Source organism: Fluviicoccus keumensis, assembly GCF_004217445.1.
Lineage (GTDB): Bacteria > Pseudomonadota > Gammaproteobacteria > Pseudomonadales > Moraxellaceae > Fluviicoccus > Fluviicoccus keumensis.
This window is the reverse complement of sequence record NZ_SHKX01000010.1, coordinates 682,511-739,102: the sequence shown is the minus strand read 5'-3', so window position 1 is coordinate 739,102 and position 56,592 is coordinate 682,511. Positions and strand designations below refer to the sequence as shown.

At 64.3% G+C, this 56,592-nt stretch carries 48 protein-coding genes and 1 riboswitch (1 of these 49 running past the window's edge); of the genes, 26 read left to right on the top strand and 22 right to left on the bottom strand.

Annotation, left to right across the window (positions count from 1 at the left end; genetic code table 11):
• Positions 1 to 84 precede the first annotated feature (84 nt).
• The 4 genes from EV700_RS04400 to EV700_RS04385 form a co-directional block, all read right to left on the bottom strand.
• Entirely contained in the window at positions 85 to 1,419 is a 1,335-nt protein-coding gene (locus EV700_RS04400) for an anti-phage deoxyguanosine triphosphatase (protein WP_242610180.1), read from the bottom strand.
• Between the two features lie 178 nt (positions 1,420 to 1,597).
• Complete coding sequence (locus tag EV700_RS04395) at positions 1,598 to 2,458, bottom strand: DMT family transporter (protein WP_130411122.1); 861 nt, start codon at positions 2,456 to 2,458, stop codon at positions 1,598 to 1,600.
• Positions 2,459 to 2,462: 4 nt separating this feature from the next.
• Complete coding sequence (locus EV700_RS04390) at positions 2,463 to 3,311, bottom strand: sugar phosphate isomerase/epimerase family protein (protein ID WP_130411121.1); 849 nt, start codon at positions 3,309 to 3,311, stop codon at positions 2,463 to 2,465.
• 294 nt (positions 3,312 to 3,605) lie between these two features.
• Entirely contained in the window at positions 3,606 to 4,607 is a 1,002-nt protein-coding gene (locus EV700_RS04385) for a fatty acid desaturase family protein (protein WP_207224571.1), read from the bottom strand.
• A gap of 305 nt (positions 4,608 to 4,912) precedes the next feature.
• Between EV700_RS04385 and EV700_RS04380 the strand changes: the two genes are divergently transcribed.
• The 9 genes from EV700_RS04380 (at position 4,913) to EV700_RS04340 (ending at position 14,616) form a co-directional block, all read left to right on the top strand.
• Positions 4,913 to 5,287, top strand: coding sequence for a hypothetical protein (locus tag EV700_RS04380; protein ID WP_130411120.1), 375 nt, complete (start codon positions 4,913 to 4,915; stop codon positions 5,285 to 5,287).
• Positions 5,288 to 5,522: 235 nt separating this feature from the next.
• On the top strand, positions 5,523 to 6,023 hold the full coding sequence (locus tag EV700_RS04375; protein ID WP_130411119.1) for a transposase: 501 nt from the start codon (positions 5,523 to 5,525) through the stop codon (positions 6,021 to 6,023).
• Positions 6,024 to 6,295: 272 nt separating this feature from the next.
• A riboswitch (guanidine-I (ykkC/yxkD leader) is annotated at positions 6,296 to 6,398 on the top strand.
• A 98-nt stretch (positions 6,399 to 6,496) separates the two neighbouring features.
• Positions 6,497 to 7,327 (top strand): ABC transporter permease, encoded by an 831-nt coding sequence (locus tag EV700_RS04370; protein WP_130411118.1) that lies wholly within the window; start codon positions 6,497 to 6,499, stop codon positions 7,325 to 7,327.
• Positions 7,324 to 8,133, top strand: a complete 810-nt coding sequence (locus EV700_RS04365; protein WP_130411117.1) for an ABC transporter ATP-binding protein — start codon at positions 7,324 to 7,326, stop codon at positions 8,131 to 8,133. Before EV700_RS04370 ends, EV700_RS04365 begins: the two co-directional genes overlap by 4 nt.
• Positions 8,130 to 8,870, top strand: coding sequence for an urea amidolyase associated protein UAAP1 (locus EV700_RS04360; RefSeq protein WP_130411116.1), 741 nt, complete (start codon positions 8,130 to 8,132; stop codon positions 8,868 to 8,870). The genes EV700_RS04365 and EV700_RS04360 overlap by 4 nt, the downstream gene beginning before the upstream one ends.
• A gap of 10 nt (positions 8,871 to 8,880) precedes the next feature.
• Positions 8,881 to 9,540 (top strand): urea amidolyase associated protein UAAP2, encoded by a 660-nt coding sequence (locus EV700_RS04355; protein WP_130411115.1) that lies wholly within the window; start codon positions 8,881 to 8,883, stop codon positions 9,538 to 9,540.
• A gap of 70 nt (positions 9,541 to 9,610) precedes the next feature.
• Positions 9,611 to 13,198 carry an urea carboxylase gene (gene uca, locus EV700_RS04350; protein WP_130411114.1) on the top strand — a complete coding sequence of 1,196 codons (3,588 nt, stop codon included), beginning with the start codon at positions 9,611 to 9,613 and terminating at the stop codon, positions 13,196 to 13,198.
• A gap of 125 nt (positions 13,199 to 13,323) precedes the next feature.
• Entirely contained in the window at positions 13,324 to 14,106 is a 783-nt protein-coding gene (locus EV700_RS04345) for an N-acyl homoserine lactonase family protein (RefSeq protein ID WP_130411113.1), read from the top strand.
• Between the two features lie 48 nt (positions 14,107 to 14,154).
• Entirely contained in the window at positions 14,155 to 14,616 is a 462-nt protein-coding gene (locus tag EV700_RS04340; protein ID WP_165391329.1) for a carboxypeptidase-like regulatory domain-containing protein, read from the top strand.
• Here the strand turns inward: EV700_RS04340 and EV700_RS04335 are convergent.
• The gene (locus tag EV700_RS04335; RefSeq protein WP_130411111.1) at positions 14,613 to 16,502 is read right to left on the bottom strand and encodes an ATP-binding cassette domain-containing protein; all 1,890 of its coding nucleotides are present in this window, start codon (positions 16,500 to 16,502) and stop codon (positions 14,613 to 14,615) included. The two genes, EV700_RS04340 and EV700_RS04335, sit on opposite strands and share 4 nt — an antisense overlap.
• Before the next feature lie 134 nt (positions 16,503 to 16,636).
• Positions 16,637 to 17,479: a hypothetical protein gene (locus tag EV700_RS04330; protein WP_130411110.1), complete on the bottom strand. Its 843-nt coding sequence runs from the start codon at positions 17,477 to 17,479 to the stop codon at positions 16,637 to 16,639.
• Positions 17,480 to 17,658: 179 nt separating this feature from the next.
• Here EV700_RS04330 and bamJ point away from each other — a divergent pair, with 179 nt between their 5' ends.
• On the top strand, positions 17,659 to 18,423 hold the full coding sequence (gene bamJ / locus EV700_RS04325) for a BamJ family beta-barrel-assembly machinery protein (RefSeq protein ID WP_130411109.1): 765 nt from the start codon (positions 17,659 to 17,661) through the stop codon (positions 18,421 to 18,423).
• A 63-nt stretch (positions 18,424 to 18,486) separates the two neighbouring features.
• On the opposite strand, the gene EV700_RS04320 is transcribed toward bamJ, so the two are convergent.
• Together EV700_RS04320 and gshA are read right to left on the bottom strand one after the other, a co-directional pair.
• Entirely contained in the window at positions 18,487 to 19,044 is a 558-nt protein-coding gene (locus tag EV700_RS04320; RefSeq protein ID WP_423201203.1) for a disulfide bond formation protein B, read from the bottom strand.
• A gap of 95 nt (positions 19,045 to 19,139) precedes the next feature.
• Entirely contained in the window at positions 19,140 to 20,705 is a 1,566-nt protein-coding gene (gshA, locus tag EV700_RS04315; protein WP_130411108.1) for a glutamate--cysteine ligase, read from the bottom strand.
• A gap of 331 nt (positions 20,706 to 21,036) precedes the next feature.
• Here gshA and EV700_RS04310 point away from each other — a divergent pair, with 331 nt between their 5' ends.
• Positions 21,037 to 21,942 (top strand): pirin family protein, encoded by a 906-nt coding sequence (locus EV700_RS04310; protein WP_207224570.1) that lies wholly within the window; start codon positions 21,037 to 21,039, stop codon positions 21,940 to 21,942.
• Here EV700_RS04310 and EV700_RS04305 read toward each other — a convergent pair.
• The gene (locus EV700_RS04305) at positions 21,939 to 22,943 is read right to left on the bottom strand and encodes an AraC family transcriptional regulator (protein ID WP_130411107.1); all 1,005 of its coding nucleotides are present in this window, start codon (positions 22,941 to 22,943) and stop codon (positions 21,939 to 21,941) included. The genes EV700_RS04310 and EV700_RS04305 overlap by 4 nt on opposite strands.
• A gap of 207 nt (positions 22,944 to 23,150) precedes the next feature.
• Here EV700_RS04305 and icmF point away from each other — a divergent pair, with 207 nt between their 5' ends.
• Together icmF and EV700_RS04295 are read left to right on the top strand one after the other, a co-directional pair.
• Complete coding sequence (gene icmF, locus EV700_RS04300) at positions 23,151 to 26,408, top strand: fused isobutyryl-CoA mutase/GTPase IcmF (protein ID WP_130411106.1); 3,258 nt, start codon at positions 23,151 to 23,153, stop codon at positions 26,406 to 26,408.
• Between the two features lie 123 nt (positions 26,409 to 26,531).
• Positions 26,532 to 28,451: a hypothetical protein gene (locus tag EV700_RS04295; protein ID WP_130411105.1), complete on the top strand. Its 1,920-nt coding sequence runs from the start codon at positions 26,532 to 26,534 to the stop codon at positions 28,449 to 28,451.
• A gap of 8 nt (positions 28,452 to 28,459) precedes the next feature.
• Here EV700_RS04295 and EV700_RS04290 read toward each other — a convergent pair whose 3' ends face one another.
• From EV700_RS04290 to EV700_RS04270, 4 genes are all read right to left on the bottom strand, one after another.
• Positions 28,460 to 28,987, bottom strand: coding sequence for a helix-turn-helix transcriptional regulator (locus EV700_RS04290; protein ID WP_130411104.1), 528 nt, complete (start codon positions 28,985 to 28,987; stop codon positions 28,460 to 28,462).
• Between the two features lie 348 nt (positions 28,988 to 29,335).
• Positions 29,336 to 30,649, bottom strand: a complete 1,314-nt coding sequence (locus EV700_RS04280; RefSeq protein WP_130411102.1) for a hypothetical protein — start codon at positions 30,647 to 30,649, stop codon at positions 29,336 to 29,338.
• Between the two features lie 3 nt (positions 30,650 to 30,652).
• Positions 30,653 to 30,979 (bottom strand): c-type cytochrome, encoded by a 327-nt coding sequence (locus tag EV700_RS04275; protein ID WP_130411101.1) that lies wholly within the window; start codon positions 30,977 to 30,979, stop codon positions 30,653 to 30,655.
• A 96-nt stretch (positions 30,980 to 31,075) separates the two neighbouring features.
• Positions 31,076 to 31,636, bottom strand: coding sequence for a c-type cytochrome (locus EV700_RS04270; protein WP_130411100.1), 561 nt, complete (start codon positions 31,634 to 31,636; stop codon positions 31,076 to 31,078).
• A gap of 275 nt (positions 31,637 to 31,911) precedes the next feature.
• Between EV700_RS04270 and EV700_RS04265 the strand changes: the two genes are divergently transcribed.
• The gene (locus EV700_RS04265) at positions 31,912 to 32,856 is read left to right on the top strand and encodes a ketoacyl-ACP synthase III (protein ID WP_130411099.1); all 945 of its coding nucleotides are present in this window, start codon (positions 31,912 to 31,914) and stop codon (positions 32,854 to 32,856) included.
• A gap of 4 nt (positions 32,857 to 32,860) precedes the next feature.
• Here the strand turns inward: EV700_RS04265 and EV700_RS04260 are convergent, their stop codons facing one another.
• The gene (locus EV700_RS04260) at positions 32,861 to 34,852 is read right to left on the bottom strand and encodes a putative bifunctional diguanylate cyclase/phosphodiesterase (protein ID WP_130411098.1); all 1,992 of its coding nucleotides are present in this window, start codon (positions 34,850 to 34,852) and stop codon (positions 32,861 to 32,863) included.
• Positions 34,853 to 35,287: 435 nt separating this feature from the next.
• Between EV700_RS04260 and EV700_RS04255 the strand changes: the two genes are divergently transcribed.
• Positions 35,288 to 36,568, top strand: a complete 1,281-nt coding sequence (locus EV700_RS04255; RefSeq protein WP_242610179.1) for an O-acetylhomoserine aminocarboxypropyltransferase/cysteine synthase family protein — start codon at positions 35,288 to 35,290, stop codon at positions 36,566 to 36,568.
• Between the two features lie 137 nt (positions 36,569 to 36,705).
• Here EV700_RS04255 and EV700_RS04250 read toward each other — a convergent pair whose 3' ends face one another.
• Entirely contained in the window at positions 36,706 to 37,995 is a 1,290-nt protein-coding gene (locus EV700_RS04250; RefSeq protein ID WP_130411096.1) for an NAD(P)/FAD-dependent oxidoreductase, read from the bottom strand.
• 256 nt (positions 37,996 to 38,251) lie between these two features.
• Between EV700_RS04250 and EV700_RS04245 the strand changes: the two genes are divergently transcribed.
• The 6 genes from EV700_RS04245 (at position 38,252) to EV700_RS04220 (ending at position 44,535) form a co-directional block, all read left to right on the top strand.
• Positions 38,252 to 39,685 carry an efflux transporter outer membrane subunit gene (locus EV700_RS04245; RefSeq protein WP_130411095.1) on the top strand — a complete coding sequence of 478 codons (1,434 nt, stop codon included), beginning with the start codon at positions 38,252 to 38,254 and terminating at the stop codon, positions 39,683 to 39,685.
• On the top strand, positions 39,682 to 40,959 hold the full coding sequence (locus EV700_RS04240) for an efflux RND transporter periplasmic adaptor subunit (protein ID WP_130411094.1): 1,278 nt from the start codon (positions 39,682 to 39,684) through the stop codon (positions 40,957 to 40,959). Before EV700_RS04245 ends, EV700_RS04240 begins: the two co-directional genes overlap by 4 nt.
• Positions 40,956 to 41,669 carry an ABC transporter ATP-binding protein gene (locus EV700_RS04235; protein WP_130411093.1) on the top strand — a complete coding sequence of 238 codons (714 nt, stop codon included), beginning with the start codon at positions 40,956 to 40,958 and terminating at the stop codon, positions 41,667 to 41,669. The genes EV700_RS04240 and EV700_RS04235 overlap by 4 nt, the downstream gene beginning before the upstream one ends.
• The gene (locus EV700_RS04230) at positions 41,669 to 42,877 is read left to right on the top strand and encodes an ABC transporter permease (protein WP_130411092.1); all 1,209 of its coding nucleotides are present in this window, start codon (positions 41,669 to 41,671) and stop codon (positions 42,875 to 42,877) included. The genes EV700_RS04235 and EV700_RS04230 overlap by 1 nt, the downstream gene beginning before the upstream one ends.
• Before the next feature lie 120 nt (positions 42,878 to 42,997).
• On the top strand, positions 42,998 to 44,023 hold the full coding sequence (locus EV700_RS04225) for an META domain-containing protein (RefSeq protein WP_130411091.1): 1,026 nt from the start codon (positions 42,998 to 43,000) through the stop codon (positions 44,021 to 44,023).
• 140 nt (positions 44,024 to 44,163) lie between these two features.
• On the top strand, positions 44,164 to 44,535 hold the full coding sequence (locus tag EV700_RS04220; RefSeq protein WP_130411090.1) for a SpoIIAA family protein: 372 nt from the start codon (positions 44,164 to 44,166) through the stop codon (positions 44,533 to 44,535).
• A gap of 42 nt (positions 44,536 to 44,577) precedes the next feature.
• On the opposite strand, the gene EV700_RS04215 is transcribed toward EV700_RS04220, so the two are convergent.
• A complete protein-coding gene (locus EV700_RS04215; protein ID WP_130411089.1) occupies positions 44,578 to 45,651 on the bottom strand; it encodes an MBL fold metallo-hydrolase in 1,074 nt (357 codons plus the stop codon).
• A gap of 15 nt (positions 45,652 to 45,666) precedes the next feature.
• The gene (locus EV700_RS04210) at positions 45,667 to 46,446 is read right to left on the bottom strand and encodes an SDR family oxidoreductase (RefSeq protein ID WP_130411088.1); all 780 of its coding nucleotides are present in this window, start codon (positions 46,444 to 46,446) and stop codon (positions 45,667 to 45,669) included.
• 124 nt (positions 46,447 to 46,570) lie between these two features.
• Here EV700_RS04210 and EV700_RS04205 point away from each other — a divergent pair, with 124 nt between their 5' ends.
• The 3 genes from EV700_RS04205 (at position 46,571) to EV700_RS04195 (ending at position 48,297) form a co-directional block, all read left to right on the top strand.
• Positions 46,571 to 47,212, top strand: a complete 642-nt coding sequence (locus tag EV700_RS04205; RefSeq protein ID WP_165391328.1) for a TetR/AcrR family transcriptional regulator — start codon at positions 46,571 to 46,573, stop codon at positions 47,210 to 47,212.
• An 80-nt stretch (positions 47,213 to 47,292) separates the two neighbouring features.
• Complete coding sequence (locus EV700_RS04200) at positions 47,293 to 47,772, top strand: CAP domain-containing protein (RefSeq protein WP_130411086.1); 480 nt, start codon at positions 47,293 to 47,295, stop codon at positions 47,770 to 47,772.
• A 3-nt stretch (positions 47,773 to 47,775) separates the two neighbouring features.
• Positions 47,776 to 48,297, top strand: coding sequence for a M48 family metallopeptidase (locus EV700_RS04195; RefSeq protein WP_130411085.1), 522 nt, complete (start codon positions 47,776 to 47,778; stop codon positions 48,295 to 48,297).
• Positions 48,298 to 48,450: 153 nt separating this feature from the next.
• On the opposite strand, the gene EV700_RS04190 is transcribed toward EV700_RS04195, so the two are convergent.
• From EV700_RS04190 to EV700_RS04170, 5 genes are all read right to left on the bottom strand, one after another.
• Positions 48,451 to 49,425 (bottom strand): alpha/beta fold hydrolase, encoded by a 975-nt coding sequence (locus EV700_RS04190; protein WP_130411084.1) that lies wholly within the window; start codon positions 49,423 to 49,425, stop codon positions 48,451 to 48,453.
• Positions 49,426 to 49,695: 270 nt separating this feature from the next.
• Complete coding sequence (locus EV700_RS04185; RefSeq protein ID WP_130411083.1) at positions 49,696 to 51,372, bottom strand: isovaleryl-CoA dehydrogenase; 1,677 nt, start codon at positions 51,370 to 51,372, stop codon at positions 49,696 to 49,698.
• Positions 51,369 to 52,127 carry a carbon-nitrogen hydrolase family protein gene (locus EV700_RS04180; protein ID WP_130411082.1) on the bottom strand — a complete coding sequence of 253 codons (759 nt, stop codon included), beginning with the start codon at positions 52,125 to 52,127 and terminating at the stop codon, positions 51,369 to 51,371. The genes EV700_RS04185 and EV700_RS04180 overlap by 4 nt, the downstream gene beginning before the upstream one ends.
• A 9-nt stretch (positions 52,128 to 52,136) precedes the next feature.
• Positions 52,137 to 52,961 (bottom strand): PaaX family transcriptional regulator C-terminal domain-containing protein, encoded by an 825-nt coding sequence (locus EV700_RS04175; protein ID WP_130411081.1) that lies wholly within the window; start codon positions 52,959 to 52,961, stop codon positions 52,137 to 52,139.
• An 81-nt stretch (positions 52,962 to 53,042) separates the two neighbouring features.
• Complete coding sequence (locus tag EV700_RS04170; RefSeq protein ID WP_130411080.1) at positions 53,043 to 55,307, bottom strand: molybdopterin-dependent oxidoreductase; 2,265 nt, start codon at positions 55,305 to 55,307, stop codon at positions 53,043 to 53,045.
• Positions 55,308 to 55,458: 151 nt separating this feature from the next.
• On the opposite strand from EV700_RS04170, the gene EV700_RS04165 reads away from it, so the two are divergent.
• Entirely contained in the window at positions 55,459 to 56,229 is a 771-nt protein-coding gene (locus tag EV700_RS04165; RefSeq protein WP_130411079.1) for a crotonase/enoyl-CoA hydratase family protein, read from the top strand.
• 4 nt (positions 56,230 to 56,233) lie between these two features.
• Positions 56,234 to 56,592 carry the beginning of a metal-dependent hydrolase gene (locus EV700_RS04160; protein ID WP_207224569.1) on the top strand. The gene runs 601 nt beyond the window's last position, so the window shows 359 of its 960 coding nt (coding positions 1–359); its start codon is at positions 56,234 to 56,236; its stop codon lies beyond the right edge, outside the window.

The following is a 56,592-nucleotide window of genomic DNA, read 5'->3' as shown; positions in this document are numbered from 1 at the left end:
GCAACCCCCAGAAAGCCTCGTAAAACTAAATGCACCCATGGCATAATAAAATGCTGGAGCTGTCTTAGCGCCCTAAGGGGGTAGTTATAGTCTGTCAAATATGGAGCCTATGCTTGGGCTAAATAATTTATGGTAGAGCTTGGTTGCATAGCCATCAGTCATGCCTGATATATAGTCAGACAAAATTCGCTCCTTGTTTTGAGCTTGATCATAATGATTTAAGGTGCTGGCAGGGAGTAATCGGCTTGGGTTTTCCTTCAAAACCTTGAAGAGTTTCATAATCATCAGTTGCCCTTTGTATTCAAGAACTTGAACCTCTGGACGTTTAATTACTTTGTTGTAAACAAACTTCTTTAGTATCTTGAGGATATTTTGTTCTTGATTTGGCAATACAGCTTGATATTTAAGTAGGGGGTGCTGGAAAGATTCATTTCTTGAAATCTCAACTTTATACATGAAGTGGCCGACGAGCTTGCTGATCCCATGCTTTCTTTCTTTATTAGAATCAGAAAATAGCCTATCAGTGTATTGTTGAAAATTCTGAACAAATTCACTTCCTGTAAATTTGGAAATTTGATCTAATATTTCTGATTCCCATTGGGTTTTGGTTATCAGTTTTAAGGCTATAGCATCCTCTAAGTCATGTATTCCATATGAAATATCATCCGCAAGTTCCATGATAGATGTGTCAAAAGATTTAAATTTTGTTTTATGATGCTCGCCAACTTTAATGTCTTTTAATTGGAAAAGCTGCTTGTCAGAATCAGAAAGCGGACTGATAATCCAATTCAATACATCTATTTCATCATCAAATATACATTTTGGAGGATGCCAAGCATCCAAATTTAACTTAGATGAAGATGCATAATCGCCCGCATAGTTTTTAACCTGACTATAATTTAGAGGGTACTTAATAATGCCAAGCATGGTGCGCCTAGTTAAATCCATGCCATGGGCGGGCGAATATTCGCCTAGCTTTGAAATAATGCGTAAAGTCTGACCGTTTCCTTCAAAGCCTCCATTATTTATGGTTGAGTAGTTTAACGCGACCTCGCCGCCATGACCAAATGCAGGATGGCCAATATCGTGTGACAAGCAGATGGCTTCTATTAAGCTTAAAGAGGGTATCCAATTTTTAATTTCTTCGTCAGTTCTATATGCTTCTTTCAATCGCTCACAAATCCCTGAGCCTATTTGGGCAACCTCTAGAGAATGGGTTAATCGTGTTCTATAAAAATCACTCTCTCCAATGCCTAAAACTTGAGTTTTTGCCTGCAATCTTCTAAAGGCTGCCGAGTGAATAACTCTAGCCCTATCACGCTGGTATTGGCTATCGTCATTCATCGAGTTGAATGGCTTGATGGGGTATCCCTCATCATCATTTCTTTTTCTATTTTGCCAGACTTGCATGTCTTCCATAATTTCCTCCATGCTTTAATTTAGTTGACGACAACGTATGCAAATGGCTCTGCAGCAACAGAGAATATATCCTTTTCGAAGCCATTAAGAATCATCGCTTTTAAAGGCCAGTAGCTTTGCTGGATGACCTCAGTCACCATCGTTGTTTTTTAGAAACTAGCATCATGATTACTCCCCGTCAATCAGCGCATCGCCCCTCCACCACCGCCCCCATCAAAATCAACCCCGCCCCCACCCACTCCCACCCCTGCAACCGATCCCCCGCCAACACCGCCGCACTCAGCACCGCCCCCACCAACTCCATCACCATGATGATCGACGCCCGACCCGCCTCCAGCTGTGTCACCGCCCACTGCGTCAGGCTCGTCGCCAGCAACAAGCCCCCGAAACCGAACAGCACCGCCCCCGCCAGCGTCCCCCCGCTCACCACCGGAAACGCCTGCACCCCCAACAGCAAACCGATCACCGCAAACCCCCCGCAGCCCACAAACATCGCCCCGATCTTCCCCGCCACCGGCAACGTGTCAAACGCCCGGAACGCCAGATTGTTCATCGCAAAGGCAAAGCCCGACAAAATCGCCACCAGATCCACCCAGCTCGGCGGCGCCTCCAGCAGCTTCGACCCGCCCAGCAACAACCACGCCCCCGACAAGGCCAGCGCCACCGACGCCAGCCGCGCCGCCGTCAGCCGTTCCCCCAGCAACAGCCAGCCGCCCAGCACCCCCCACACCGGCAACAGGTAAAACAGCGCCATCACCCGGATCACCTCACCGGCCGACAGCGACAAGCCGAAGGAAAAGTTCGCCAGCCCGCCCACCAGCACGATCAGCGCCAGCCCGCCCGCCTGTTGCCGCCACTGCGCCCGGATCACCCACAACAGCACCAGCGCCGCCAGGCCGACGCTGCCATAGGCCACCGCCACCATCGCCAGCCCGTCCAGACCGTGCTCGGCCAGCCGCTTCATCGGCCACCAGCTCAGCCCCCATAACAGGGACGAGCAAAACAACACCGCCGAGGCCCGGCGGACAGAATGGGTCATGACCTCAGACCCCCGCGCGCCAGCGTACGAAATGGGCGCGTTCGGTGTCCAGCATCCAGCGGTTGATCTGGCGCAGGTCGGCCACCGGCTGGTCGGTGAAGGGCAGGCGGTGCAGGTAGCCGTCCGGACCGAACTCCGGCGTCAGCGTGCACTGCGTCAACCCCGCGTCCCGCATCGCCTGCCAGCACAATTCCCACCAGCGCTGGCGCGCGGCCAGCGCCCCGGCGAATTCCGGGGCGGCGGGGTGGGGCACCTGCGGCCCCTGGTCATAGCCGACGCGGCCGTGAATGTGCCGGGCGCGCGGGGCCAGGATTTCCAGCACATCGAATTCGGTGTCGATCAGCCGCTCGCACACCACGCACCAGTGGCTGAAATCGCAGGTCAGGTACAGGTCCGGCAGCGCCTGCACCAGATCGCGCGCCACCCAGGGGTTGAACAGCGTGCGCGAGCGGTGGGTTTCAAAACTGATGGGGATGCCGGTGAAGTGGGCGAGGGTGAGCGCCTCGCCGAAGAAGTCGACGGATTGCGCCAGCGGCCAGGCATCGCACCCGGCCAGGCAGTTGATCTGGGTGGCACCAAACCGGTCAATGATCTCCAGCTGCCGCGCCAGCGACTCCAGATGCTGCACCGGGGTGGCGCGGCGGTCGGGCACGTAGCTGCCCGCCGTGCAGATCTCGGCGATCAGGTCGAAGCCGTGGTCGTCCAGCGCGGCGCGCAGTGCCTGTTGCCCAGCGTAGTCCGCGGGAATCGGCACTTCCAGCCCATCATAGCCGTCGGCTTTCGCCTCGGCGGCGAATTCGGCCCAGGGCATGCCGGTGGAGCCCCAGTAGGTGCGGTAGCCGCGCAGTTCCATGAATCGGTTCCTCTTCAAACTGGTTTAAACCCGCCTGTTGCACAGGGCTATGTCGCCGTTAGTAGTTGAACATGTCGGTTCCCTCTCCCATTGGGGGAGAGGGCTAGGGAGAGGGGGGATTGGCCTCGGCAAGACACATGCTTCCCCAAGCAGCCACCATCGAACCCTCTCCCGGCGCTTCGCGCCACCCTCTCCCAGACCTTGGGAGAGGGAAAAGCACTTTCAACTTTTAACCGCGACATAGCCTTGCACAGGAGGGAAAGAGGCTGGCCATGACCTGCGGCTATCTGTCTTTCAATGCCCGGTCAAAAACGACACGCCGTCCACCCCGATGAAGGTCTTGCCCTGATCGCTCAGCACATCCAGGTCATCCGGGTCGGCGTTGAGCAGTCGTTGCGTGCGGTAACGGTGATAGGCGCTCAACAGGTTGAAGAAGGGCAGAATCTGCGAACAGTGGTCGCCGTAGAGCTGCGCGTGCAGCGCGGGCAGGCGGTGCCAGGGCTCGGCGGGCTTTTCGTGGTGGGCGTTGTGATAGCCGAAGTTCAGCGTCACCAGGTTCAGCCACGGGTATTTCACCGACTGGATGTTGGTGAAGGTGTTGCGGAATTCATAGGCGGCGTCGTACTTGGTCGGGTTGGCGGCGGAGCCCTGTTCCAGCGTGTCGAAGAGGGTGAAGGTGTGCTGATAGGCGTCCATGAAGCGCAGCACGTGCAGCATCAGCATCCACGCCAGCGGGTAGAACAGCAGCACGCGCGGCGCGTGCCAGGCAATCAGCGCGAACACCGAGGCGCGCACCGCCAGCACCCACAGCACCCGCGCCCGCTCCGGGCGGCGGCTGGGCAGCACGAAGGGCACCACCAGGCTCATCGCGTGCATGAACAGGTCGGCGGCGGGAATGTAGGCCCATTCCAGCGCCTCGATCAGTTTCACGAAGCGCGGATAACGGGCCAGCTGCGGGCGGAAGTCGAAGGCGACCACGTCGGCGCGGTCGACATGGTGGCGGAAATGCTTGCGGCGCAATATTTCATAACTGTTGTAGCTGCTGCCGGTCAGCCAGTTCATCAGCGAACCGACGCGGGCGTTGACGGCGTTGTCGCGGAAGACGGTGTTGTGCGCGCACTCGTGCAGCAGGTAGGCGGCGATGACCATGCTGTGTCCCAGCAGCAGCACGCCGGGCAGGTTTAGCCAGAGGTCGGGTTTCGCGATCAGCCAGAAGCCGAGCAGGTAGCCGCCGATGGCATAGGTAAAGGCGAGGGTATTTGGCAGAACGCCGTCGGAGTAGCGGAAAATTCCCATGATGCATCCGGTGCGGGCCGTCCCGCGGTGAATCGCCGCGTCCGGGTCGTCCCGGGCGGGGTGGAGATCAGGGAATGAGAAGCAAATTGTGTTCCAGCTGGCGGTGTTGGTCAACATGTCGGTGATGGGAACGACACGTAGGGGCGCACTGCGTGCGCCCTTCTTTGCCCGGACATGCCGGTTTTATGGGGCTGGCCGGTTGGTGTTTGGCGGGGATGGTGGTAAAGAGGGAAGAATGTTTGGGGGGAGAGGGCGCACGCAGTGCGCCCCTACGGATGTTTTGGCCGTGATGGAGGGGAATACGCATGCCGGAATTGGTGTGTCAGCCTGTGGATATGATTGACGTGCTCGGGGTGGCTCCCGAGGTCGACGAATACGAAATTTTCTATCGCTATGAGGTGCAGCAGGCCGCGCTGACGATCCAGCTGACGGTTTGGCCCCATGATCGTGATGTTGAAATCCTGATGCGGGTCGCACCCTTGCCGGAACCGGTTCTGCGGTATTCCTTGGTGGACTGTCCGGGCATCAGGATGGTTGCCGACAAGCGTGGAAAATTTCTCGAATTCGCGGCAGCCAATACGTTTACCGGCAGGTATGACGGCTATTCCGTGATTCCTTACGGCATGCGGTTGTGGGTCGAACCCCAGATACGGCTTGAACCTTTCGTAAGCCGCGCGTGAACCATCCCCGCGTAGGGGCGCACTGCGTGCGCCCTTCTTCGCCCGGACATGCCGGTTTTACGAGGCTGGCCGGTTGGTGTTTGGCCGCCTCCTTATCGAATCAATCCGCCCCCAATCCGCATGCCCTGAACCCGCGAGGTGTTCGTTCGCGAGGGCGCACGCAGTGCGCCCCTACGGGGCGTGTTTGGGGCGAAAGCGTTGTAAAATCAAGCGTCAGTCTTCAAGGAAGAAGTCCATGTACAATCCCGCCACCCATCGCCGGCGCAGCATCCGCCTGCCCGGGCACGACTACCGCCATCCCGGTGCTTACTTTGTCACGCTGGTCACCCGCCACCGCGAACTGTTGTTCGGCCAGGTCAATAACGGCGGCATGATCCTGAATCCGTGGGGTGCCATTGTCGATGAACTGTGGCGGACAACGGCAGCGATGCGCCCGGGAGTCACGTTGGGCGAGCATGTCGTCATGCCGAATCACCTTCACGGCATCATCCATCTGCACGATGCCCCCGGCGGCCTGAATGCCTCGTCCATCGCCGCCATCATCAAGGGTTTCAAGGCTACGGTTTCCGGCGAAATCAAACGGCGAACCGGCATCATTGACCTGGGCAGCCTCTGGCAACGCAACTATCACGACCGGATCATCCGCAACGAGGATGAATACCGACAAATTACCTCCTATATCCGCGACAATCCCGCCCGTTGGCCCCACGATCGCCTCAACGCCCCTCATCAATAATCCCGACGTAGGGGCGCACTGCGTGCGCCCTCTCAACCGAACACGCCGTCTCGTCAAGATCAACACAACCGCCCCGCCATAATCAAAACCACCGTTATGTCTGGGCGAAGGAAGAAGGGCGCACGCAGTGCGCCCCTACGGGGATGGTTTTGGTGCATGGCAGGAGATTTTCGCCCCACAACCGCGCACCCATTCCCCGAATTTGCCCCGTTTCCCCCCATGGCACGCTCCCTGCATTGCCTTTCCCATACGACAGGGGCGCTTTTCCGCCCTGAACGGGTAACTAGGGTTCCGGTCCGCACAGGCGGATGGCTGGTCCGAGAGTTGCCGACCTCCCGCGCGGGGGTGACACGGAGGGATAAAAGCCCGGGAGATCACGTAGCGTCTCCTGTCGCCTTTTTGCCGTGTTGACCCGGAGGTCCGTCCATGACCCATCCTGAATTGCCTTGCCCGTTACGGGCCGGGAGGCGCCCATGAAGCGTCTCATCAACCGGCGTCCGTCCTGGCTGACGGCGCTGCTGCTCGGCCTCATTCCCTTCCTGGTCATCGGTCTGGTTTATCTGGGCGAGTCCAATGCTCGCCTGCTGGAAAACCCCGACGACCGCCTGCTGCCCTCCGCGATGCAACTGGTGGAGGGGGTGAAGATGATCGCCGTGGACGAAGACCCGCGCACCGGTCAGGTCATCCTCTGGGCCGATACCGCCGCCAGCCTGCAGCGCATCGGCATCGCCATGGGCGTCTGCACGCTGGCGGGGCTGCTGTTCGGCATGCTCAACGGCATGCTGCCTTATGTGCGCGCCGTCGCCTCGCCGCTGGTCACCGCCGTGTCGCTGGTGCCGCCGATGGCGATCCTGCCCATCCTTTTCGTCATCTTCGGGCTGGATGAACTATCGAAGGTGATGCTGATCGTCATCGGCATCGCGCCTTTCCTGATCCGCGACCTGCAAGGCCGCATCCGCGAGATTCCCGCCGAGATGATGATCAAGGCGCAGTCGCTGGGCGCGTCCAGCTGGCAGATCGCGCTGCGGGTGGTGCTGCCGCAAGTGCTGCCGCGCCTGATCGACAGTGTGCGTCTCTCCCTCGGTTCCGCCTGGCTGTTCCTGATCTCGGCGGAGGCGGTGGCGGCGGAGCAGGGCCTGGGCTACCGCATCTTCCTGGTCCGCCGTTTCCTGTCGATGGACATCATCCTGCCCTACGTGTTCTGGATCACCCTGCTGGCCTTCGTCATGGACCGCGCCCTGTATTACACCAATCGCGCCGCGTTCCCGTGGCTGGGCGGCCGCATGGCCAAGGAGGGCGCATGAGCTTCATTTCGATGAAACACCTGTGGAAGCACTACGGCCACAAGCCGGTGCTGGAGAACCTGACGCTGGACGTGGCGAAGGGCGAGTTCGTCAGCATTGTCGGCGCGTCGGGCTGCGGCAAGTCCACCTTCTTCCGCTTGCTGCTGGCGGAAGAACAGCCGACGCGCGGCCAGTTGTTGCTGAACGGCAAGGCATGGCCGAGCGAGCCGGATGCCGATCGCGGCGTGGTCTTCCAGCGCTATTCGGTGTTCCCGCACCTGACCTGTCTGCAGAACGTGCGGGTGGCGCTGGAGTTCCGTCAGTCGCCCTTGCTGGCGCGGCTGTTTGGCGGCGCGAAGAAGGAAGCGGACGAGCGGGCTATGGCGATGCTGGAGGCGGTGGGGCTGGCGCAGGCGCGCGACCGTTATCCGCACGAGATTTCCGGGGGAATGCAGCAGCGGCTGGCGCTGGCGCAGTCGCTGATCCGCGAGCCGGAGATCCTGCTGCTGGACGAACCCTTCGGCGCGCTCGACCCCGGCATCCGCGCCGACATGCACGAGCTGATGCGCGGCCTGTGGGAGAAGCACAAATTCACCGTGTTCATGGTCACCCACGACCTCAAGGAAGGTTTCGCGCTGGGCACGCGGTTGCTGGTCTTCGACCGCGTGCGCGTCGATCCGCAGGCCCCGGACGCCTACGGCGCCACCATCACCTACGACCTGCCGGTGCGCCGCCGCGACCGTCAGACCTACAACGAACTGTCCGCCGAAGTGCGGACGCGGATGCCGCTGTCGCGCGGCACCGATGTGCTGGAGGAAACCCCATGAGTGTCCGTTTTGCCGAAAACCTCGTTGTGCTGGACGAGACCCTGCGCGGCGGCATGAGTTGGTCGCTGGTGCTGAAGCGCGGCAATGCGCTGCGCCTGACCTCGCTGGGCGACGCCGCCAACGTGGCCGTGCTGCTGTTCAACGCTGACGACCGCCTCGACCGCTACAACATGCCCGACACCCTCAAGTGCCAACATACTTTCCGCCTGAGCACCGGCCATATCTGCTACTCCGACATGGGCCACGCGCTGGTGTCGGTGATCGGCGACAGCACCGGCTGGATCGACACTGTCGGTGGTGTCAGTACCCGCGAGTCGGTGACGGCGAAGCACGGCGAGGGCGATTACCAGAGCCTGCGCAACGACTGGCGGCGCAACGGCCGCGACCTGCTGCTGGTGGAGCTGGGCAAGCACGGCCTCGGCCGCCGCGATCTGGTGGCCAATCTCAATGTCTTCAGCAAGATCAGCATCGACGCCGACGGCAACATGAGCTTCGACCACACCCACGCCCCGGCGGGCAGCACCGTCGACCTGCGCGCCGACGCCAATGTGCTGGTGGTGCTGGCGGTGATTCCGCATCCGCTGGACCCCAACCCGGTGTACGCGCCGGTGGATGTGCGGGCGCAGGTCTGGGACTGCGGGCTGGCGGGCGAGGACGATGTCTGCCGCCTGTCCCGTCCCGAAAACGCGCGCGGGCTGGCGCTGACCGCCCGCTGTTTCTGCCAGCATGGCCATTGAGGAGACGGTGATGACTAAAGGTTTCTGCATCCGCGAAAGTGACCGTGATCCCGCCACCGCCCGTCACCGCGAGGTGGTGCGCGCCGGCGATTACTGGATTTACACCCTGAAGGCCGGGGAGACGCTGCGCATTGTTGATCTGGAAGGCAACCAGGCGGTGGACACGCTGTTCTTCGACGCCGCCGACCCGCATGACCGCTACAGCGCCGTCGACACGCTGCGCATGCAAGGCAATGTCTACCTGACCTGCGGTTCGAAGCTGCTGGCGCAGAGCGGCAACGTGTTGGTGGAGATCACCGCCGACACCTGCGGCCGCCACGACACGCTGGGCGGGGCCTGCGCCGCCGAGAGCAACCAGGTGCGCTACGCGCTGGAGAAGCGCTACATGCACAGCTGCCGCGACAGCTTCCTGCTGGCGCTGGCGGAACATGAGGAGCTGGGGCTGACGAAGCGCGACCTCGGCCACAACGTCAATTTCTTCATGAACGTGCCGGTGACGCCGGAGGGCGGCCTGACCTTTGCCGACGGCATTTCCGAGCCGGGCAAGTACGTGGAAATGACCGCCGCCCGCGATGTGCTGGTGCTGGTGTCGAACTGCCCGCAGCTCAACAACCCGTGCAACGCCTACAACCCGACGCCGGTGGAAATGGTGGTGTGGGCGGCAGCCTGAAAAGAACCTCGACCGGGACGACCCGGCGACGCAGCAACCCTTGGCGGGACGGCCTGCCGATGAGGAAACGATGTTCAGCAAAGTCCTGATTGCCAACCGCGGCGCCATTGCCTGCCGCATCATCCGCACCCTGCGCGCCATGGGTATTGCCTCGGTGGCGGTGTATTCCGAGGCTGACGCCGAGTCGCTGCACGTGGAACTGGCCGACGAGGCGCACTGCATCGGCGAGGGTCCGGCGGCGGGCAGCTATCTGCAGGTGGACAAGATCCTGGCCGTGGCAAAGGCTACCGGCGCGCAGGCGATCCACCCCGGCTACGGCTTCCTGTCCGAGAACCCCGATTTCGCCGAGGCCTGCGAAGCGGCGGGTATCGCCTTCATCGGCCCCACCCCGGCGCAGATGCGCGCCTTCGGCTTCAAGCACGAGGCGCGCGCGCTGGCGCTGGCCCATGAGGTGCCGTTGCTGCCCGGTTCCGGCCTGCTGGCCGACGCGGGCGTGGCGCTGGCGGAAGCGCGCCGCATCGGTTTCCCGGTGATGCTGAAGAGCACGGCGGGCGGCGGGGGCATCGGCATGCGGCTGATCTGGAGCGAAAGCGAACTGACCGAAGCCTATGCCTCGGTGGAGCGGCTGGCGCGCGCCAACTTCAAGGAAGCGGGCATCTTCCTGGAAAAGTATGTGGAACAGGCGCGGCACATCGAGGTGCAGATCTTCGGCGACGGCCAGGGCAACGTCATCGCCCTCGGCGAACGCGACTGCTCGGTGCAGCGCCGCAACCAGAAGGTGATCGAGGAAACCCCGGCCCCGCACCTCAGCGACGCGCAGCGCGCGCGGCTGTTCGAGGCCTCGGTACGGTTGGGCAAGGCGGTGGCCTACCGCTCGGCGGGCACGGTGGAATTCGTGCTCGACGCCGCCAGCGGCGAATTCTATTTCCTGGAGGTGAACACCCGCCTGCAGGTGGAACACGGCGTCACCGAGGAAGTGACCGGCGTCGATCTGGTCGAATGGATGATCCGCTGCGCGGCGGGCGAGCTGGCGCTGGTGCCGCCGGTGGCGAAGGGCGCGTCGATCCAGGTGCGTCTCTACGCCGAAGACCCGGCGCGCGACTTCCAGCCCTGCACCGGCCTGCTGACGCAGGTGCAGTTTTCGGAACAGGCGCGGGTGGAAACCTGGGTGCGGGCGGGCAACAGCGTCTCGCCGTTCTACGACCCGATGGTGGCGAAGCTGATCGTCACCGCCGACGACCGCGACGCCGCCGTGGCGAAGATGGCCGCCGTGCTGGCCGACACCGCCATCGCCGGTATCGAGACCAACCTGGATTACCTGCGCCAGATCATCGCCGACGCGGTCTTCGCCGACGGCCGCCAGACCACCCGTTACCTGAACACGCTGCTCTACCGCTCCGCCGCGCTGGAGGTGCTGGAGCCGGGTGTGCAGAGCACGGTGCAGGACTGGCCGGGCCGTCTGGGCTACTGGGATGTCGGCGTGCCGCCGTCCGGGCCGATGGACAGCTTCGCGCTGCGCCTGGCCAACCGGCTGGTGGGCAATGCCGAGGGCGCGGCGGCGCTGGAATGCACGCTCAGCGGCCCGGTGCTGCGCTTCCGCCATGACACGATATTCGCCGTCACCGGCGCCGACATGCAGCCGACGCTGGACGGAAAACCCGTGGCGCTGTGGCAGGCGCACCCGGTGACGGCGGGCAGCGTGCTGGCGCTGGGGGCGATCAAGGGCGGCGGCGGCCGCGCCTACCTGGCGGTGGCGGGCGGGCTGGACGTGCCGGAATACCTCGGCAGCCGCGCCACCTTCACCCTCGGCCAGTTCGGCGGCCATGCCGGGCGCACCCTGCGCACCGGCGACGTGCTGCGCGTCTTCGACGGCGCGGGTTGTAAACCGCATACGCTCGACACCGGCCTGATTCCTGCCTATGGCAAGGAATGGACCATCGGTGTGATGTACGGACCGCACGGCGCGCCCGATTTCTTCACCCCCGAGGACATCGACACCTTCTTCGCCACCGACTGGGAAGTGCACTACAACTCCAGCCGCACCGGCGTGCGCCTGATCGGTCCGAAACCGCAGTGGGCGCGCAAGGACGGCGGCGAGGCCGGGCTGCATCCCTCCAACATCCACGACAACGCCTATGCCATCGGCGCGGTCGATTTCACCGGCGACATGCCGGTCATCCTCGGCCCCGACGGCCCCAGCCTGGGCGGTTTCGTCTGCCCGGTGACGATAATCGACGCCGAACTGTGGAAGATGGGCCAGCTGCGGCCGGGCGACCGTATCCGTTTCTATCCGGTGACGCTGGAACAGGCCACGGAGATGGCGGCGGCCCGGGAAACGGCGGTTTCCACCCTCAAGGCCAGTCCCGCGCTGGTGTTGCCCGCCGAGGCCACGCGCGGCCAGCCGGTGGTGGCGCAGCGCGAAGCCTCCGCCGACCATGTCGGCGCGGTCTACCGGCAGGCGGGCGACCGCTACCTGCTGGTGGAATACGGCCCGCTGGTGCTGGACCTGGAACTGCGCTTCCGCGTGCACGCGCTGATGACCTGGTTCAAGGCGCGGGGGCTGCCCGGCCTGCTCGACCTGACGCCGGGCATCCGCTCGCTGCAGTTCCACTTCGACCCGGCGCGACTGCCGCGCGACCGCCTGCTGGCGCTGCTGGCGCAGGCCGAGGACGAGCTGGGCGCGGTGGACGACATGGAAGTGCCGACGCGCATCGTCCACCTGCCGCTGTCCTGGGATGACGCCGCCACCCGCCTCGCCATCGAGCGCTACATGACCGCCGTGCGCCCGGACGCGCCGTGGTGCCCCAGCAACATCGAATTCATCCGCCGCATCAACGGCCTGGACAGCATCGAGGCGGTGAAGAAGATCGTCTTCGACGCCAGCTACCTGGTGCTGGGGCTGGGCGACGTCTACCTCGGCGCGCCGGTGGCGACGCCGGTCGATCCGCGCCACCGGCTGGTCACCACCAAGTACAACCCGGCGCGCACCTGGACCCCGGAAAACGCCGTCGGCATCGGCGGCGCCTACATGTGCGTCTACGGCATGGAAGGGCCGGGTGGCTACCAGTTCGTCGGCCGCACCGTGCAGATGTGGAACCGCTATCGGGTGACGGAAGACTTCAAGGCCGGCACGCCCTGGCTTCTGCGCTTCTTCGACCAGATCCGTTTCTACCCGGTCAGCGAGGCAGAACTGCTGCAACTGCGCCATGATTTCCCCGCCGGGCGCTTCAAGCTGAAGGTCGAGGAACAGACCTTCCGCCTGAAGGATTACCGCGCTTATCTGGCCGAACATGCCGCTGAGATCGAGGCCTTCAAGAGCACGCAGCAGGCCTCGTTCGACGCCGAGCGCGAGCGCTGGAAGGCGGCCGGGCAGGCGGAATACCTCAGCGACGCGGTGATTGCCGAGGCCGGGCCGGACAGCGAGCTGGACCTGCCGGAAGGCGCGCGGCTGGTGGCCTCGCCGGTGGCCGGATCGGTGTGGAAGGTGATGGTCAAGGAAGGCGATGTGGTGAAAGCCGGGGAGACGCTGGTGGTGCTGGAGTCGATGAAGATGGAATTCCCGGTGGTCGCGCCCGTGGCGGGCACGGTGCACTGGATCGGCTGCAAGGAAGGCGGGCAGGCGCAGGCGGGGCAGGATATCGTGGCCTTGGCGACCTGATCCTCCCCTTAAACATCCCAAAAACCTGTAGGTCGGGCTTCAGCCCGACAACACTCTCCGATCGAAGGGCGATTGTCGGGCTGAAGCCCGACCTACAGCCCGACCTACAGAGGTGAGGAGGTTCCATGTCGCAAATTCTGGGAATTCGACCCTTACTCACTGCCACCCACCGCTACGACAAGTCCCTCTCCACCCGTCACCGGGGGCAGGGCGAGATCATCGAGGCCCCGGTGCTGGCCTGGCTGGTGGAAACGCGCAACGGCCGCATCCTCTACGACGTCGGCTGCGATTACCGCAAGCTGGCCGATCCCGTGCTGCGTGACCGCTACTACAACCCCGAAGAATTCCCCTTCGGCCCGCCCGACATGCGTGAGGACCAGCGCCTCGGCGCGCATCTTGCCCGGCTGGGCCTGACGCCGCGTGACATCGACGTGGTCTTCCTCGGCCACCTGCATTTCGATCACGCGGGCGGCCTGTGCGAGGTGGAGGGCTGCGAGCTGCATGTCCATGCCGACGAACTGGCCGCCGCGCGGGCGCAGGCGGACGGCGCGTACTTTGCTGATGAATTTCCTGAACACTATGCCTGGCGGCTGCAGACCGGCGAGTACGACCTCGTTCCCGGCGTGCGCGCGGTGGCGACGCCGGGACATACCGCCGGGCACATGTCGCTGGTGGTGGAACTGCCGGACAGCGGCCCGGTAATCCTCTGCGGTGATGCGGCGGATTTGCGGGAAAACCTGGAGGCGGAAGTGGCCCCCGGCCTGTGCTGGCAGGAACGGGAAGACATGGCGCTGGCGTCGATCCGTAAGCTGAAGGGATTGGCGCGGGACGCCGGGGCGGAGCTTTGGCCGAACCACGATATCGGGTTTTATCGGGCGAGGCTGGCGGATCGCGGGCGGATCTCGTAGGAGGGTCGGGAGTCGGATAAGATGCCCGGATTGACGGGAGAGATTGCGATGAAACTAAAGTTGACGTTGACGGCCTGCCTGGCCCTGGCCGCCGCGCCCGCGCTGGCGGGCGGGGAGATCCGCGGGGAAGTCGCCGACGCGCTGTTGCTGAAGTCGTCCTGGAACGAGGCCGGGCGTTTGCCGCAGCTGGCCGGGGCCCGGGTGACGCTGCAGACCCCGGCGGAACAGCCGGTGGCGCAGGCCGTGACGGACGGGCAGGGACGCTACCGGCTGGGTGATATCCCGGAAGGGGAGTATTGCCTGCTGGCGGAAAGCCCCGATTACCGTCCCTTCCTGCGCCGGGATATCCGGGTCCGGGAAGGGCGGGTGTTGCGCATCAATCTGGAACTGCTGCCCCTGAAGCTGCCGGATGTCCCGCCGGTGAACGCCGGGCCGCCGGAAACCGGCGGGGACAAGCCGGTATCGCTGGAGGATCTTTACATCGATCCGTCCAGGGTCCGCAAGCCTTAAAGGCTTTCCAGCTGCTCCAGCGACGTCAGGTACTCCGCCTCCACCTGATGCGTTTCCTCGTCCACCTTGCTCTTTTCCGCCAGCGCCTGTTTCAGTTTTGAAGCCTGCTTCGGCTCGTAGATCTCGCTGCCGTTCAGCAGGCCGATCAGTTCGGCCTGCTTCGCGTTCAGCGCATGCAGCCGCGCCTCCAGCTTTTCCACCTTCGCCTTCAGCGTCACCGGGTTAGGCTTTTTGCCGGAAGACGCTGCCGCCGCAGGCTTGCTTTCCACGACCGGTGCGGCAACCGCCGCCGTGGCCTGCTGCTTCGCCAGCACTTCCTGCTCGGCGCGCCACTTCTTCAGCCAGGTGGCGTAGTCCGCCAGCGAGCCTTCAAAGTCCATTACCTTGCCGTCGGCCACCAGCAGGAATTCGTCGCAGCAGGCGCTCAGCAGCAGCCGGTCGTGGGACACCACCACCAGCGCGCCCTGGAAGTCCTGCAGCGCCATGCTCAGCGCGTGGCGCATTTCCAGATCGAGGTGGTTGGTGGGCTCATCCAGCACCAGCAGGTTGGGGCGCTGCCAGACGATCAGCGCCAGCGCCAGCCGCGCCTTCTCGCCGCCGGAGAAATTCTCGACCGTGGTGGTGACACGGTCGCCCTGGAAGCCGAAGCTGCCGAGGAAGGCGCGCAGTTCCAGTTCCTGCACGCGCGGGGCGATGCGGGTCAGCGTCAGCAGCGGGCTGGCCTGCATGTCCAGATGGTCTACCTGATGCTGGGCGAAATAGCCGATGCGGGCATGCTCGCCCACCACGCGCTCGCCGGAAATCATCGGCAGCTCGCCGACCAGCGTCTTGATCAGCGTTGACTTGCCCGCGCCGTTCGGGCCCAGCAGGCCGATGCGTGATTCCGGGCTCAGGTTCAGCCGCACCTTGGTCAGGATCTTCTTGTCGCCATAACCGGCGACCACTTCATCCAGCCGCACCAGCGGATTGCACAGCTTGTGCGGCTCGCGGAAGCTGAAGCTGAAGGCGGAATCGACGTGCGCCGGGGCGATGTCGATCATGCGCTCCAGCTGCTTGATGCGGCTTTGCGCCTGGCGGGCCTTGGTGGCCTGGGCGCGGAAGCGGTCGATGTATTTCTGCAGGTGCGCCTTTTCCAGCTGCTGCTTCTCGAAGGCCTGCTGCTGCTGCGCCAGGCGCTCGGCGCGGGTGCGCTCGAAGGTGGAGTAGTTGCCGGTGTACAGCGTCATCTTCTGCTGTTCGATGTGCAGGATGTGGTCCACCGTGGCGTCGAGGAAATCGCGGTCGTGCGAGATCAGCACCAGCGTGCCGGTGTAGCGGTTCAGCCAGTCTTCCAGCCAGAGGATGGCGTCGAGGTCGAGGTGGTTGGTCGGTTCGTCCAGCAGCAGCAGGTCGGAGCGGCACATCAGCGCCTGCGCCAGGTTCAGGCGCATGCGCCAGCCGCCGGAGAAGCTGCGCACGTTGTTCTGCTGCTGTTGCTCGCTGAAGCCCAGTCCGGCCAGCAACTTGGCGGCGCGGGTGGGGGCGGTGTAGCCGTTGATGGCGTCATAGCGGCCGTAGAGATCGGCCAGCTTGTGGTCGTCCTGCTCGGTGTCGAGGGCGTCGTTGATCTCGCGCCATTCGCGGTCGCCGTCCAGCACGAAGTCGATGGCCTTGCGGTCCAGCGCCGTCACTTCCTGCGCCATGTGCGCCACCGTCCAGACGCCGGGGCGTTCCAGCTTGCCCGAGTCGACGCCGATGGTGCCCTGCAGCGCCGCGAAGAAGGTGGACTTGCCCGCGCCGTTTTCCCCGGTCAGGCCGATCTTCCAGCCCGGATGGATGGAGCCGCTGGCGTTGGCGAACAGGACGCGGCCGTTACGGCGCAGGGAAAGATCCTGGTAATTGATCATGAAGGCGGAACCGGGGCAGGAAAACGAGGGGCGCTATTGTAGCGGAGAAACGCGGCGGGCGATGCAGCCGCGCCCAAAGAGAAAGGGGCGCACAACGTGCGCCCCTTTCCGGTCAGGTCCGAAACGCGCAGGCGTTATTCGGGAGCCTTGTCGGCGGCCGGAGCTTCCGGAGCCGGAGCGGCCGAGGCTTCGGCGGCGGGAGCGGCCTTCGGCGCGGCGGGCTTGCGCGGGGCGCGCGGCTTCGGCGCGGCCGGGGCTGCGGCCGGCTTGGCGGCGGGGGCGCGGCGGGCCGGAGCCTTCTTCACGGCTTCTTCCACCTTGGCGACGGCGTCACCGGCGGCCTTGGTCACTTCTTCCGCCACCTTGGTGACTTCTTCGGCGACCTGCGAGGCTTCCTTCTTCACTTCGGCGGCAACCTTGGAGGCGCCTTTCTTGACATCGGCGGCGACCTTGGAGGCTTCCTTCTTCACGTCAGCGGAGAGCTTGGTGGCTTCCTTCTTGACGTCGGCGGAAATCTTGGTGGCTTCCTTCTTCACTTCGGAGGCCATCTTCACCGCTTCGTTCTTCACGTCGTTGGCGACATCGCTGACGTCCTTCTTCATCACGTCGGCGATGGCGTTGGCCGCTTCCTTGCCCTTGGCGAGCGTGCCTTGCAGGAAGGACTTCAGCTCGCTTTGCTGGAACATGGCCTTGGCCTTTTCATAGTCCTTCTTGGCGGCTTCGAGGGCGGCTTCGGCATGGGCCTGGGCGTCCTTCAGCAGCTTCAGCGCCTTGGTGTCGCCGGTTTTCATCTTGTCGGAAACCTGGCTCAGGATTTCCTGATAGCGGGTTTCGGCCTTCTTCACCAGCTTGCGGTAGGATTCCAGCAGCTTGTCGGTTTCCTTTTGGGCCTTGTCGGCCAGCTTCTGAACTTGCGCGGTGGTCTTCTCGACCAGCTTGTCGTTGGTCGACTTTTCGGCTTTCTTCTTGCCAGCCATGATGAATCTCCACAAGAGGTTTAGGGATACGCCTTAAAAGTAAACCAATCGGATGTCAAAAGCGAGAATCTGGTCGGACAATCCGTCTGTAACCGAAGGTGAACACGGGCGAGGTAGCTAATTTAACGGGGGGCAAGTATGCTCGACCGGTTTGCGATAACAACAACGCCGGAGTGTTTATGAAACGTCTTTTCCTGGTTGCCGCCCTGCTGGCGGCCGGTTCTGTCCAGGCGGCCGATAATACGGCCGCCGCTGCCTCCGCGACCGCAGCACCCGCTGCCGCCCGCGATGACGGCAATGTGTTTTACAGCATGGGCTTCATGACGGGCAAGAATGTCCAGTCCGCCATCGAAGGTCTGGATGTCGAGAAGTTCGTCGCCGGTTTCCGCGACGGTTATGGCGGCAAGCAGCCCCAGGTGGCGGAAGACACCATGCGCAAGCTGCTGACCGACTACAAGAACCGCCGCATGGAAGAAGACCAGGCCGCTTTCCAGCGCGCCGCCCAGGAGAACAAGGCCAAGGGTGAAGCTTTCCTGGCCGAGAACGCCAAGAAGGCCGGCGTGAAGGCCACGGCTTCCGGCCTGCAGTACGAAGTGCTGCGCGAAGGCACGGGCGCCAGCCCCAAGGCCTCGGATACCGTGGAAGTCCACTACGAAGGCAAGCTGATTGACGGCACCGTTTTCGACAGCTCGATCGCCCGCAACCAGACCGCCACGTTCCGTCTGGACCAGGTCATTCCCGGCTGGACCGAAGGCGTGCAGCTGATGAAGGAAGGCGCCAAGTACCGCTTCGTCATTCCCTCCGACAAGGGCTATGGCGAAATGGGCGCCGGAGCCATCCCGCCGAACGCCGTGCTGGTGTTCGAAGTGGAGCTGATCAAGGTGACGCGCGACGAGTCGGCCAAGGCCGCCGAGAAGCCCGCCGCCAAGAAGAAAGGCAAGTAAGCGTCGGCTTTCCGGCAAACAAAAAGGGCAGCCATCAGGCTGCCCTTTTTCATGGCGGGTTGTTCAGGCTTTGCGGAACAGCTGCCACAGGCAGACCACGGTGATGCCGCTGAACATGACCAGCGTCCATTCCGGCAGGCTGAGCCCCAGCCAGACCCAGTCCACCTTGGCGCATTCGCCGGAGCCGTGCAGCACCTTGCGGATCACATCCTGCATCGGAAAAGTCTGCATCCAGTAGTCCAGGCCGGGGCCGCAGGCGGGCACGTCTTCCGGCGGCAGGTGCTGCATCCACGAGTGGCGTCCGGCCACGCCCAGTCCGGCCAGCGCCGCCAACAGGGTGATCCCGGCATAGATGCGCCGCCCGATGGCCGCCGGATTGTGCAGGGCGGCCGCCAGGGCGCTGAAGCCGACGCCCATCAGCGCCACCCGCTGGAAGATGCAGAGCGGGCAGGGTTCGTAATGCTGGAAATGTTGCAGGTACAGGGCGAAGGCCATGCCGACGCCCATCAGCGCGAACAGGCCGAAATTGGTGAGGCGGGGCGAAGGCAGCTTCACGCCCCGCGCTGGTTCGGGTTTGGATTCCTGATTGACGGAATAGGGATTGGTCATAGGGATCGCCATGCTCGCGTTCGGATGAATGACCCCCGGTCCTGATAGCGCGGGGGCGGATGCCGCCAACTTAGGCATTCCCTGCCCGGGTCTCAAGTCGCTTTTGGTTAAGCGGCGTTATACGCCGCCAGGAAGTCGTCAAAGCCAAGCGTATCGGCCGCTTCCAGATCCGCCTGCGCCTGCAGCGAATCGGCGGTTTGTTGCCGGAACAGGGCTTCGCGTTCCGGGCTGAGGTTGCGCGCGCGGAACAGGTCGCGGTGTTCTTCCGCCACCGCCTTGCCGAAGGCGAAGAAGCTGTCGCCGTGCTCTTTCATGGCGTCCAGTACGCGCGCGGCATAGGTCTGCTCCGGACGGCCCAGCTTTTGCTGTTGTTCCAGGATGGCGGCGCTGTAGAGCCGGGTCTGGTGGGCCTGATCCAGCAGGGCGGCCACGTCGGCCATTTCCGCCAGCAGCCTGCCGGCCACGTCGGCAAACGCCACCGGATCTTCATCCACCAGCAGTTGCAGGCCCGGTTCGCGACCGCGTTCAACCATGGTTTCCTGGCGCTCGCCCAGGTGGGCGTATTCGGCCGGCGTGAACGGCGCTTCGCTGTACAGCAGCGAGTGCAGCGCGAACACCTCCAGGAAGTGGGCGGTGGGGCTGTCGATGCCGGTGGGGGCGAAGGGGTTGAGGTCGACACAGCGCAGTTCCACGTATTCGACGCCGCGCGAGCGCAGCGCCTGGGTCGGCTTCTCGCCGCGCAGGGTGGTGCGCTTCGGGCGGATCAGTCCGTAGTACTCGTTCTCGATCTGCAGCACGTTGGTGTTCATCTGCACGTAGTCGCCGTCGGCGTTCTTCACCCCCAGTTGCTCGAAGGCGGGATAGGGGGTGTGGATGGCGTGGCTGAGGTCGCGGATGTAGTGGTCGAGACGGTTGTAGGACACATGCAGGTCACGCTGCACGGTGTTCTGGTAGCCCAGTCGGCTCATGCGCAGCGAGGTGGCGTGCGGCTGGTACAGCGTGTGGCTGCCCAGGTTTTGCAAGCTGTGCTGGCGGCCGACGAGGAAGCAGGCGCATACCGCCGGGCTGGCGCCCAGCAGGTACAGCAGCAGGAAGCTGTGGCGCTGGAAGTTGCGCACCAGCGCGAAATATTTCTCGTTGATGAAGTCCTGGCGGGGACGGGCGTCGCTAAGGGCGGTCTGCCAGGCATCCCAGAAGCGGTCGGGGAAGGACAGGTTGTAGTGGATGCCCGCGATGGTCTGCATCTTGCGGCCGTAGCGGACGCCGAGGCCATGGCGGTACAGCGTCTTCAGGCGGCCGATGTTGGACGTGCCGTATTGCGCCAGCGGGATCTGCTCGTCGTCCAGGCCGATCATGCAGGGCATGGAATTCAGCCACAGGCGCTCCTCGCCCAGATGCCGGTAGACGTAGGTGTGCAGGTCGTCGAGGAAACCCAGGGTTTCGGCGATGCTGGCGGTAGCGGGGGTGATCAGTTCCAGTAGCGCTTCCGAATAGTCGGTGGTGATGTGCGGGTGGGTCAGCGCCGAGCCCAGGGCTTCTGGGTGCGGCGTTTGCGCGATCATGCCGTCGGGGGACATGCGCAGGGTTTCCTTCTCCAGGCCCCGCAACATGCCCTGGAGGACGTGGGGTTGCGGGCTCAGCCAGGTCAGTTGCTGCGTCAGGTGTGATTGCATGGGGCGGGTTCTCGGAAGACAGACAGACAAGATAGGGGCTTTTTGGGAAATTTCCAGTGTCAGTGTGGTGACAAGGAGGGTGTCCGCCTGCCGCGGGCCTTACTTTTCTCTTGGGAAAAGTAAGCAAAACCGTGTCCTTCGCCAAAACTCGCGGGCCGGGGTGCCTCTGTTTCACCGCCTCGCATCCATTGCTTCGCTGTCCGGGGTGTGGGCTCAAACAGTTGGCTGCGGACGGTGGTGAAACCGGCGAAGTTGGGTGGATGTGGGGTAGGTGGTTGATTTGCGGCTATGCTGTGTGGGTGATTCGTTTGCTATTCGGAGTGGGGGGTAAATGATGGATTCCGTGAATTCCGGTGAGGCGGTTCGTATTGCGGCACGCGTCGCCGATGTCGGCGGCATGCCGTTGCGGCGGGTGCTGCCCAGCCGCCACAAACGCCTGATCGGCGCGTGGTGCTTCCTGGACCACGCCGGTCCGGCCGATGTCCGCGACAGCGGCGGCATGCGTGTCGGGCCGCATCCGCATATCGGGCTGCAGACCTTTACGTGGATGATCGAGGGCGAGCTGATCCACCGCGACAGCCTGGGCTATGTGCAGCGCATCCGGCCGGGGCAGGTGAACCTGATGACGGCCGGACGCGGCATCGCCCATTCCGAGGAGTCGCCCGCCGACCGGCCGCCGCGCCTGCAGGCGGCGCAGCTGTGGATCGCGTTGCCGGAAGCGCAGCGTCATGGCGAACCGGCGTTCGAGCATTATCCGGAACTGCCGGGCCTGCTCCGCGATGGTTTTCAGGTGACGCTGCTGGTGGGCGAATGGCTGGGCCTGACATCGCCGGTGCGCGTGCATTCACCCCTGCTGGGCGCGGACCTGACGGCGACCGGCGCGGCCGCGACCACGCTGCCGTTGTGCCCGGATTTCGAATACGGGGTGATGGTGCTGGAAGGCGGGGCGACGGCGGCCGGGGAAGCGTTGCAGCCCGGCGAACTGCTGGCGCTGCCCATCGGTCGCGATTCGCTGGCCATGCACAGCGACGGGCCGGTGCGCCTGCTGCTGATCGGCGGCGCGCCTTTGGGGGAAGAGATCCTGGTGTGGTGGAATTTCGTGGCGCGGCGCGCGGAGGAAGTGGCGGAGGCCACGGCACAGTGGAACGCCGGAACGCATTTCGGCGAGGTGGCGGGGTTTGACGGCCCGCGTCTGGTCGCGCCGCCGCTGCCCTCGAACCTGAAACCGGCGGGTTAGGCCGGGGCGGGGACGGCGGCGTACTGACCCGGCGTCAGCCCCGTCCACAGCTTGAAGGCGCGGATGAAGGCGCTGGCCTCGGCAAAGCCGAGTTGCAGCGCGATTTCCTGCAGTGACAATTCGCCCCGCGCCAGCAGCTGCACCGCCCGCTCGCGGCGCAGGCCGTCCTTGATCTCCTGATAGTGGCTGCCTTCCTGCAACAGCTTGCGGCGCAAGGTGCGGCCCGTCATCCAGAAATGCTGCGCCACCGCCTCCAGGTCGGGAAAGCCGGCGGCCATGTCCTCGGCGATCAGTTCCCGCACCCGTTGCGTATAGCTGCCGTGGAATACCGGTTTCACCAGGAACGCGCCGGGCAGCGTCGGCAACAGCGCTTGCAATTCCGCTGCGCTGCGTTTCACCGGCCGGTGCAGCCAGCCCGCGTCGAACACCAACGCGTTGCGCGCCTGCCCGAATTGCAGCGCGCAGGGAAACAGCGTCGGGTATTCGCGTACGTGCGCCGGGGCTTCATGCATGAATTGCGCGGCCTGCAGGTGGATGCGTTCGCGGATCAGCCAGCCCGCCAGGCGGCTCCACATCACCAGCATGAATTCCAGCAGGAAATGGTCGGGGTCGCGCGTCGGGTCTTGCAGCTGCATCCACAGGAAGGCCTGTCCGTTCTCGACGGTGACGCCCAGCGCCAGCGAATCGTTGGCGACACGGTAGAAGCGGCTGCATTTCGCCAGCGCCTCGCCGAGGGTGGCGGTGTGGATCACCAGCTCCGCCATCAGCGCGAAGGCCCCGACCGGACAGGGACGGCTGGTCAGGCCGAGGAATTCGTCGTCCAGCGCGCGCCAGACGGCTTTCACCAGTTCAGCATATTGCAGCGGCGGGATGCGCGCCGGCAGGCCGTCGTCCAGCCCGGCCTGCGCCAGCAGCGGCGCCGGGTCCCGTCCTTGGCGGACGGCCCCGTGCAGGGCGACGCCGACATAGTGCGCGGCGATGGTGTGGTGCTGGATCAGCATGGTGTCGTCCGTTTCAGCCGGTCAAAACGGCGGTTTTCGCGGGTTAAATGGCCAATATGGCGCTTATCAAGCGCTAGGTTGTCCGTTTTGGTCAATGAATTCAACCTTTTCATCATTGAGACGGCTGGCGGCTTCGGGGAAACTGGCTAGGCTTGCTGTATCAGCCGCAGGCCCCTCCAATTCCGTTGCAAGCCAGAGACGCATCCCATGACGAACGCCCCCGCCAAGAACGCTGTCTACACCCCTAACCACAAGGTCCGTTTCGTGACCGCCGCCAGCCTGTTCGACGGCCACGACGCCGCCATCAACATCATGCGCCGCATGATCCAGGCGACCGGCTGCGAGGTGGTGCACCTGGGGCACAACCGTTCGGTGGACGAGATCGTCAACTGCGCCTTGCAGGAAGACGCGCACGGCATCGCCCTCAGTTCCTATCAGGGCGGCCACAACGAATTCTTCAAGTACATGATCGACCTGCTGAAGGAACGCGGCATCGGCCATGTGCAGGTCTTCGGCGGCGGCGGCGGCGTCATCGTCCCCAGCGAGATCAAGGAGCTGATGGACTACGGCGTCAACCGCATCTTTTCGCCGGAAGACGGTGCCACCCTCGGCCTGCAAGGGATGATCAACCTCTGCGTGCAGAACAGCGATGTGGATCTGGCGCACGCCTATCCCGCCGATGCTTCCGGCCTGTTCGCCGACGATGTCTTCACCCGCCACCGCACGCTGGCTCGGCTGATCACGGCGCTGGAAGCGGGCACGCTGCCCTGGCGCGACCAGCTGGTGGAACAGGCGGCGCAGAAGGCCATTCCCGTGCTGGGCATCACCGGCACCGGCGGCGCGGGCAAGTCCAGCCTCACCGACGAACTGCTGCGCCGTTTCCGCCTCGACTACGATGATGCGCTGAAGATCGCCGTCATTTCCATCGATCCGTCGCGGCGCAAGTCGGGCGGGGCGCTGCTGGGCGACCGCATCCGCATGAACGCCATCCACCACCCGCACATCTACATGCGCTCGCTGGCGACGCGCGACGCGGGCAGCGAAATCAGCAAGGCGCTGCCGGACGTGATCGCCGCCTGCAAGGTGGCGGGGTTCGACCTGATCATCGTCGAAACCTCCGGCATCGGCCAGGGCGACGCGGCGATCGTGCCCTTTGTCGATACCTCGCTGTACGTGATGACCCCGGAATTCGGCGCGGCCTCGCAGCTGGAAAAGATCGACATGCTCGACTTTGCCGATGTCGTCGCCATCAACAAATTCGACCGCAAGGGAGCCAAGGATGCCCTGCGCGATGTCAGCAAGCAGGTGCAGCGCAACCGCGAAGCCTTCATGCAATCCCCGGACACCATGCCGGTGTTCGGCACCATCGCCGCCCGCTTCAATGACGACGGCGTCACCGCGCTGTACCACCACGTGAAGTCGCTGCTGGCGGGCAAGAACCTGGTCACCGCCGGCAGCGGCAACCTGCCCGGCGTGGCGGTGCGGTGCTCCAGCCAGCAAAGTAGCATCGTGCCGCCGTCGCGGGTGCGCTACCTGGCCGAGATCGCCGACACCGTGCGCGGCTATCACCGCTATGTGGACACACAGGCCGGGTATGCGCGGCAACGGCAGCAGCTGTCCGCCGTGATCGGCCTGCTCAACGGCTCGCCCACCACGGCGGAACTGCAGCCCTTGCTGCAAAAGGCCGACCACCATCTTTCCGCCGAATCCCGCCAGTTGCTCGACCGCTGGCCGGAACTGGTGAAGACCTACGCTGGTGACGAACTGGTGGTGAAGATCCGCGACAAGGAACTGCGCACGAAGCTGACCCATATCAGCCTTTGCGGCACCCGCATTCCCAAGGTGGCGCTGCCGCGCTTCAGCGACCACGGCGACCTGCTGGCCTGGCAGCTGCGCGAGAACCTGCCCGGCGAATTTCCGTTCACGGCGGGCGTGTTCCCCTTCAAGCGCGAAGGCGAGGACCCCACCCGGATGTTCGCGGGCGAAGGCGATGCCTTCCGCACCAACGCCCGTTTCAAGAAAGTGTCCGAGGGCATGCCCGCCAAGCGCCTGTCCACCGCCTTCGACTCGGTGACGCTGTATGGCAACGACCCGGCCGAGCGCCCGGACATCTACGGCAAGATCGGCAACTCCGGCGTCTCCATCGCCACGCTGGATGACATGAAGGTGCTCTATTCCGGCTTTGACCTGACCGATCCGGCCACCTCGGTGTCGATGACGATCAACGGCCCGGCGCCGACCATCCTCGCCTTCTTCGTCAACACCGCCATCGACCAGAACGTGGACAAGTTCGTGGCCCAGCATGGCCGCCAGCCGGACGCCGAGGAGCGCGCGCGCATCCGTAAGTGGACCCTGGAAAACATGCGCGGCACGGTGCAGGCCGACATCCTCAAGGAAGACCAGGGCCAGAACACCTGCATCTTCTCCACCGAATTCAGCCTGAAGGTGATGGGCGACATCCAGCAGTTCTTCACCGCCAACAAGGTGCGCAACTTCTACTCGGTGTCGATCTCCGGCTACCACATCGCCGAAGCGGGCGCGAACCCGATCTCGCAGCTGGCGTTCACGCTGGCCAACGGCTTCACCTTCGTGGAAGGTTATCTGGCGCGCGGCATGAGCATTGACGATTTCGCGCCCAACCTGTCGTTCTTCTTCAGCAACGGCATGGACCCGGAATACACGGTGATGGGTCGCGTTGCCCGTCGCATCTGGGCGGTGGCGATGCGCGAGAAGTACGGCGCCAACGAACGCAGCCAGAAGCTGAAGTACCACATCCAGACCTCCGGCCGTTCACTGCACGCGCAGGAAATCGACTTCAACGACATCCGCACCACCTTGCAGGCGCTGATCGCGATCTATGACAACTGCAACAGCCTGCACACCAACGCTTACGACGAGGCGATCACCACCCCGACCGAAGAAAGCGTGCGCCGGGCGATGGCGATCCAGCTGATCATCAACCGCGAGTGGGGGCTGGCGAAGAACGAGAATCCGAACCAGGGCAGCTTCATCCTTGATGAGCTGACCGATCTGGTGGAAGAGGCGGTGCTGAAGGAATTCGAGGCGATCAGCGAGCGCGGCGGCGTGCTGGGCGCGATGGAGACCGGCTACCAGCGCGGCAAGATCCAGGAAGAGTCGATGCACTACGAGCACCTGAAGCATTCCGGGGAATTGCCGATCATTGGTGTGAATACCTTCCGCAATCCGAAGGGCGATTCGACGCCGCAGACGCTGGAACTGGCGCGCTCGACGGATGACGAGAAGCAGTCGCAGCTGCACCGGCTGGCGGAGTTCCAGCGCCGCCATGCCGAGGTGGCGCCGGGGGCGCTGGCGCGGTTGCAGCAGGTGGCGATTGAAGGCGGGAATATCTTCGAGGAGCTGGTGGAGACGGTGCGGGTCTGTTCGCTGGGGCAGATTACCGAGGCGCTGTTTGCGGTGGGGGGGCAGTATCGGCGGAATATGTGAGTATCGCCCTTTCGCTCGGATTGTCAGTCAGGGATGTCTTATCTAGACTCGCCAGATTGCAGTTTGCAACATGACCGCCTTCGGGCGGTTTTTTCTTACTGGATGCAAGGACGGGTAAATCCTATGACTACAGGGAATCATTCAGCCAAAGCCGTCGATACCGGCGTCGACCTTCCGTTTTTACTTGCGCGAGTTCACTCCGAATTGGCCAGCTGGTTCCATACCCAGATGCCGCGCTTTCAGGGCGATGTTGATGTATTGCATCAGGAACTATTGAAAATTCTCGATGTACAAACCGATGAGCGAAGCACCTTGCATGTCGCGACCGTGCTGATGTGTGTGGGAAATCCGGTAGGCACCCGTCTGTTTCTGGCGGCACTGGGCCGCAGGGATGGCCGCGACAGTGCGTATGCGATCAATGAACTCAACCGCATCTGGTGGGCGTTTCGCATGCCCTCCGGCAAGCAAGAGTGGCCCTTGCCGGTGGAGTGTGTTGTCGAAGCCATTGCTTCCTATTTGTCCTGTCTTGATACCACGGCAGGCGGACATGCTTTCCGCTTTTGTATCGATTTTGGCGTTGAAGCTGCGCGGCCATTTCTTCAGCCGCTAATGCACCATTCCGATCAGGCAATTCGGGCTACAGTGATTGAGGCGTTGTTGGGCAGTGGCTTTGATGATGGCGCGGTGAATGCGGCAGTCGGCCAGTTTATCGCGTTGAGGGAAGCGATTGACGATGTTTGTCTTGGGTATGCGTTGCGTTACGCTAAGGCCTTACAACAGGGCATGCCATTGGCTTGTCCGGAGACCAGGTCCGCTTACCTGCGATCCGTCCTGCAAGTTCTTAACGCGACCCGGGCATTTCCCGGCCTTGAAGCACTGACCATGCAGGCAGCGTCAATCGGTTATCTGGAAGTCTTGCTGGGTATTGTTGTTGATGCCAAGCCGGAAGGCGCGGCTGCTGTGTTGGCAGACTGGTGTTCCGACTCTCGACTTTCACCGGCCATGCGTGCTGTTGCTGTGGAGGCGACGGCGCGGTATTCCGGCGTGCTGCCCCGACAGGCCTCGCGAGTGTTGGTCGAGTTGGCAGGTGAGCATACATTGCCAAAACCACTGACTGACAAGCATATCCGTGCCTTATCCGGGTTGTTGGGAGTGGACGCGCTGGAAGGGCTGCTGGCGGCTCTGGATTCAAAATCCTGGAGCGGAGTGGCGTCTATTTGTCTGCGCGAACAATTGCCGATCATGCTGCAGGCAGGGCATCAGTCGCGGCTTCTGGATGCGCTCCGGGGCTGGATTCGCAAGGGGAATTGCTCCAGCGTCATAGCACAGATCATGGTGGAGCTTGGTGATCAATCGGAGGCGGTTATTGGGGCGATGGAGCCGTGGCAGGCGATGAACTTCTACTGGAAACAGCAAGGCCTCACATTGCAAGATGTTGGCCATGGACTTATCGAGGCCGGGGCTATGGATAGTATGGACCACGACTTTGGGGCGGATCTTTGGCAGAGTGGTGAATCGATGATTTATGAGCTCTTGCACCGAGGCGGAGATCGTTGCGGGATTGAGTGTATTCGCGATGACGGCTTCAATCCGCAGCATCAGGAGCTCTTTGGCAAGCTTGCACGTATTGCCAGGCCATCCTTATCAATCAATGGCCTTGAGCAGATGAGTGATGAGGAGTATCTGGCGTTGGGCATGCCGGATATCGGCTTGTACTGGGTAGAGGATGGTGTCATACGACTCGCATCGGCCGATCATGTCGAACGTCTCCGGCAAGCAAGTTGCGATGGCATTGTCAGTATTGTCCGATACAGCTATTTGGGAAGTGATTACTCCTTTGTCGTAGAGCATCGTGGAACCTGGATGGACACCAAGGCGGTTTTCGAGGCATTTAATGGATTTATGGCTGCCATCGGCCGAGCGGATCGCGCTTTTATTATCAATGAATGGGATGACTACTGGATTTCTTTCACCTGCGCCCACAAAGACAAATTCCCGGAAATCGCCAGAAAGCTTTATATCCCGTTCAAGTATGTCGGGTAGGAGAGGAGTTATCCGCACAAACCTGCCAACCCACGCTCCAGCGCGGCGTTCACCTCACCCCGTTCCCTCACCAGATTCACCTGCATAGCCACCTCCGACAACTCCAGCAAGCGCGCATCCACCGGATACCGCCCGCGCTCCTGCAACCATTCCAGCACCTTCGCCAGATGCCAGATTGCCGAACTTCCCTCATGCACCGGCAACGGAAACGACCCCGGATTGCTAAGGATAAGCTTGCGCATGTTCTGGCGCGAAAAACCCAGCAAGTCCGCTACATCCGTAATCCCGACGTAATCCGGCGTTGCCTCAATTAACCGCGCTTCCGGAATAGCGCTTTTGACATCCGCCAATGCGCTCCGCATCGCCTCGTACGCGGACGGTGCCTCCCGACAGAAATCCAGCGCGATACGCCCGCTCGCCCCCACACCGATCAGGGCATCTTCACAGCCATTGGCAGCCAGTTCAGCCACGTAGGCATCCGGATCGGCACCGGTATCCGTCAGGCCGAACTTCAGCGTGAACTCATACTCTTTCATGCCTGTTCCTCCCCGCCCTTGCGATGGATGCTGCAGTTATCGACAACCCGCCGGATTTGCCGGGCATGATTTCCGGCGCTTTTCGGCGTACTCCAAATACTGGAAATGCAGAATTCACCGCAACGGCAGTCCTTGTCGTTGTAGGGGCAATATAGCTTTCCCCATGCATGTGAACCGCCTGTTTCTACCCGCCAACCCTGGCGTTCAGCATGTCGCAGGGCGTCCTCGATTTCCTTTTTGGGGTGAATGCTGCGTGACATACGGGCCTTCCTTGGCAATGTTGTTCAATCTAGAAGAGATGGAGGTAGTTGTCAATTGACAACTATGGGCGGTTGCCCCTACATGAGCCTACTCCTCCCGTTCCCACACCTGCATCACCAGATCAATGCCTTCCGCTCCGGTAAAGTGGGTTTCCACCCGCGCTTGCCGGAAGCGGTCGCTGTCCTCCAGCTGACGGCGGCTTTCCTGAATCACCCCTTCATCGTTGGCGTGGATGGTCACCCGGAACCCGTCTTCATAAGGTTCAACCCGGGTCAGCGCCGCGCCGTCCGGCAGCAGCGTCGTCACCTGTTGCGCGATGCCCGCCGTGGAGGTGGCGGACGGCTTCGGCCGCAAGCCCAGCAGCACCGTCATCCGCCAGCCCTGCGCCGCATCGCCGTCCAGGCTCTGAATGTCGATGTGGTGGAAGCGCGCCGCGTCACGGGTGGCCTGGAAGAAGCCGTTGAACGGCGCGGTGGTTTTCCCCGTCAGCGTGACGAATACGCCGCCGCCGTTCAGTGTCGGTGTCACGCTATCCACGGTCAGTCCGGCAATCCCCAAGGCGTTGATGGCGTCGCGGACTTCACCGGTGCGGCTGTCACTGTCGTGGACGAAGGTCAGCCCTTCCGGGGAAACGGTCCGGGAAAATCCGTGGTTCCACGGGCGGGCGGCGGCGTCAGGCGCCGCAGGAGCCCAACGCTCCCAGCGCGCCTCGGTCTTTTCGCCGAAGGGCAGGGGAATGCAGAGGCCGTAACGGCAGACCTTGCCCAGTACGATGCCGCTGGAATGGGTGCTGTGCACGATCAGCCCGCCCTGGCTGTCGCGGGCGAAGCGGATTTCGCCGTCGGTATGCAGGTTGCCGTCAGCATCGGCCACCACGCGGCGCGTGACCAGCCAACCGCTGTCGCAATGGTACTGGGCGTTGGCCCAGTACAGGGCGTGACTGCCGGCGGGCAGGCCATAACCTTCAAAGCGTTTTTCGTAATCGGCGTCGTTCAGGGCGCGGAATTCTTCAGACCAGCGCGTTTCCGGGGAAAAAGGCCCCGGCTGTCCGTCGCGGCCGCGATCCGGACTTTGTTTCGCCGTCCAGTCCTGCAGGGTTTGCAGCGACCGCCCCCAGCGCAGCAACAGGTGGTTGGCCGGGTCGCCGCTCAGGTTGAGGGTGGTCCATGGCCAGGTCCCGGCCTCCTTGCCGAGGGACTCGGCGAAGGCGCTTTCCGCCAGCAACGTCGGCTGGCCGGCGGCGGGTTTGGGGTTCAGGTACGTGCCGTCCAGCGACGGGCAGCCGCGCCAGGCGGTCTTCACTTCCGGCCAGCCCTCGGGGTAATGGTCGCAGGCGGTCAGGGAAAGCGGCAGCAGCAGGACGGCCAGCCGCCGGAAGGGTCGTTGGTGGATCAGCGCCATCGTTCAGCGACCCCCGAAGCCCCGGATCACCTTGATCAGAGCGGCTTTCTGCTCGCTGTTCAGCGTGTCGCGGAACGGCGGCATGATGCGCGGGCCGTCGTTGATTTGTTCCAGGATGTCGTTGTCGCTCATCTTTTTCTGCCAGGCGGGGCTGGTGAAGTTACGCGCGAAATAGAGATAGCCGCGCCAGTTGTCGGCCTGACCGGTTTCGGCGTGGCACTTGGCGCAGTGTTCCTTGTACAGGGCCGGGCCATCGACGGCGGCGCCGGCGGCGGTGGTCAGCAGCAGGGTGGCGCCGAACAGGGCGCGGCGGACGAAAAGGCGGGGCATGGCGATATCCTTGCTGGAGAGGGTAGAGGCCGCCAGAGTGACAGGTTGCGCGTCGGTGAACAACGGCCAATCGCCACTCCGGCGGTTGCAGCGTGATTACCCGCGTGACGGGGCGGGCTTGAACTCGGGTACGGTGTTTTTCACCGCCGGTTGCGCCATCAGGAAGCGGAACAGCGCCTTCAGGTCATGGTCGTCCAGACGGCTGACCGCTTGCCACGGCATCGGCGGCAGGATGGGGCGGCCGTTGCCCAGATGCTTGCCGGTTTTCATCGCCTGGCTGAATTGCGCCAGGGTCCAGTTGCCGATGCCGGTGTCCTTGTCCGGGGTCAGGTTGGCGGAATAGCTGATGCCCCACGGGCCGTAGAAGGCGGTCATGCTGGCCGAGCCGCCCCAGATCCACGGGCCGGAGGGAGCGGGCGGCGGCGGCAGCGCCTGATCCTGCGGGTGGCCGGACAGGCCGCGCGCCAGGTCGGGTTCCGGGCCTTTCGCGCCCATTTTCATTGGAGTGTGGCAATCGGCGCAGCCCATGATGCCGGCCAGATGACGGCCGCGTTCAATCTCGTTGCCCTTGGCCAGGGCGGCGGCGGGTTGCAGGGCGATCAGGGTCAGGCAGGCGGCCACCAGGGGCAGCGCCGGGGCAAAGCGTGGGGGTTGCATGGGTTGAGTCTCCTTACCCGGGTAACGGCTGACAGGGGCGTCCGTGCCGGACGGGCTCTTGTTGTGAAAGGGCGGACGCCCTTCGAAGACTAGCATTCACCGGCGGGAATTCAAGCGATGTCAGGCCGGAAATGGCATGCCAACCCAGCGGAAATTGGTGTAATGTCCGGAAGTCCCGCGGGGCGGCCGACCCGGTCGCCCCGCCTGTCATGCGCCCGCCAGACCCGGCCGGAGATCCCGGCGGACGGCGGCGCCCCGTTCAGGAAAGCCCTCCGATGAACCCGATTGCACCTTCCCTCGGCATCGCCGCTGTTGCCGGTTATATCCCTACCCGCCACCTTGACAACCTGGAACGCGCCGCGGCGCTGGACGCCACCGAGGAGCTGCTGCGCGACAAGATCGGTGTGCTCAAGGTCAGCCGCAAGCAGCCCGACGAGGAAACGTCCGATCTGGCCGTGCAGGCCGTCCGCCGGTTGTTTGAACAGGGCGCGGTGCGCGCGGAGCAGGTCGACTGCCTGGTGGTGGTGACGCAGAACCCCGACGGCTACGGCCTGCCGCACACATCCGCCCGCGTCCACGGCAAGCTGGGCCTGTCGACCCGTTGCGCGGTGTTCGATATTTCGCTGGGTTGTTCCGGCTATGTCTACGGGCTGTCGGTGATCACGGCGCTGATGCAGGCGCAGGGGCTGCGCTGCGGCCTGCTGGTGACCGCCGACCCCTATTCCAAGATCATCAATCCGCATGACCGCAACACCAGCCTGCTATTCGGCGACGCCGCCGCCGCGACGCTGATCACCGATCGCCCGGTGTGGCGCATCGGCCGTTTTGATCTGGGCAGCGACGGCAGTTTCGCCGACGACCTGGCGGTGCCGGCGCACAGCCATTACTTCCACATGAACGGCCGCGCCGTGCTCAATTTCTCGGCGCGCAAGGTGCCGGAAAGCATCCTGCATGCGCTGGAAATCAATGGCGTGGCCTTGGGGGAGGTGGACCGCTTCCTGCTGCACCAGGGCAGTCGCCACGTGGTGCACCAGATTGCGCGGCGGCTGGGCGTGCCGGACGAAAAGGCGCCGTTCCTGGCGACGGATTACGGCAACACCGTGTCATCCTCGATCCCGTTGCTACTGGCCCACGACCTGGTCCGGCAAGACCGCTGTGTGGTGCTCTCCGGCTTTGGCGTGGGCATCTCGTGGGGATCGACGGTGCTGTGGCGGGTGTAGCGTCCTAACTGCGTTCGAAGGGCGCAGTTTCCAGCAGGTGCCGCGCCTGTTCCTGCGATACCGGTTTGGAGAAGAAATAACCCTGTCCGTAATCGCATTCCAGCCCTACCAGCTTCTCGACGTGCGCCTCGGTTTCCGGTCCCTCGGCGATCACGCGCATGCCCAGGTTGCGCGCCAGCAGCATGATGGTGCGGATAATCTGCATGCATTCTTCACTTTCATGCATCTGCGACACAAACGACCGGTCGATCTTCAGCACGTTGGCGGGAATGCGGTGCAGGTAGTTCAGCGAGGAATAGCCGGTGCCGAAGTCGTCGATGCTGAGCTGCACGCCCAGCGCCTTCAGCTCGGTCAGCAGTTGCAGCGCCCGGTCGGCGTCGGACATGGCCATGGTTTCGGTGATTTCCAGCCGCACGCAGGCGGGATCCACTTCCGTGCTCTCCAGGATCTCGCTGACCTGTTCCGCCAGATTGGCCAGCGAAAACAGCCGTGTCGACAGGTTGATGCTGATGGTCAGCGGTTCGGACGGAAATTCTTCCTGCCAGCCGCGCAGGGTGCGGCAGGCTTCGCGCATCACCCACAGGTCCAGCGGGATGATCAGGCCGGTGTCCTCGGCGATGGGAATGAAGTCGTTGGGATAGACCAGCCCCTTGTCGTGACGGTTCCAGCGCACCAGCGCCTCGAAACCGCTGATGCGGCCGGTGCGCAGGTCCACCACCGGCTGGTAGTGCACCACGAAACGGTTTTCCAGCAGCGAGCGGCGCATGTCGCTTTCCAGGCTCATGCGCTGGAAGGCGCTGGCGTGCATGGCCTGATCGAACAGGTCCCAGCGCGCGCCGCCCAGGCGCTTGGCGCGGTGCATGGCCAGGTCGGCGTCGCGCAGCAGTTCGTCGGCGGCCTGATGGTCGGCGGCGAGGGCGATGCCGATGCTGGCGGAGCAATACACCTCCTGACTGCCGATGGCGAAGGGCGCCTGCAGCCGCGACAGGACGTGCTCGGCCACGTGCACGGCTTCCGCCGCTCCGGCGATGTTCTCCAGCAGGATGGCAAATTCGTCGCTGCCCAGCCGCGCCAGGGTGTATTCGCCGCGAATCGCGCCGCTTTCGCCGTTGGCGGGATCCAGGCCCGAGCTCAGGCGGGCGGCGATCTGGCGGATCAGGCTGTCGCCCGCCAGGTGGCCCAGGCTGTCGTTGACAATCTTGAAGCGGTCAGCGTCGATGAACAGCACCGCCATGTTGTCCTGGTCGTCGCGCATGCAGCGCAGCAGGGCGCGGTTCAGGCGGTCCAGGAACAGCGCGCGGTTGGGCAGGCGGGTCAGGCTGTCATGGAAGGCGTCATGGATCGATTGTTCCTCGGCGCGCTGGCGCTCGGCGACCCGGCCCAGCTGGATGCCGACAAAGGCCATCAGCGCCAGCAGGCCGTTTTCGGACGGCGTCGGTTCCGGCGAGAAAAACTCCAGCACGGCCACCACCTCGTTGCCGGCCATGACCGGCAGTGCGAAAGCGGCGCGCAGCCCGGCGTCCCACGCGCCGCGCTGGGCCAGCAACGCTTCCTGCTCGCCGATATCCGCCAGCCAGACGGTCTGCCGTCGGGCCATGGCCTGTCCCGGCAGACCCTCTCCGGGGGCATAGCGGCATTGTTCGGTGGCGCGGCAGAAGGTGTCCGGCGTGGGGAAGCCGGCCGTATGCCACAGTGAGCTGGAGGAAAGCTGGACCGGCGAGGTGCGGGTAGTGAAGTAGGCGTGTCCCAGCGGCCAGTCGATGAAGGTGCAGATCTGTTCCAGCGCGTACTGGATGGCCTCCCGGAACGACAGCGCCTGATTGGCGGCGGCGGCCACCGATTCCATGAAAGCCCGTTCCTGCTTCCGGCGGACCAGCTCGGCGCGGGCCCTGTCCGCCATGGCTTCGGCGTCAATCCGCGCCAGCCGTTCGCGGTCGATGGTCTTCTGCAGGTGCTGCAGCTGGCTGTCGAATTCCGGGGAAGTGAAACCGGTCATGAGCGTGCCTCCGCGCACACCGCCGGATACCGGGCATCGCACCGGTCGCCGGGTCGGCCGGACCGGCTCAGCCGGTCCGAAAGGAGGTGGTCATTCGTCACGTTATACCCCTGGATGATGCATCGCTTCCGGTGCCGGCTGCAGGGTGGCCGGACGTTGAGGAAAGCAGTTGTTGTTCTGGCCGGAGAAACGAAGACATGGCAAGGCCAGGGTTGTCCCCCGTCGCCGCCCGTGGCTTGACTGTTTTTCTTCCGGAATGATTAACCTGTATAGCAAAGGTCCCCGGACTCTGCAAACGCCATGCCGCAAAACCGCCGGAATTCCGGTCGGTGTGGATTAGACGGCGTGGTTCTATGCTTGCGGCCGGGAGTTATTTGAATCCGGAGGATTCGTGTGGCAATGTGTCTGCCTCATTGTGGTGCAACCAAGGAAGCTGTGATCATGAAAATCGAAACCCTGGCGGTGCACGCCGGTTATACCCCCGATCCGACCACCAAGTCCGTTGCCGTGCCGGTCTACCAGACCGTGGCCTACGCCTTCGACAGCGCCCAGCACGGCGCCGACCTTTTCGACCTGAAAGTGCCGGGCAACATCTACACCCGCATCATGAACCCGACCCAGGACGTGCTGGAAAAGCGCATCGCGGCGCTGGAAGGCGGTATCGCCGCGCTGGCGGTGGCTTCGGGCATGGCGGCCGTCACTTACGCCATCCAGACCATCGCCGAGGCCGGCGACAACATCGTCTCCACCAGCCAGCTGTACGGCGGCACCTACAACCTGTTCGCGCACACCTTCCCGCAAATGGGTATTGAAGTGCGCTTCGCCGACGGCCGCAACCCGGACAGCTTCGCCGCGCTGATTGATGACCGCACCAAGGCCATCTACTGCGAATCCATCGGCAACCCGCTGGGCAATGTCGCCGATATCCGCCGCCTGGCCGACATCGCCCATGCCCACGGCGTGCCGCTGATCGTCGACAACACCGTGCCCTCGCCCTACCTGTGCCGTCCCTTCGAGCATGGCGCGGACATCGTCGTGCATTCGCTGACCAAGTATCTGGGCGGCCACGGCAACTCCGTTGGCGGGGCCATCGTCGACAGCGGCAAGTTCCCCTGGGCCGACCACAAGCAGCGCTTCCGCCGCCTGAACGAGCCGGATGTCAGCTATCACGGCGTGGTCTACACCGAGGCGCTGGGCGCGGCGGCCTATATCGGCCGGGCGCGGGTGGTGCCCTTGCGCAACATGGGCGCGGCCATCAGCCCGATGAACGTGTTCCTGTTGTTGCAGGGCATCGAAACGCTGGCGCTGCGCATGGACCGCATCTGTGACAACACGCTGGCCATCGCCCGCTATCTGGACGGCCATCCGAAGGTATCGTGGGTGAACTACGCCGGGCTGCCGGATCATGCCGATCACGGGCTGGTGCAGCAGTACATGGGCGGCCGCGCCTCCGGCATCATTTCCTTCGGCCTGAAGGAAGGCGGCCGCGAGAGCGGGGCGCGTTTCCTGGATGCGCTGCAACTGTTCACGCGGCTGGTGAACATTGGCGACGCCAAGTCGCTGGCCACGCACCCGGCCTCCACCACCCACCGTCAGCTGGACGCGGCGGAACTGGCGAAGGCGGGCGTGCGCGAAGACATGGTGCGTCTGTCGGTAGGCATCGAGCACATTGATGATCTGATTGCGGATCTGAAGCAGGCGCTGGACGCGGCGTGAAGGTGAACTCCCTCTCCCCTTGTGGGAGAGGGCAGGGGAGAGGGGTGCGGAAAGCGGTCCGGACATTCCGGCAGTGACATAGCCGCCGCAGTACCCCTCTCCCTAACCCTCTCCCACAAGGGGAGAGGGAAATACAGTCACTCCGCCTTCGGCGACTCCTTCAACCGGTTCATCCCGATCATCTTCAAAATGTATTTCTCATAGAACGGCTCGCTGGAGCCGTTCTTCATCTTGTAGATAAAGTACTTCTCGAACCCGATCTTCGCCCAGTGCACCCACTTGCCCTTGGCGAACCAGGTGACGTTGCGCGGTGGAATCTGCGGCACGGCCAGGAAGGCGGCGCCGGTGTCGCCCATGTCGGCCAGGCACAGTGCATTCCAGGTGCCGACGGCTTCCGGTTCGCCGCCGGTGAGGTCGGCCTGGATGTTGTGGCAGATGGCGGTCCACATCGATTCGATCATGTAGCCGGTCTTCGGCGTGCCGGTCGGCACCGGCGTCTGTTCCACCGGCGGAATGGCGACGCAGACCCCGGCGGAGTAGATGTTGGGGTATTTCGGGCTGCGCTGGTGCTTGTCCACCAACACGAAGCCGCGCGGGTTGCACAGGCCTTCCACCGCCGCCACCGCCTCCACGCCTTTGAAGGCGGGCAGCATCATCGAATGCACGAAGGGCAGTTCATGCTGCTTCACCAGCACGCCTTGGTCGTTCACCTCATCCACAAACATCTTGCCCGCTTCCACCTTGGTCACCTTGGCGTTGGTGATCCACTTGATGTGGCGGTTGCGCAGTTCCGATTCCAGCATCGACTTCGAGTCACCGACGCCGCCCAAGCCCAAATGGCCGATATACGGTTCGCTGCTGACATAGGTCATCGGCACGCGGTCGCGCAACTTTGCGCGGCGCAGCGCGGTTTCAAGGATGAAGGCATATTCGTAGGCGGGGCCGAAGCAGCTGGCTCCCGGCATCGCGCCGACAATCACCGGCCCCGGATTCTGCAGCAGTTTCTGGTAGTCGGCGTAGGAGGTTTCGGCGTGGTCCAGCGTGCACACCGACTGGGTGTGGCCGCCATGCGGTCCTGCGCCCGGCACTTCGTCAAAGGAGAGCTTGGGGCCGGTGGCGATCACCAGATAGTCGTAATCGACGGTCTGGCCGTCCGCCAGTTGCACGCGGTTGGCGGCGGGATCAATGCGGTCGACGCGCTGGGCGATGAAGTCGATCTTCTTCTTGGCCAGGTAGGGCGCGGCGGGGAAGCTGGTGTCGGGACGCTTGCGCCAGCCGACGCCTATCCACGGGTTGGAGGGCACGAACTGGTAGCTGTCGCGTTCGTTGATGACGGTGATGCGCGCTTCCTTGCCCAGCGTGTCGCGCAGTTCGTAGGCTCCGGCCATGCCGCCGAGCCCCGCGCCGATGATGACGATGTGTGTCATGGCCCAATCCTCGTGTTCGTTGTTATGTTCATAAGCTATACCCTGTAGGGTATATTGGCAAGAATAACCTTGCGAAATTCAGGGTATAGTCGGTATTTCGGCTTTGCGCTACAAAAAGCCACAATCCGGCTGACGGTTGCGGCATTGACCCTGTTGACGGGGAATCTGTACTCTCCGGTACATTCCTGTGGTGTTACCGCCGGTTCCCTATGAACCGGCGTTCTGGCCGACTTTCATTCCGGCGCGAGGTAATCCGATGAGCCATTCCTTTCCGGTGCGCAGCGGTGCGGCAGGCCTGATCCTGTTGCTGGCCGGCTGTGCGGTCGGCCCGGCCTACCATCCCCCGACCCCGGCCGATCTGGGCGTGCCCGCCTCCTGGCGCGACAAGACCGCCGACGAGGCGGTGACGCCCGACGATTTGTCGCAGTGGTGGCGCAAGCTGGGCGATGAGCGCCTGACCGCGCTGGTGGACGAAGCCCTGCAGCACAATCCCGATTTCGACAGCGCCCGCGCCGCCCTGCGCGCCTCCCGCGCCCGGCTGGGCGTGGCCGAAGCGGGCCGCCTGCCGTCACTGAGCGCCTCCGTGTCCGTGGCCAACAGCAAGTCCGGCAATAATGCCGCGCGTGACCAGTATCAGGCCGGTTTCGACGCCGCCTGGGAGCCGGATGTGTTCGGCGGTCAACGCGCCGCGGTCAACGCCGCTAAAGCCGATACCGAGGGCACCGCCGCGACCCTGGCGCAGACACGGGTGTCGCTGGCGGCGGAGGTGGCGCGCAATTATGTACAGCTGCGGTCCTTGCAGGCGCGGCTGGAGATCACCCGCCGCAATCTGGCCAGCCAGCAAGAAACCCGCGACCTGACCGGCTGGCGCGCCCAGGCCGGACTGACCAGCGAGCTGACGGTAGAGCAGGCGGCGGCGGCGCTGGAACAGACCCGCGCCCAGGTGCCGGCGCTGGAAAGCAGTCTGGCCGCCGCCGAAAACCGGCTGGCGATCCTGACCGGGCAGGTGCCCGGCGCGCTGCACGACCGCCTGTCCGCCGCCGCGCCCTTGCCGTCGCTGCCTGCCGGGCTGGTGATCGGCATTCCCGCCGATACCCTGCGCCAGCGTCCCGATGTACAGGCCGCCGAGCGTCGGCTGGCCGCCGAGACCGCGCGCAGCGGCGTGGCCGCCGCCAACCGCTATCCGTCCTTCCGCCTGTCCGGTTCCCTCGGGCTGGAGGCGCTGACCCTGAGCGGGCTCGGCGACAGCGGTGCGCTTAACCGTTCGCTGCTGGCGGGCATCACCGCACCGCTGTTTGACGGCGGCCGCCTCAAGCAGCAGGCCGTCATCCAGTCGGCGGTGCAGGACCAGGCGCTGGCCGCCTACCGTTCCACCGTGCTGACGGCGCTGGAGGACGTGGAAAACGCTCTCGCCAACCTGTCGGCGCAGCAACAGCGGCTGACGGCGCTGACCGCCGGGGCCAAGGCCGCCGTCAATGCCGCCGAACTTGCCCGCCAGCGTTATCAGGCGGGCATCACCGACTACCAGACGGTGCTCGATACCGAGCGCAGCCGCCTCAGTCTTGAAGACAGTCGCCAGAGCACCGAGGCCGATCTCGTGCTGGCGCTGGTGCAACTGTACAAGGCGCTGGGCGGCGGCTGGTCCGCGCCCGCGTCTACCTCCACTTCTGTTTCCGGAAACCCGTCATGACCGCCAATTCTTCTTCCCCGGATTCCCTGCAAGCCGTGCTCGGCCCCAACGGCGGCCGGAAAAAACGCCTGTGGTGGGTGATCGCGGCCGTGATCGCGGCGGTCGGCCTGATGCTGTGGCAGCCGTGGTCGGGTTCCGCCGCCGCCAAGGTCAGCTATGACACCGAGCCGGTGACGCGCGGCGACCTGACCGTGACCGTCTCCGCTACCGGCAACCTGCAGCCGATCAACCAGGTCGATGTCGGCAGCGAAATGTCCGGCACTGTCGACAATGTACTGGTCGATGACAACGCCCGCATCCGCAAGGGGCAGGTGCTGGCGACGCTCGATACCGCCAAGTTGCGTGACCAGATCACCCGCTCGCGGGCGGCGCTGGCCTCGGCGGAAGCGCGGGTGTTGCAGGCGGAAGCGACGCAAACGGAGGCCCGCGCCAATCTCGCCCGCTTGCAGGAAGTCAGCCGGCTCAGCGGCGGCAAGGTGCCCGCCAAGGCCGAGCTGGCCGCCGCCGACGCCGCCGCCAAGCGCGCCGATGCCGATCTGGCCAGCGCCCGCGCCAGCGTCACCGAGGCAAAGGCGCAAGTCAGTTCCGACGAAACCAACCTCGGCAAGGCCACCATCCGTTCGCCAATCGACGGCGTAGTGCTGGCGCGCAAGATCGAACCCGGTCAGACCGTCGCGGCTTCGTTGCAAGCGCCGGTGCTGTTCTCGCTGGCGGAAGACCTGGCGCAAATGGAGTTGCAGGTGGATGTGGACGAGGCCGACATCGGCCAAGTCCGGGAAGGGCAGCATGCCCGCTTCACCGTCGATGCCTGGGCCAACCGCCAGTTCCCGGCGCAGATTGTCCGGGTCGGCCTCGGCTCGCAGACCAAGGACGGCGTGGTGTCGTACAAGACCATCCTCCATGTCACCAACGATGACCTCAGCCTGCGCCCCGGCATGACCGCCACCGCCGAGATCATCACCAACGAACGCAAGGGCGTGCTGCTGATTCCCAACGCCGCGCTGCGTTTCACCCCGGATTTCCGCGCGCAGAAGGAGGCCTCGGCCAGCCTGGTCAGCCGCCTGATGCCGAAGCCGCCGTCCACCGGCGGCCGCAAGCCGCGCACGCCGGGCAAGAACGGCATTCCCAAGGTCTGGGTGCTGGGCGCGGACGGCAAGCCCTCGGCTGTGGAAGTGAAGACCGGCGCCACCAACGGCCAGCTGACCGAGATTACCGGCGGCGAGTTGAAGGAAGGCATGACGGTGATCGTGGACAGCGTGAGCGCGAAGCAATGAACGAGTCCGCCGGTGAGGCGCTGATCGAGCTGCGCAACATCACCAAGACCTACGGCCAGGGGCAGGCCGCCTTCCAGGCGCTGCGCGGCGTCAACCTGCGCATCATGGCCGGGGAGTTCGTGGCGGTGATGGGACCCAGCGGTTCCGGCAAGTCCACCGCCATGAACATCCTCGGCTGCCTGGACACCCCGACCGGCGGCGAATACCTGTTTCGCGGCATGCATGTGGAGCGGCTGGACCGCGACCAGCGCGCGCGGCTGCGCCGCAGTTACCTCGGTTTCGTCTTCCAGGGCTTCAACCTGCTGTCGCGCACCACCGCGCTGGAAAACGTGGAGCTGCCGCTGCTGTACCGGGGGGAAGGCAAGGCCGACCGCCATGCCGCCGCGCGCGCGGCGCTGGCTTCGGTGGGACTGGCGGAGCGCGAGGACCATACCCCGGCCGAGCTGTCCGGCGGCCAGCAGCAGCGCGTCGCCATCGCCCGCGCCATTGTCACCCGGCCGACGGTGCTGCTGGCGGATGAGCCCACCGGCAACCTCGACACCCAGCGCGGCAAGGAAATCATGGAGCTGATCCGCGCCCTCAACAAGGAGCAGGGCATCACCATCCTGATGGTGACGCACGAACCGGACATGGCCGCCTACGCCGACCGCATCATCCACTTTGTCGACGGCGTTGTCGCCAGCGATGAACGCAACGGAGGACCGGCCTGATGTGGTGGAACACCCTGCTGCTCGCGCTGCGCGAGATCCGGCGCAACCTGCTGCGCTCCTTCCTGACCATTCTCGGCATCGTCATCGGCGTCTCGGCGGTGATTACCATGGTGACGCTGGGCAACGGCGCGACGCAGGCCGTTTCCGACCAGATTTCCAGCCTGGGCAGCAACCTGCTGATGGTGCGTCCCGGCCAGCGCATGAGTCCCGGGCGTGATTCGGCCGGTGCGCCGCGCTTCAAGCTGGAGGATGCCCGCGCCATCGAGTCACAGATCAGTTCGCTGAATGCCGTGGCCCCGACCGTCAGTCGCGGCGTCACCGTCGTCTACGCCAACCGCAACTGGTCGACCTCGGTGACCGGCAGCACCGCCGCCTGGCTGCGCACCGGCAACTGGACGCTGGTGGACGGCCGCATCTTCACCGACAGCGAGGAGCGTGCGGGCAAGAATGTCTGCGTGATCGGCGAAACCGTGCGTCGTGAGCTGTTCGGCAAGCAGAACCCGGTCGGCGGCCGCATCCGCGTCAAGCAGTTCTCCTGCGACATCATCGGCCTGCTGGGCTCGAAGGGGCAGTCGTCGATGGGCATGGACCAGGACGACGTGGTGCTGATGCCGCTGCATACGGTGCAGCGGCGGCTGACCGGCAGCCAGGATGTCAGCACCATCCTGATTTCGGTGAAGGACGGCGCCTCGATGGAGCAGGTGACGACGCGGGTCAAGGCGCTGATGCGCGAGCGCCGCAAGCTGGCCGAAAGCGAGGAGGACAATTTCAACGTTATCGATACCAAGCAAATTGCCGAAACCCTGTCCGGCACCATCAAGCTGATGACGACGCTGCTGGGCGCGGTGGCGGCGGTCAGTTTGCTGGTCGGCGGCATCGGCATCATGAACATCATGCTGGTGTCGGTGACCGAGCGCACCCGTGAGATCGGCATCCGCCTGGCGATCGGCGCGCTGGAGCGCGAGGTGCTGCTGCAATTCCTGATCGAGGCGGCGGTATTGTCCTCGCTGGGCGGCGTGGTGGGCATCGTGCTGGCCACCGGGGCGTCGATGGCGCTGGCCTCGGCGATGGAAGTCCCGTACCTGTTCAACCTGCAGATCAACGTGCTGTCTTTCGTTTTTTCAGCGGCGATCGGGGTCATTTTCGGGTTTTTTCCGGCAAGACGGGCGGCGCAGCTGGATCCGATAGAGGCGTTGCGGCACGAGTAGCGGTATTATCCGCATCTCATTGCCTTGTTTGTGAAGGTGGAGGCTTTTCGCGGCCTGACCGCATGTTAACCTTCTGTTTTTGGAATACGCTTCCGCCGATATTGTTTTAGGAGTTTCACCATGACCGGATCTCAGCCCGTTTGCCGACTGATGGCCCTGCTGGCGATGACCGCCGCCACCCTGAGCGGGTGCGCTGTTTTTGAGGGCGGCTCTTACGGTCCGCAGACCCCGACGGCCGTTGTGACCGGCGATCTTACCTTCCAGGAGCGTGTCACCCTGCCGCCGGACAGCGTGGCAATGGTGGACCTGACCTCGGGCGGCGACAGCCGGGTGCTGGCCGAACAGCGCCTGAATCTGGATGAGCGGCAACTGCCGGTATCGTTCAGCCTGAAATTGCCGGCTGCCAATTATGTGCGCGGCGTTGATTACGTGCTGCGCGCGTCGGTTCTGCAAAAGGGCCGCACGCTCTGGGTCAGCGAACCCATGGATGTCCGGGCGGACCACACGGTCCAGGAAGTCGGTCAGGTGATGCTGCATCCGTTCCGGCAATCGGAGTTCAATGCCAAGCTGGTCTGTGGTGATCACAGCGCCTTGGTCGGTCTGGTTCAGAACGAAGATCAGGATCTGATGCGCCTGACGCTGGATGACCGCCAGTTTGACCTGCGTCCCTCGGTCAGCGCCTCGGGTTCGCGCTATGTGGCGCTGGGATTGCCGGCAACGGAAGTCTGGCTCAAGGGCGACAAGGCCCTGGTTACGGTGCGCAACCAGATCTGGCCCGATTGCGACGTGGTCAATGACAATGCTGCCGCGCCGAAATCCCCCTTGATGGGTGATATGTGGGTGGTGGATGACATTGACGGCGAGATGATTGACAGTTCCCGCGCCACGCTGACATTCCAGGAAGATGGCCGTTTGAACGGGCACGCCTCCTGCAATGTGTTCAACACGACCTACACGCAGCCGTCCGCCGGCGCGCTGACCATCGCCAAGGGCGCCGCCACGATGATGGCCTGTTCCCCGGAACTGATGGAGCAGGAACAACGTTTCCTGGAAATCCTGCAGGGCGTGCAGACCTTTGAAATTGACGAAACCGGTGAGCTGGTGCTGACGGATGGTGAGGATCGCCAGATCGTCGCCCACCGCTGAGTCTCCTTCGTCATCCGCCGGACACCCGTAAAATTCACTGGCATGCGGAATGAGGATTGTTATCATTGGCGGGCGTTTTCTTCCCGCACAAGGTCTGCGGGCGGGGCGCGCCCATCGATGCCGACAGGAGTGAAAATGCCATGGCTTTGCAGATTGAACGGGATCCCGACGGCCTGATTGTGGCCCGGGCCAGCGGCGAAGTCGCCCGGCAGGAGTTTGACCATGCCCGGTTCCGGGTCATTGAATGGGCCCGGCAGGATAGTCGGCCCCTGATGATCCTGGTTCGCATCGAAGAAGATTTTTCCAATCTGGAAGCGATGGCCGCCTGGCACGAGGATGACCATCACGACGAATTCCTGCAGCAGCGGGTCGGCCAGCTGGCCATCGTCGGTGAGGAAAAATGGGGGGGTGACGCCTACATGTTCTTCCTGGGCGGGCTACTGCCGTTTCCCGTCAAGTATTTCCCGCCCGAGCACGAGCCGTTGGCCCGCGCCTGGCTGGGTCAGCTCTGATCACGTTCGTCCGGGCGCTTCCGTCCGGGCGACCGTCTTTCCTTAGCGCACCACCTGCCCGAATTCGGCTTCCCCGATCAGGTGGCTGCTTTCCTGCCCCGGCATCAGCCAGTAGGGCGTCGACTCGCTGGACGAGGCGCAGTTCGGAAACTCCGGATTCGCCGACGGCCCGGCAACGGTCTTTTCCAGCACCATCGAGATGTACTGGTCGTTGCTGCCTTCCAGCGTGTTGCCGTTCAGGATCACTTCCACACCCGTCGCCTGCGCATAGCGGCGCACCGCGTTGATCCGCGAGTTCTTCGGCTCGTAGGCGTCGGCGCCGATGCCGTTTTCCGAAGTGACGCGGATGCCGTCGCGCACCCGCGCCGCCAGCGAATGGTTGCCCTCGGTGTGCCCCGGCGTGTGCAGCAGCGCCACGCCCTGACCCAGTTGCACGCTGCCGTCAAAGGTCACCACCCGGTCCTCGCTGACGCCGTGGATGCCGTTCGGGCAATACCAGTCCGCCTGGCAGGGCAGCAGCGCGCCGGTGGAAATCCATTCCTGGCGGTGCACCAGCAGCTTGGCGTTGGGGAAGAAGCCCGGCTGGAACGCCGTGCCCAGCCAGCGGCGGATGTCCTGGGTGTGCAGGTGGTCGTAGCTGATGTAGTCCACCTGTTCCGGACGGATGCCCGCCGAGGCCAGCGCGCTTTCGACATTGTTGAAGGTCGGGGCCATCACGTCCTGCGCCTTGCGCGGCAGCTTGATGGTGGAAGTCAGGCGCTTGAAGAACGGCGTCTCGCGGTTGCCCTCGATGTCGGACGGCGAGAAAAGCAGCGTCTTCACGTCACCGGCCAGGTCGCGGTACTGCACCACGAACAGGCGGTTGAGAATGTGGATGAACGGGAAGCGGTAGGCGCTTTGCGCGTAGACGCCGCTGAAGCCGTACCAGGTGGGGTAGGGCACGCGGATCAGGTTGATGCTCTTGTAGAACAGCACTTCCGGCTCGTCCATGAAGCGTTCGCGGAAACCTTCGGCGGCCTTGCGCACCGCCGCCAGCCGGTCTTGCGGGCGGGCGTGGTGGCGGGCGTGGGTGAAGTCGTCAATGTACTGCATGCCGGCGGGCAGGGTGGCGATCATGGCTTTCTCCGGAAATTAGTGCGAGCCGGTAATGCGGCTGTTGATGAAACGGGTGATGAGGTCCGGCGCGGCGCCGGAGAGGCTGTAGAAGGCGCGGGTCTGGAACCCGACGGTCCAGTGCACCTTGGGAATCTTGCTGTCATAGCGGGCAGCCTTGAAGATGGTGTCGGCCACGTCCTGTGCGGTCAGCTTCGCGCCCATCTTGCGGAAGCTATTGGCGTTCATGTTGGTGACCATGTCGGTGGCGACGAACAGCGGCAGCACGTCCATGACGCGGATGCCGTATTCCGACCATTCCAGGTCCAGTGCCTCGGTCAGGCCGCGCACCGCGAACTTGGTGGCGGAATAGACCGCCAGCGACGGCTGGCCGTACAGCGCCGAGGCCGAGCACAGGTTGATCACCCGCGAACGCGGCGTGCGTTGCAGGTAGGGCAGCGCCAGGTAGCAGCCGTTCAGTACGCCCTTGATGTTGACGTCGATCAGCAGGTGCTGCCGCGCCAGCGGAATGCTTTCCAGCGGCCCGGAGGCCAGGATCCCGGCGTTATTCAGCAGCACGTCCAGCCGACCGGCGCGGGCGGCGAATTCGGCCAGCGCGTGTTCCCAGGCGTCGGGATCGGTCACGTCCAGTTTGCCGGCGCAGGTGAAGTCTTCACCCAGCTCGCGGGACAGCGTCTGCACCCCGGCCTCGTCCACGTCGTACAGGCCGACAAACCAGCCCTTGGCGGCGAACAGCCGGGCGGCGGCTTGGCCGATACCGGCGGCGGCGCCGGTGATGAAGATGCTTTGGCGTGACATGGGGAACCCTCGTGCTGAGTGAATTTGCCGCTTTATTTTGGTCAGGATTTCGGCGACAATCATTTTAGACAAGAATCCTTTCCTGATTCAAGGGGGCAAAATGGGAAATTCGGCGGAATCGTCCATGACCGGGGTCAAGAAGACCGCGCGGCGCGGCTATGGCGGCCGCTCGGCGGAGGAATTGTCCGCGGAGCGGCGGCAGCGGCTGATGGACACCGGGCTGGAACTGTTCGGCACCGACGGCTACCTGCCGACGACGGTGGAAAAGCTGTGCAGCCACGCCAAGGTGACAACGCGGCACTTCTACGAGCATTTCCGCGACCGCGAGGCGCTGCTGATCGCCCTGTTTGAGGACATCCTGGCCGACACGCGCAACCGGGTGGTGGCGGTGATGCTGGATCCGGAGATTCCCGCCGAACGACGTTTCGAGGCGGCGCTGGACGTGTTCCTGGCCGCGCATCTGGATGACCCGCGCCGGGCGCGCATTACCACCCAGGAAATCCTGGGCGTCAGCGCGCGCGCCGAGGCGGCGCGCAATCAGGTGATCAGCGGCTTCGCCGCGCTGATCGAGGCTTATCTGGGCTCGCTGGCGACCGCCGGGAAGCTACCGGTGCGCAATTACCGGGTGCTGGCGGTGGGCATTGTCGGGGCCATGCACGAATTGCAGATCGCCTGGCTGGACGGGTCGCTGGGGGTGTCGCGGCGGGAGCTGGTGGACGAGCTGGGCTTTCTGGTGGCGGCGATGGTGAAGGGGGCTTCCGCCTGAACCCGACGTCGTTCGGGGTGACGTTGCCCGGCGGCGATGCTAACGTAAGGCCTGCTTTTTCCCGAAACGGAGTTTTCCCCATGTCCTGCCGTCTTCCGGCGCTGGCAGCCGTGCTGCTGCTGGCCGCCCCGGCCTTCGCCGCCACCTTAGACCCTGATACCATTGTCGCCGCCCATAACCAATATCGTGCCGAAGTCTCGGTGCCGCCGCTGAGCTGGTCGCCCGAAGTCGCCGCCAGCGCCCAGGCCTGGGCCGAGGACATGGCGTCCAGCGGCAAATTCCGCCATTCCGGCTCGCGCTATGGCGAAAACATCTGGGCGGGCACCGCCAATGCCTACAGCCTCAACGACATGGTGAAATCCTGGGGTGACGAGAAGGCCGACTTCGAATACGGCACCCGCACCAATTCCCGCAACGGCGGCGTGGTGGGGCATTACACCCAGATCATCTGGCGCAACAGCACCCAGGTTGGTTGCGGCTTGGCCAGCGGCGGCGGCACCGATTATTTCGTCTGCCAGTACAACCCGCCGGGCAATTACATCGGCCAGCAGCCCTACTGAACCATGACCGACCTGAAATACCTGCGCGGCTATCCCGAACCCCTGCTGGCGCAGGTGCGCGGCCTGATCGAGACGGCGCAACTGGGCGACTACCTGGCGCGCAAGTACCCCGCCCGGCATGACGTGCAGACCGACAAGGCCTTGTACGGGTATGTCGATGAACTGCGGCAGCAGCACCTGCGCAATGCGCCGCGCATCGACCGGGTGCTGTACGACAGCAAGCTGGATGTGATCAGGAATGCGCTGGGCCTGCACACGGCGCTGTCGCGGCCGCATGGCGGCAAGCTGAAGGCGAGCAAGGAAATCCGCATTGCCGGGCTGTTCCGCGACGCCGCGCCGGAATTCCTGCGGATGATCGTGGTGCACGAACTGGCGCACCTGAAGGAGAAGGACCACAACAAGGCCTTCTACCAGCTGTGCGAGCACATGCAACCGGGCTACGGACAGCTGGAGCTGGATTTACGGTTGTGGTTGACGTGGCGGGACAATTCTCCCTCTCCCCTTGTGGGAGAGGGCCGGGGGTGAAGGCGGGATTTCAAGCAGCATGGCTGCTTGCCGCCTGAACGCCCGAAGGGCCGGGAGGGGTACGGCGGCGGGTCTTGAGTTGACGGATGTTCAGGCGGCTTTCCGCACCCCTCTCCCTAACCCTCTCCCACAAGGGGAGAGGGGACTCACGCATCAAACCCCATGCCAGAACCTGTTCAACGTCTTCGCCGTCACTCCCGGTACATCCACCATCGGCAGATGCCCTACGCCCTTCAGCTTGCGCACCTGCGCATGCGGGATCAGCTGCTTGAAGCTTTCCACGCAGCTGTGGTGCAGCACCTGGTCTTCTTCCCCCCACATAATCAGCGTCGGCACGGTCACGGCCGAAACGCCCGGGCGCTCGCATTGCAGCGAATGCGCGATCATGTGGTGGAACAGGTGGCGGTTGACATGGCGGCGCGACACCATCTCCTGGCCCATGGTCGAGGCCAGCACCAGCGACAGCGCCGTCTTGTTGCGTTCCAGCACCGTGGTGAACAGCTTCACGACTTCCGGGTAGGTGCTGGGGGCCAGCGCGTTCTCACCCATCAGCAGGCCGCGCTCGAAGGGCGTGCTGCCCTGACCACGAACGCCGGCGGCGTTCATCAGCGTCAGGCTGGCGACGACCTCGGGATGACGGGCTGCGACCAGACCGGCGATGCCGCCGCCCATGGAGCTGCCCACAAAGTGCGCCTTGCCCGGCAGGATCTGCTTCGCCCAGTCGGCGATGCGGTCGGCCTGATGGTCGAGGCCATAGAATTTCTCGTGGCGGAAATGGCTTTCGCCCCAGCCCGGCAGGTCGGGCACCAGCAGGTGATAGCGCTTGGAGAGGAAGGGCAGCAGCAGCAGCCAGTTTTCCTTGCTGGAGGCGAAACCGTGCAGCAGCACCACCGGCTGGCCGTGCGGGTTGCCGCCTTCCAGCCAGACCATGCTGGCGCCGTCGACGTCCATACGGCACTTGCGCAGGCCGATGACGCGGCCCTGCAGCTCGCGTAGCAGCGGCCAGACCTGACCCTTCGGCCGCCAGCTGCGGACGGCTTCCGGATGGGCCTTCCTGGCTTTGGCGGTGTAGGCGGGGGCCACGTCGTGGACCAGCGCTTTCTCAAGGTGTCTCAGGGCATGCGTCATGTTTCAACCTTGTCATTTATCAATGGCAAGACCGAACATAAACGTGATGAGCGTCCGGTAACAGGTGAATTCAGGACAAGAATTGGTGAATTCGGGTCAGATCAGCGCTTTTACGCCCTCCTGCGGAGTAGGGGGGCTGCCCGCAGGGCTGGGGGGTAACAACGGGACGCTGAACATGGTGCTCATGATGGAGGAAGTGTCCGGGCCGCTTTCCGCAACCCCCCTGTCACTCCGTGACATCCCCCCTGTTCCACAGGGGGGAAGGATGCATCAGCACCCGCCCCGCGCCCTGCGAATAATCCCCGCCGCATCCACCCCCTTCGGCAGCGTCCCGTAATTGTGCTGCCCCACATCCGTCAACCTCCCGGCACAGAAGGCGTCGCTGACCATGGCCGGGGCATGACGCACCAGCAGCGAGGCCTGCAAGGCCAGCGCCATGCGGTCGACCACCGAGCGCGCCCGGAACTCCATATCGCTCATGTCTGAAAATTCCTGCTGCAGCGCTTTCACATACCCGTCCAGCACGGCATTACCGCCTTTCGCCTTCTTCAGCTCGGTGAAGAAGGCCGTCACCACTTCCGGCGTCTTCTGCATGGCGCGCAGCACGTCCAGGCACTGCACGTTGCCGCTGCCTTCCCAGATGGCGTTGATCGGGGCTTCGCGGTACAGGCGCGGGTAGGGACTGTCTTCCATCACGCCGCTGCCGCCGATGCATTCCATGGCCTCGTAGGCATGGTTGGGCGTGCGCTTGCAGATCCAGTATTTGCCGACGGCGGTGGCGATGCGCACCATCAGTTCTTCATGTTCGTCGGTGGCGCGGTGGTCCATGGCGTGCGCCATGCGCATCGTCAACGTCACGGCGGCTTCGCTTTCCAGCGCCAGGTCGGCCAGCACGTTTTGCATCAGCGGCTGCTGGTCCAGCATCTTGCCGAAGGCGGCGCGCTGGCTGCAGTGGTGCAGCGCCAGCGTCGTCGCCATGCGCATGCCGGCGCTGGAGCCGATCATGCAGTCGAAGCGGGTCATCGCCACCATCTCGATGATGTTGCGCACGCCGCGCCCTTCCTGCCCGATCAGCCAGCCCAGCGCGCCGCGGAATTCCACTTCGCTGGAGGCGTTGGAGACATTGCCCATCTTGCGCTTCAGGCGCAGCACCTGTAGCGGGTTCTTGCTGCCGTCCGGCCGCCAGCGCGGCACCAGGAAGCAACTGAGGCCGCCCGGCGCCTGCGCCAGCACCAGGAAGGCGTCGCACATCGGCGCGGAAAGGAAGAACTTGTGGCCGACCAGCTCATAGGCCTGACCGGGGCCGCCTTGCCCCACCGGGTAGGCGCGGGTGGTGTTGCTGCGAACATCGGAGCCGCCCTGTTTCTCGGTCATGCCCATGCCGATGGTGACGCCCTGTTTCTGCTCGATCGGCACGTTGCGCGGGTCGTAGATGCGGCTGGTGATCTTCGGTTCCCAGACGGCGGCGAGGTCCGGTTGCAGGCGCAAGGCCGGGATGGCGGCGAAGGTCATGGTGATCGGGCAGCCGTGACCGGCTTCGACCTGCGATTGCAGGTAGAAATGGGCGGCGCGGGCGACATGCGCGCCGGGTTTCGGGTCGCTCCACGGCGCGGCGTGGATGCCGTGTTCGATCGCGGACTTCATCAGTTGGTGATAGCTGGGATGGTACTTGGCGAGGTCGACGCGGTTGCCGAAGCGGTCCTGCGGGTCGAATTCCGGGCCGAACTTGTTGGCGAGGTGGCCCAGCTCCAGATACTCCACCGAGCCGGTCAGCGCGCCGAAGGCGGTCAGGGATTGCGTCGCCCAGCCCGCGCCTTCGCGCGCCACGGCTTCCTGCAAGGCAAGGTCGGTGCTGAACAGGTTCACATCCTGGAATTCGCTGCCGACGTTTTCCACCTCATGGGTCTGGGCGAGGAAGAGGGCGGCGCGGTCTTGTTGCACGGTCATGGCGTGTCTCCGGAACGGGGAGGAAAGGTGAGGGTCGCCTGGCACCAGGCGGCGGCGCTGTGCGGCGGGGTGGCGGCCAGCTCGTCGCCGTCGCTTCCCAGAATCATCGAATGGCCCTGGCCGGGCACGCGCGGGCGGCCCGCGCCCCAGTTGGCGTTGGCGATCGCCAGTTGGAACTGTTCGGCCAGATCTCTCAGCCGGACGGGGCGTGAATCTTCTTCCTCCACCCAGGCCGAGGGGAACAGCAGCAGGTCGGCGGCGCTCAGTACGTCGGCGGCCTCGTCGGCGATGAAGTGCAGGTCGAAGCAGAGCGCGGCGGTGATGCGGATGCCGTCGAGTTCAACCATGGGGGTGCCGAGGTTGCCGGGCGTGGCCCAGGTCTCGGGCATCCACGGATGGCGCTTGCGCCAGTGGCCAAGGCGTTCGCCGTCGCGGTTGAACAGCAGCAGGCTGTTGTAGCAGCGGTGGCCGTCGCGTTCGATCAGCGGTACCCCCAGCGCGACCTGGTAGCGGCGGGCGATATTGGCGCAGGCGCGGGCGGTAAAGCCGTCCAGCGGCTCGGCGAAGGGGCTGAGGTCGAAATCGCCTTGCGGCGAGACGTAGCCGGTGAAGGCGGCTTCCGGCAGCAACACCAGGTCGGCTTCGTCCCGGTGCTGTTCCAGCAGGCCTTCCAGCCAGCCCAGCGCGCCCGGCACGTCGTTGTAGCGCGCCGGATACTGGGCGAGGGCGACGGTGAGCGAACAGGCGGCGGTCATGGCGGCGGCCTAGTGTACGGCGCTGTCGCCGGGCGCGGCGGCGGTGTGGCGGAAGCTGTCGTACAGTTGCCGCCAGATGGCGTGGCCGGCGCGGTCGAAGTGCTGTACGAGGTCGGCGCAGGCGCGGCGGGCGGCGGTGTCGACCAGCGGTTCCGGCAGCAGCGGGTCGAAGACCATGTGGCGGATGGCCTCATTGCCCAGCAGGTAGGACTCGCGGGCGGCGGCTTCCGGTTCCAGTGCATCGGCCTTGGCCAGCCAGGCGTCCAGCCGCTGGCGGATGTCGCGGTAGCGGCGGTTGAGGGCGTCACCGTCCCACAGCGTGCGGGCGCGTGCGTCGCGGGCGGGGTCGAGATCGGCCAGGCGGAAGACAGCGGCGTCGCCGTCCAGCCCCAGTTTGTAAAGGCGCTCGCGCACGGCGCTGACGCCGCCGAGCAGGTTGTCCGGGCGCAGGTACAGGCCGCGTTCCAGCTCGCACAGGCCCAGCAGCGCCAGCGCCCGGTCGCGGATGCGCAGGGCGGTGCGGTCGCTGCGGCCGAGGTTGCCGACATGCACCGCCACCCAGTCGCCGTTCCAGTCGCGCAGCCGCTGTTCGGCCTGCCGCCAGCCCGCCACGTCGCTGGCCAGGCCGGTGGCGTTGGGGCCAAGGCGGTATGCGCCGCGTCCCGCCGCTTCGATCAGTCCGCCCGCCGCCAGCCGCACCAGCGTCACGCGCACGCTGTTTTCGGTAATGCCGAACAGCGCGCAACCGGCCACGGCGTCGCGCGCCGACAGGGTCTGGTCGTCGGCGGCGGTCATCAGGTTGAGCAGCAGGTGGCGGGGGTTGGGGCGGGTCATGGTCTGGTAGTCAATATATTACAATTGCTGCCAGTTTATTCCATTGATGTTAATGTTGCTAGGGGAAGCGGCGACCGTTGGTCAGGCCGCCGTTTCCAGCTTGCGCAGCTTCACCGGCACGTACTTGTGGTAGGGCGTGCGCGAGAAGGGATCACAATGCGTGGCGGCGGTGAGGCGGTTCAGCTCCGGGCCGACCGGGGCGCTGTCCCGGTAGCGCACGCCGTAGCCGTGCGGCAGGCTGACGGTGCCGCGGCGCATGCCGTCGTCCAGTTCCACCACCGCTTCCAGCGTGTCCAGCGCCGATTCGCAGGCTACCTTGCCGCCCTCGGTCACGCCCAGCGCGGCGGCGTCTTCCGGATGCATGCGCATCGCGCCGTGCGGATCGACCTTGCGCCAGGCCGGATTGCGGTAGATCTGGTTGGCGTTGTAGCTGCGGCGTTCGCCCGCCATCAGGATGAAGGGATAATCCGCGCCGGGCGCTTCTTCACCTTCCAGCGCCCGCCATTCTTTCAGCATCTCGGGAATGGCGAGGTGGATGCGCCGGTCCTTGTGCTTGACGAAACGCCAGACATCCTCGAAACGGTGGCGGCTGAAGATCAGCCCGGAACGGGCCTCCAGGATGGCCTGGAACAGGTTCGCGCCCAGCGTCAGGCGGTTGCCGGCATGACCGGCGCGGCGCACCGCCTCCGGCTCGGCTTCGGCGAACTGGATGGCCAGCGGCAGCAGCGGCGCGACGGCGGCGGCGCCGTCCGGCAGCACCGGCCCCAGCGTGCGGTACAGCACCGAGGCGGCGTAGGGCACCAGCTTCTGGTTGCGGGCGAAAGTGGCGAACAGCGCCGCGACATAGCCCAGATGCTTGCCCGCCTTCGGTTCCAGCCGGGCGATGCGCGACAGCAGCGGGAAGGCCTTGGGGATGACGCCCATCTTCTCCAGCAGCCGGGTGTAGATTTCCGGTTCCGGCAAGGTGTCGGCAAAAGTCGGGAACAGCGGATGGCGCAGGTGGAAGCCGTTGTCGGGGAATTCCAGGTTGAAGCCGGTGAATTCCCACTTCTCGAACTGCGAGGCGGCGGGCAGCACATAGTGCGCCAGCCGCGCGGTTTCGGTCAGCGCCACGTCCACCACCACCAGCAGTTCCAGCGAGGCAAAGGCTTTTTCGAAGGCGGCGGTGTCCGGCCAGGTCAGCAGCGGGTTGCAGCTGTCGACGAACACGGCGCGGATGCGGTCTTCCCCGGCCAGCAGGATCTCGTCGGGCAAAATGTTCGGCGGCATGATGCCCGCGATCGGGAACATCCGGTGGTGCGCGCTGCGGGTGATGTGCGGCTTGCGTTCGTCGGTGTGGCTGAACACCGGGATCAGCGTGCTGTGCAGGTTGTTGCCGCCCTGGATGCCGAAGTTTCCGGTGATCAGGTACAGCAGTTTTTCCAGATAGCCGTTCAGCGTCGTGTGCAGCGTGTGCTGGATGCCCAGGTCGATGCGTACGCAGGCGGTCCGGGCGGTGGCGAAGCCGCGCGCCACGGTTTCCACGTTGGCCAGCGGCACATCGGCGCGGGCGGCGTAGTCGGCAATCGGCACGGTTTTCAGCAGCGCTTCCACCTGGTCGAAGTCGGTGCAATGCGCGGCGAGGAATTCGCGGTCGTGCAGGCCGTCGCGGACAATGATGGCGAGAATGGCGCTGAGCAGGAAGGCGTCCATGCCGGGTTTTACCTGCAGGTGGAGGTCGGCGTACTTCGCGGTTTCGGTGCGGCGCGGGTCGATCACCACCATCGTCCGGTTCGGGTCTTTCCGGATCTCTTTCAAGGTATCGCGGGCGTTGGGAATGCCGTGCGCCTGGAAGGGATTGGTGCCGATGAACAGCACGTAGTCGGCGTGTTCCACATCCTCGGTGGTGTGGCAGGTCTGTCGGCCGAACAGGCGGCCGTTGACCCAGAAGTCGCCGGTTTTTTCCTGGCCCAGCGAGTTGTAGTTGAAGCGGCTCTTCATCGCCGCGCGCAGCTGGCCAAGGTAGGCGCCGCCCAGATGGTTGCCCTGGCCGCCGCCGCCCGCCGTGGCGAAGGCCTTGCCGCCGTGCTTGGCGCGGATGGCCAGCAGCCGTTGCGCGATATCGTCCAGCGCTTCGTCCCAGCTGGCCGGCTCGAAGCTGCCGTCAGCTTTGCGGCGCAGCGGCTGGCGCAGGCGGTCGTCGTGGTTCTGGTAGTGTTCCAGCCGCGCCGCCTTCTGGCAGATGTAGCCCTTGCTGACGGGATGGTTGTCATCGCCCCGGATTTTGGTGAATTTGCCGTTCTCGATCTCCACGGTCAGCCCGCAGTTGCGGGAGCAGAGGATGCAGGCGGTGGTTTGCGTGGTCATGGCGGACTCCGGTCCGGAAGGCGGCTGGGATGCGACTGATCGTAACGATCGTTATTCAATAAGGCAACCGCCGTGTGACCCTGTATCGTGACCGCCCGGTTTCCGTTCCGGGGGCTATACTCCGGCAACCCCTCTGGTTCCGGAGCCAGCCATGTCCCTTGTCCGTGTTGAACGTCGGCCGCCGCTGCTGACAGTCTTCATCACTCGTTCCGAAGCCCGCAATGCCGTCGACCGGCCCACCGCCGAGGCGCTGGCGCAGGCTTTCCGTGATTTCGACGCGGATGCCGAGCTGGCGGTGGCGATCATGAGCGGCGAGGGCGGCAACTTTTGCGCCGGAGCGGACCTGAAGGCGGTGTTTGCCGACCCCGAGCGCCGCAACCGGCTGGATACCGACGGCGACGGGCCGATGGGGCCGACACGGATGCGGCTGGGCAAACCGGTGATCGCGGCGGTGAGCGGCTATTGCGTGGCGGGCGGGCTGGAACTGGCGCTGTGGTGCGACCTGCGCGTGGCGGACGAAACGGCGGTGTTCGGCGTGTTCTGCCGCCGCTTCGGCGTGCCGCTGATTGACGGCGGCACCGTGCGCCTGCCGCGCCTGATCGGCCAGAGCCGGGCGCTGGACCTGATCCTGACCGGACGGCCGGTGGACGCGCGGGAGGCGCTGGCGATCGGGCTGGCGAACCGCGTGGTGCCGCCCGGCGAGGCCTTGCGCGCCGCCGAGGAACTGGCCTTGCAGATAGCGGGTTTTCCGCAGACCTGTCTGCGCGGCGACCGGCTGAGCGCCTATGAACAATGGGACAAGGACGTGGACGAGGCCTTGCGGCATGAATTCGGTTACGGTCTGAAGACGCTGGCCAGCGGGGAGTCGGTGGCGGGGGCGGGACGGTTTTCGGGAGGCGAGGGGAAGGGCGGGAAATTCTGAGGTCTTGGCCTCCGATGACAAGCCGATTGTCCCCGACGGCCCTCACGCCCCGAACTGGACGAATCGTAACCTGTGGCCATCACCACGAAGCAACGAACAGGGTAACGCCATGACCGCCGCCGCCACCTCCGCGATCCGCCAGACCGCCACCCCCGCCGGGATGATCCCGGAAGTCCGTCGTCCCGATTTCGATTTTCCCGCCGACCTGCCGAAATGGTGGTGGGACAACAATCCGATGAAGACGCTGCTGCTGGCCGCGCTGTCCTCCGGCTTCCCGCCCGGCGAGCGTTTCTTCATTGACTCGGTGCGCTACTACCAGGACCGCATCACCGACCCGGAACTGCAGAAGGCCATTCGCGGCTT

Excerpts from the sequence above, each read along its gene's own strand:
- EV700_RS04400 (WP_242610180.1), bottom strand. The coding sequence starts at position 1,419 with ATGGAAGACATGCAAGTCTGGCAAAATAGAAAAAGAAATGATGATGAG.
- EV700_RS04395 (WP_130411122.1), bottom strand. The coding sequence starts at position 2,458 with ATGACCCATTCTGTCCGCCGGGCCTCGGCGGTGTTGTTTTGCTCGTCC.
- EV700_RS04390 (WP_130411121.1), bottom strand. The coding sequence starts at position 3,311 with ATGGAACTGCGCGGCTACCGCACCTACTGGGGCTCCACCGGCATGCCC.
- EV700_RS04385 (WP_207224571.1), bottom strand. The coding sequence starts at position 4,607 with ATGGGAATTTTCCGCTACTCCGACGGCGTTCTGCCAAATACCCTCGCC.
- EV700_RS04380 (WP_130411120.1), top strand. The coding sequence starts at position 4,913 with ATGCCGGAATTGGTGTGTCAGCCTGTGGATATGATTGACGTGCTCGGG.
- EV700_RS04375 (WP_130411119.1), top strand. The coding sequence starts at position 5,523 with ATGTACAATCCCGCCACCCATCGCCGGCGCAGCATCCGCCTGCCCGGG.
- EV700_RS04370 (WP_130411118.1), top strand. The coding sequence starts at position 6,497 with ATGAAGCGTCTCATCAACCGGCGTCCGTCCTGGCTGACGGCGCTGCTG.
- EV700_RS04365 (WP_130411117.1), top strand. The coding sequence starts at position 7,324 with ATGAGCTTCATTTCGATGAAACACCTGTGGAAGCACTACGGCCACAAG.
- EV700_RS04360 (WP_130411116.1), top strand. The coding sequence starts at position 8,130 with ATGAGTGTCCGTTTTGCCGAAAACCTCGTTGTGCTGGACGAGACCCTG.
- EV700_RS04355 (WP_130411115.1), top strand. The coding sequence starts at position 8,881 with ATGACTAAAGGTTTCTGCATCCGCGAAAGTGACCGTGATCCCGCCACC.
- uca (WP_130411114.1), top strand. The coding sequence starts at position 9,611 with ATGTTCAGCAAAGTCCTGATTGCCAACCGCGGCGCCATTGCCTGCCGC.
- EV700_RS04345 (WP_130411113.1), top strand. The coding sequence starts at position 13,324 with ATGTCGCAAATTCTGGGAATTCGACCCTTACTCACTGCCACCCACCGC.
- EV700_RS04340 (WP_165391329.1), top strand. The coding sequence starts at position 14,155 with ATGAAACTAAAGTTGACGTTGACGGCCTGCCTGGCCCTGGCCGCCGCG.
- EV700_RS04335 (WP_130411111.1), bottom strand. The coding sequence starts at position 16,502 with ATGATCAATTACCAGGATCTTTCCCTGCGCCGTAACGGCCGCGTCCTG.
- EV700_RS04330 (WP_130411110.1), bottom strand. The coding sequence starts at position 17,479 with ATGGCTGGCAAGAAGAAAGCCGAAAAGTCGACCAACGACAAGCTGGTC.
- bamJ (WP_130411109.1), top strand. The coding sequence starts at position 17,659 with ATGAAACGTCTTTTCCTGGTTGCCGCCCTGCTGGCGGCCGGTTCTGTC.
- EV700_RS04320 (WP_423201203.1), bottom strand. The coding sequence starts at position 19,044 with ATGGCGATCCCTATGACCAATCCCTATTCCGTCAATCAGGAATCCAAA.
- gshA (WP_130411108.1), bottom strand. The coding sequence starts at position 20,705 with ATGCAATCACACCTGACGCAGCAACTGACCTGGCTGAGCCCGCAACCC.
- EV700_RS04310 (WP_207224570.1), top strand. The coding sequence starts at position 21,037 with ATGATGGATTCCGTGAATTCCGGTGAGGCGGTTCGTATTGCGGCACGC.
- EV700_RS04305 (WP_130411107.1), bottom strand. The coding sequence starts at position 22,943 with ATGCTGATCCAGCACCACACCATCGCCGCGCACTATGTCGGCGTCGCC.
- icmF (WP_130411106.1), top strand. The coding sequence starts at position 23,151 with ATGACGAACGCCCCCGCCAAGAACGCTGTCTACACCCCTAACCACAAG.
- EV700_RS04295 (WP_130411105.1), top strand. The coding sequence starts at position 26,532 with ATGACTACAGGGAATCATTCAGCCAAAGCCGTCGATACCGGCGTCGAC.
- EV700_RS04290 (WP_130411104.1), bottom strand. The coding sequence starts at position 28,987 with ATGAAAGAGTATGAGTTCACGCTGAAGTTCGGCCTGACGGATACCGGT.
- EV700_RS04280 (WP_130411102.1), bottom strand. The coding sequence starts at position 30,649 with ATGGCGCTGATCCACCAACGACCCTTCCGGCGGCTGGCCGTCCTGCTG.
- EV700_RS04275 (WP_130411101.1), bottom strand. The coding sequence starts at position 30,979 with ATGCCCCGCCTTTTCGTCCGCCGCGCCCTGTTCGGCGCCACCCTGCTG.
- EV700_RS04270 (WP_130411100.1), bottom strand. The coding sequence starts at position 31,636 with ATGCAACCCCCACGCTTTGCCCCGGCGCTGCCCCTGGTGGCCGCCTGC.
- EV700_RS04265 (WP_130411099.1), top strand. The coding sequence starts at position 31,912 with ATGAACCCGATTGCACCTTCCCTCGGCATCGCCGCTGTTGCCGGTTAT.
- EV700_RS04260 (WP_130411098.1), bottom strand. The coding sequence starts at position 34,852 with ATGACCGGTTTCACTTCCCCGGAATTCGACAGCCAGCTGCAGCACCTG.
- EV700_RS04250 (WP_130411096.1), bottom strand. The coding sequence starts at position 37,995 with ATGACACACATCGTCATCATCGGCGCGGGGCTCGGCGGCATGGCCGGA.
- EV700_RS04245 (WP_130411095.1), top strand. The coding sequence starts at position 38,252 with ATGAGCCATTCCTTTCCGGTGCGCAGCGGTGCGGCAGGCCTGATCCTG.
- EV700_RS04240 (WP_130411094.1), top strand. The coding sequence starts at position 39,682 with ATGACCGCCAATTCTTCTTCCCCGGATTCCCTGCAAGCCGTGCTCGGC.
- EV700_RS04235 (WP_130411093.1), top strand. The coding sequence starts at position 40,956 with ATGAACGAGTCCGCCGGTGAGGCGCTGATCGAGCTGCGCAACATCACC.
- EV700_RS04230 (WP_130411092.1), top strand. The coding sequence starts at position 41,669 with ATGTGGTGGAACACCCTGCTGCTCGCGCTGCGCGAGATCCGGCGCAAC.
- EV700_RS04225 (WP_130411091.1), top strand. The coding sequence starts at position 42,998 with ATGACCGGATCTCAGCCCGTTTGCCGACTGATGGCCCTGCTGGCGATG.
- EV700_RS04220 (WP_130411090.1), top strand. The coding sequence starts at position 44,164 with ATGGCTTTGCAGATTGAACGGGATCCCGACGGCCTGATTGTGGCCCGG.
- EV700_RS04215 (WP_130411089.1), bottom strand. The coding sequence starts at position 45,651 with ATGATCGCCACCCTGCCCGCCGGCATGCAGTACATTGACGACTTCACC.
- EV700_RS04210 (WP_130411088.1), bottom strand. The coding sequence starts at position 46,446 with ATGTCACGCCAAAGCATCTTCATCACCGGCGCCGCCGCCGGTATCGGC.
- EV700_RS04205 (WP_165391328.1), top strand. The coding sequence starts at position 46,571 with ATGACCGGGGTCAAGAAGACCGCGCGGCGCGGCTATGGCGGCCGCTCG.
- EV700_RS04200 (WP_130411086.1), top strand. The coding sequence starts at position 47,293 with ATGTCCTGCCGTCTTCCGGCGCTGGCAGCCGTGCTGCTGCTGGCCGCC.
- EV700_RS04195 (WP_130411085.1), top strand. The coding sequence starts at position 47,776 with ATGACCGACCTGAAATACCTGCGCGGCTATCCCGAACCCCTGCTGGCG.
- EV700_RS04190 (WP_130411084.1), bottom strand. The coding sequence starts at position 49,425 with ATGACGCATGCCCTGAGACACCTTGAGAAAGCGCTGGTCCACGACGTG.
- EV700_RS04185 (WP_130411083.1), bottom strand. The coding sequence starts at position 51,372 with ATGACCGTGCAACAAGACCGCGCCGCCCTCTTCCTCGCCCAGACCCAT.
- EV700_RS04180 (WP_130411082.1), bottom strand. The coding sequence starts at position 52,127 with ATGACCGCCGCCTGTTCGCTCACCGTCGCCCTCGCCCAGTATCCGGCG.
- EV700_RS04175 (WP_130411081.1), bottom strand. The coding sequence starts at position 52,961 with ATGACCCGCCCCAACCCCCGCCACCTGCTGCTCAACCTGATGACCGCC.
- EV700_RS04170 (WP_130411080.1), bottom strand. The coding sequence starts at position 55,307 with ATGACCACGCAAACCACCGCCTGCATCCTCTGCTCCCGCAACTGCGGG.
- EV700_RS04165 (WP_130411079.1), top strand. The coding sequence starts at position 55,459 with ATGTCCCTTGTCCGTGTTGAACGTCGGCCGCCGCTGCTGACAGTCTTC.